Annotated in this window: 47 protein-coding genes (1 of these 47 cut by a window edge); 22 read left to right on the plus strand and 25 right to left on the minus strand. The window is 67.8% G+C overall.

All coding sequences use genetic code 11. From position 1 onward, the window contains the following. The 5 genes from ACZK2R_RS23285 to egtB all read right to left on the minus strand — a co-directional run. Positions 1-727: the 5' portion of a DUF2628 domain-containing protein gene (locus ACZK2R_RS23285; RefSeq protein WP_107433758.1), read on the minus strand. 47 nt of this gene lie to the left of the window's left edge; 727 of the gene's 774 nt are visible here — the first part of the coding sequence; the start codon lies at positions 725-727; its stop codon lies off the left edge, out of view. Positions 728-776: 49 nt separating this feature from the next. Beyond that, a complete protein-coding gene (locus ACZK2R_RS23290) occupies positions 777-1,643 on the minus strand; it encodes a D-hexose-6-phosphate mutarotase (protein ID WP_180838003.1) in 867 nt (288 codons plus the stop codon). Between the two features lie 40 nt (positions 1,644-1,683). Next, entirely contained in the window at positions 1,684-2,952 is a 1,269-nt protein-coding gene (locus tag ACZK2R_RS23295) for a lytic murein transglycosylase (RefSeq protein ID WP_180838002.1), read from the minus strand. An 84-nt stretch (positions 2,953-3,036) separates the two neighbouring features. After that, on the minus strand, positions 3,037-4,011 hold the full coding sequence (egtD, locus tag ACZK2R_RS23300; protein WP_180838001.1) for an L-histidine N(alpha)-methyltransferase: 975 nt from the start codon (positions 4,009-4,011) through the stop codon (positions 3,037-3,039). Further along, complete coding sequence (gene egtB, locus ACZK2R_RS23305) at positions 4,008-5,279, minus strand: ergothioneine biosynthesis protein EgtB (RefSeq protein WP_478488045.1); 1,272 nt, start codon at positions 5,277-5,279, stop codon at positions 4,008-4,010. Before egtB ends, egtD begins: the two co-directional genes overlap by 4 nt. Positions 5,280-5,429: 150 nt before the next feature. On the opposite strand from egtB, the gene ACZK2R_RS23310 reads away from it, so the two are divergent. After that, entirely contained in the window at positions 5,430-6,710 is a 1,281-nt protein-coding gene (locus tag ACZK2R_RS23310) for a GGDEF domain-containing protein (RefSeq protein ID WP_180838000.1), read from the plus strand. A gap of 3 nt (positions 6,711-6,713) precedes the next feature. On the opposite strand, the gene ACZK2R_RS23315 is transcribed toward ACZK2R_RS23310, so the two are convergent. Next, complete coding sequence (locus tag ACZK2R_RS23315; protein WP_132811068.1) at positions 6,714-7,106, minus strand: YchJ family protein; 393 nt, start codon at positions 7,104-7,106, stop codon at positions 6,714-6,716. Between the two features lie 102 nt (positions 7,107-7,208). Between ACZK2R_RS23315 and ACZK2R_RS23320 the strand changes: the two genes are divergently transcribed. Further along, positions 7,209-7,988: a sulfite exporter TauE/SafE family protein gene (locus ACZK2R_RS23320; RefSeq protein WP_180837999.1), complete on the plus strand. Its 780-nt coding sequence runs from the start codon at positions 7,209-7,211 to the stop codon at positions 7,986-7,988. Between the two features lie 291 nt (positions 7,989-8,279). Here the strand turns inward: ACZK2R_RS23320 and ACZK2R_RS23325 are convergent, their stop codons facing one another. From ACZK2R_RS23325 to folE, 4 genes are all read right to left on the minus strand, one after another. Beyond that, positions 8,280-11,660, minus strand: a complete 3,381-nt coding sequence (locus ACZK2R_RS23325; protein ID WP_125895897.1) for an ATP-binding protein — start codon at positions 11,658-11,660, stop codon at positions 8,280-8,282. Positions 11,661-11,676: 16 nt separating this feature from the next. After that, positions 11,677-12,378, minus strand: a complete 702-nt coding sequence (locus ACZK2R_RS23330; RefSeq protein ID WP_087924080.1) for a DUF4194 domain-containing protein — start codon at positions 12,376-12,378, stop codon at positions 11,677-11,679. Next, positions 12,365-13,834: a DUF3375 domain-containing protein gene (locus ACZK2R_RS23335; RefSeq protein ID WP_121504949.1), complete on the minus strand. Its 1,470-nt coding sequence runs from the start codon at positions 13,832-13,834 to the stop codon at positions 12,365-12,367. The genes ACZK2R_RS23330 and ACZK2R_RS23335 overlap by 14 nt, the downstream gene beginning before the upstream one ends. Before the next feature lie 112 nt (positions 13,835-13,946). After that, positions 13,947-14,558 carry a GTP cyclohydrolase I FolE gene (folE, locus tag ACZK2R_RS23340; RefSeq protein ID WP_004141296.1) on the minus strand — a complete coding sequence of 204 codons (612 nt, stop codon included), beginning with the start codon at positions 14,556-14,558 and terminating at the stop codon, positions 13,947-13,949. 464 nt (positions 14,559-15,022) lie between these two features. On the opposite strand from folE, the gene ACZK2R_RS23345 reads away from it, so the two are divergent. The 6 genes from ACZK2R_RS23345 (at position 15,023) to ACZK2R_RS23370 (ending at position 20,699) form a co-directional block, all read left to right on the plus strand. Beyond that, positions 15,023-15,478, plus strand: coding sequence for a MarR family winged helix-turn-helix transcriptional regulator (locus ACZK2R_RS23345; protein ID WP_012481667.1), 456 nt, complete (start codon positions 15,023-15,025; stop codon positions 15,476-15,478). Positions 15,479-15,586: 108 nt separating this feature from the next. Beyond that, complete coding sequence (locus tag ACZK2R_RS23350; RefSeq protein WP_010487502.1) at positions 15,587-15,796, plus strand: DUF1656 domain-containing protein; 210 nt, start codon at positions 15,587-15,589, stop codon at positions 15,794-15,796. After that, positions 15,793-16,710, plus strand: coding sequence for an efflux RND transporter periplasmic adaptor subunit (locus tag ACZK2R_RS23355; RefSeq protein WP_032973896.1), 918 nt, complete (start codon positions 15,793-15,795; stop codon positions 16,708-16,710). Before ACZK2R_RS23350 ends, ACZK2R_RS23355 begins: the two co-directional genes overlap by 4 nt. Further along, on the plus strand, positions 16,707-18,167 hold the full coding sequence (locus ACZK2R_RS23360; RefSeq protein WP_180837998.1) for an efflux transporter outer membrane subunit: 1,461 nt from the start codon (positions 16,707-16,709) through the stop codon (positions 18,165-18,167). The genes ACZK2R_RS23355 and ACZK2R_RS23360 overlap by 4 nt, the downstream gene beginning before the upstream one ends. 3 nt (positions 18,168-18,170) lie before the next feature. Next, entirely contained in the window at positions 18,171-20,210 is a 2,040-nt protein-coding gene (locus ACZK2R_RS23365; protein ID WP_180837997.1) for an FUSC family protein, read from the plus strand. 93 nt (positions 20,211-20,303) lie between these two features. Then, a complete protein-coding gene (locus ACZK2R_RS23370; protein ID WP_180837996.1) occupies positions 20,304-20,699 on the plus strand; it encodes a hypothetical protein in 396 nt (131 codons plus the stop codon). A 162-nt stretch (positions 20,700-20,861) separates the two neighbouring features. Here ACZK2R_RS23370 and recD read toward each other — a convergent pair whose 3' ends face one another. The 3 genes from recD to recC are packed head-to-tail and all read right to left on the minus strand — an operon-like array spanning position 20,862 to position 29,763. After that, complete coding sequence (recD, locus tag ACZK2R_RS23375) at positions 20,862-22,742, minus strand: exodeoxyribonuclease V subunit alpha (protein WP_180837995.1); 1,881 nt, start codon at positions 22,740-22,742, stop codon at positions 20,862-20,864. Continuing rightward, a complete protein-coding gene (gene recB / locus ACZK2R_RS23380) occupies positions 22,739-26,419 on the minus strand; it encodes an exodeoxyribonuclease V subunit beta (RefSeq protein WP_180837994.1) in 3,681 nt (1,226 codons plus the stop codon). The genes recD and recB overlap by 4 nt, the downstream gene beginning before the upstream one ends. Continuing rightward, entirely contained in the window at positions 26,416-29,763 is a 3,348-nt protein-coding gene (gene recC, locus ACZK2R_RS23385) for an exodeoxyribonuclease V subunit gamma (RefSeq protein ID WP_180837993.1), read from the minus strand. The genes recB and recC overlap by 4 nt, the downstream gene beginning before the upstream one ends. Positions 29,764-29,952: 189 nt before the next feature. On the opposite strand from recC, the gene ACZK2R_RS23390 reads away from it, so the two are divergent. From ACZK2R_RS23390 to ACZK2R_RS23415, 6 genes are read left to right on the plus strand one after another with little or no spacing between them, the layout of a single operon-like run. Continuing rightward, the gene (locus ACZK2R_RS23390; protein WP_010487485.1) at positions 29,953-30,741 is read left to right on the plus strand and encodes an ABC transporter ATP-binding protein; all 789 of its coding nucleotides are present in this window, start codon (positions 29,953-29,955) and stop codon (positions 30,739-30,741) included. Then, a complete protein-coding gene (locus tag ACZK2R_RS23395; RefSeq protein ID WP_005414955.1) occupies positions 30,741-31,490 on the plus strand; it encodes an MlaE family lipid ABC transporter permease subunit in 750 nt (249 codons plus the stop codon). Before ACZK2R_RS23390 ends, ACZK2R_RS23395 begins: the two co-directional genes overlap by 1 nt. A gap of 59 nt (positions 31,491-31,549) precedes the next feature. Next, on the plus strand, positions 31,550-32,074 hold the full coding sequence (gene mlaD, locus ACZK2R_RS23400) for an outer membrane lipid asymmetry maintenance protein MlaD (RefSeq protein ID WP_010487482.1): 525 nt from the start codon (positions 31,550-31,552) through the stop codon (positions 32,072-32,074). After that, entirely contained in the window at positions 32,071-32,733 is a 663-nt protein-coding gene (locus ACZK2R_RS23405; RefSeq protein WP_180837992.1) for an MlaC/ttg2D family ABC transporter substrate-binding protein, read from the plus strand. The genes mlaD and ACZK2R_RS23405 overlap by 4 nt, the downstream gene beginning before the upstream one ends. Beyond that, positions 32,723-33,034 (plus strand): STAS domain-containing protein, encoded by a 312-nt coding sequence (locus tag ACZK2R_RS23410; protein WP_032128488.1) that lies wholly within the window; start codon positions 32,723-32,725, stop codon positions 33,032-33,034. Before ACZK2R_RS23405 ends, ACZK2R_RS23410 begins: the two co-directional genes overlap by 11 nt. A 1-nt stretch (position 33,035) precedes the next feature. Then, positions 33,036-34,049, plus strand: coding sequence for an MlaA family lipoprotein (locus ACZK2R_RS23415; protein ID WP_032128489.1), 1,014 nt, complete (start codon positions 33,036-33,038; stop codon positions 34,047-34,049). Between the two features lie 84 nt (positions 34,050-34,133). Here the strand turns inward: ACZK2R_RS23415 and ACZK2R_RS23420 are convergent, their stop codons facing one another. The 3 genes from ACZK2R_RS23420 to ACZK2R_RS23430 form a co-directional block, all read right to left on the minus strand. Beyond that, positions 34,134-34,679 (minus strand): glutathione peroxidase, encoded by a 546-nt coding sequence (locus tag ACZK2R_RS23420; RefSeq protein ID WP_010487473.1) that lies wholly within the window; start codon positions 34,677-34,679, stop codon positions 34,134-34,136. A gap of 137 nt (positions 34,680-34,816) precedes the next feature. Then, positions 34,817-35,215, minus strand: coding sequence for a hypothetical protein (locus ACZK2R_RS23425; RefSeq protein WP_071228677.1), 399 nt, complete (start codon positions 35,213-35,215; stop codon positions 34,817-34,819). A 71-nt stretch (positions 35,216-35,286) separates the two neighbouring features. Continuing rightward, a complete protein-coding gene (locus ACZK2R_RS23430) occupies positions 35,287-36,822 on the minus strand; it encodes a DNA recombination protein RmuC (RefSeq protein WP_049400349.1) in 1,536 nt (511 codons plus the stop codon). 45 nt (positions 36,823-36,867) lie between these two features. Between ACZK2R_RS23430 and ACZK2R_RS23435 the strand changes: the two genes are divergently transcribed. Further along, complete coding sequence (locus ACZK2R_RS23435; protein ID WP_071228676.1) at positions 36,868-37,473, plus strand: glutathione S-transferase family protein; 606 nt, start codon at positions 36,868-36,870, stop codon at positions 37,471-37,473. 121 nt (positions 37,474-37,594) lie between these two features. On the opposite strand, the gene ACZK2R_RS23440 is transcribed toward ACZK2R_RS23435, so the two are convergent. Beyond that, positions 37,595-38,602 (minus strand): zinc-binding alcohol dehydrogenase family protein, encoded by a 1,008-nt coding sequence (locus tag ACZK2R_RS23440; protein ID WP_125892575.1) that lies wholly within the window; start codon positions 38,600-38,602, stop codon positions 37,595-37,597. Positions 38,603-38,693: 91 nt separating this feature from the next. Here ACZK2R_RS23440 and ACZK2R_RS23445 point away from each other — a divergent pair, with 91 nt between their 5' ends. The 5 genes from ACZK2R_RS23445 to ACZK2R_RS23465 all read left to right on the plus strand — a co-directional run bounded on the left by ACZK2R_RS23445 (position 38,694) and on the right by ACZK2R_RS23465 (position 43,035). Further along, entirely contained in the window at positions 38,694-39,665 is a 972-nt protein-coding gene (locus ACZK2R_RS23445) for a LysR family transcriptional regulator (RefSeq protein ID WP_125892577.1), read from the plus strand. A 15-nt stretch (positions 39,666-39,680) separates the two neighbouring features. Continuing rightward, positions 39,681-40,310, plus strand: a complete 630-nt coding sequence (gene leuE, locus ACZK2R_RS23450) for a leucine efflux protein LeuE (protein WP_005411716.1) — start codon at positions 39,681-39,683, stop codon at positions 40,308-40,310. Beyond that, entirely contained in the window at positions 40,307-40,735 is a 429-nt protein-coding gene (locus ACZK2R_RS23455) for a hypothetical protein (protein WP_125892579.1), read from the plus strand. The genes leuE and ACZK2R_RS23455 overlap by 4 nt, the downstream gene beginning before the upstream one ends. A gap of 5 nt (positions 40,736-40,740) precedes the next feature. After that, positions 40,741-41,430, plus strand: a complete 690-nt coding sequence (locus ACZK2R_RS23460) for a suppressor of fused domain protein (protein ID WP_219630944.1) — start codon at positions 40,741-40,743, stop codon at positions 41,428-41,430. Positions 41,431-41,607: 177 nt separating this feature from the next. Further along, complete coding sequence (locus tag ACZK2R_RS23465) at positions 41,608-43,035, plus strand: amino acid permease (protein WP_032128498.1); 1,428 nt, start codon at positions 41,608-41,610, stop codon at positions 43,033-43,035. A 92-nt stretch (positions 43,036-43,127) separates the two neighbouring features. Here ACZK2R_RS23465 and ACZK2R_RS23470 read toward each other — a convergent pair whose 3' ends face one another. Together ACZK2R_RS23470 and ACZK2R_RS23475 are read right to left on the minus strand one after the other, a co-directional pair. Beyond that, positions 43,128-44,369, minus strand: coding sequence for a dipeptidase (locus tag ACZK2R_RS23470; protein WP_180837991.1), 1,242 nt, complete (start codon positions 44,367-44,369; stop codon positions 43,128-43,130). Positions 44,370-44,547: 178 nt separating this feature from the next. Then, the gene (locus ACZK2R_RS23475; protein WP_180837990.1) at positions 44,548-45,717 is read right to left on the minus strand and encodes a class I SAM-dependent rRNA methyltransferase; all 1,170 of its coding nucleotides are present in this window, start codon (positions 45,715-45,717) and stop codon (positions 44,548-44,550) included. 365 nt (positions 45,718-46,082) lie between these two features. Here ACZK2R_RS23475 and ACZK2R_RS23480 point away from each other — a divergent pair, with 365 nt between their 5' ends. Together ACZK2R_RS23480 and ACZK2R_RS23485 are read left to right on the plus strand one after the other, a co-directional pair. Continuing rightward, a complete protein-coding gene (locus ACZK2R_RS23480; protein ID WP_049400341.1) occupies positions 46,083-47,045 on the plus strand; it encodes a TerC family protein in 963 nt (320 codons plus the stop codon). A 106-nt stretch (positions 47,046-47,151) separates the two neighbouring features. Then, entirely contained in the window at positions 47,152-47,922 is a 771-nt protein-coding gene (locus tag ACZK2R_RS23485) for a rhomboid family intramembrane serine protease (RefSeq protein ID WP_049400340.1), read from the plus strand. Positions 47,923-48,067: 145 nt separating this feature from the next. Here the strand turns inward: ACZK2R_RS23485 and ACZK2R_RS23490 are convergent, their stop codons facing one another. From ACZK2R_RS23490 to rpmH, 6 genes are all read right to left on the minus strand, one after another. Continuing rightward, entirely contained in the window at positions 48,068-49,183 is a 1,116-nt protein-coding gene (locus tag ACZK2R_RS23490) for a glycerophosphodiester phosphodiesterase (protein ID WP_180837989.1), read from the minus strand. 270 nt (positions 49,184-49,453) lie between these two features. Next, positions 49,454-50,803, minus strand: a complete 1,350-nt coding sequence (mnmE, locus tag ACZK2R_RS23495) for a tRNA uridine-5-carboxymethylaminomethyl(34) synthesis GTPase MnmE (protein WP_180837988.1) — start codon at positions 50,801-50,803, stop codon at positions 49,454-49,456. A gap of 3 nt (positions 50,804-50,806) precedes the next feature. Then, positions 50,807-53,479: a polysaccharide deacetylase family protein gene (locus ACZK2R_RS23500; protein WP_180837987.1), complete on the minus strand. Its 2,673-nt coding sequence runs from the start codon at positions 53,477-53,479 to the stop codon at positions 50,807-50,809. 115 nt (positions 53,480-53,594) lie between these two features. Continuing rightward, the gene (gene yidC, locus ACZK2R_RS23505; protein ID WP_049399025.1) at positions 53,595-55,310 is read right to left on the minus strand and encodes a membrane protein insertase YidC; all 1,716 of its coding nucleotides are present in this window, start codon (positions 55,308-55,310) and stop codon (positions 53,595-53,597) included. After that, entirely contained in the window at positions 55,310-55,804 is a 495-nt protein-coding gene (rnpA, locus tag ACZK2R_RS23510; RefSeq protein ID WP_021203275.1) for a ribonuclease P protein component, read from the minus strand. Before rnpA ends, yidC begins: the two co-directional genes overlap by 1 nt. 5 nt (positions 55,805-55,809) lie before the next feature. Beyond that, entirely contained in the window at positions 55,810-55,950 is a 141-nt protein-coding gene (rpmH, locus tag ACZK2R_RS23515) for a 50S ribosomal protein L34 (protein ID WP_005411729.1), read from the minus strand. Between the last annotated feature and the right edge of the window lie 255 nt (positions 55,951-56,205).

Here is a 56,205-nt window from a genome sequence, read left to right on the forward strand (position 1 = left end):
CGATGGCGATCAGTGTGGCGACCACGCTGGTGCCGCCGCGCGCGGTCAGCTCGCTGCGCAGCCGTGCGTCATCGCCGCCGGTGACGGCACGGGCCTGGGCGATCAGGCGCTGGCAGTGTGCCAGGTACCAACTGTTGCCAAAGATGCCGGTGGTGATGCTGAGCGCGAAGGTGATGACCAGCGACAGGCCATCCGGCACATCCAGCAAGGTCTCCACCACACTGATCAACAGCAGCAGGCCAGCCCACATCGCCGCCAGGCGGTACATCTTGCGGTACATCATCCAGATCAGGCCGAGCAGGAAGGCCGGCCAGTGCCAGGTGCCACTGCCCGTGGCGATGCCCTGATCCAGCCGCCAGCGCTGGCGATAGATCGGGAAGTTGCCACCGACCACGCTGGCGTACAAGGCCATCTCGCCCTCCAGCCCGGCAGCCGCAGCCACATCCGGTGCAGCGACCGGCGCACGATAGGGGTCGGACGGATCGCCGACGCTCGGCGCAATGCCCTCAGCCGCAGGCGCTGCGTCGATATCCAGGACCGGAGCCACCTCGACCTGCGTTGAGGCCTGATCCAGCTCCGCCAACGGCCGCCACGAGGGCATGCCCTCGCACCAGAGCAGCGTTCGCGCCGTGACCGTCCCTTCCCGCTGCAGCTGGCGAAGACCGGCCAGATCCACCGGCCCACTGCTCTGCCTGCCATTGGCGTACCACCATTGTGCTTCCTGCATGTTTTCCGTCCTTGCTACTGCATCGACAAACTGAAACCGCTGCCAGCGCCTACAGCGCGGTACTGGCCAGGGTCTGCACCAGCTGATGGCGCTCACCCGGCGCAAGCGTAATCTGCTCCGGGCCTGCGTTGGCCACTTCCAGGCAAACGTAATCGTGCCAGCAGTCGCCGACATCGGCCATTTTCGCTGCCGCCTCCGCACCGGGATTCCAGGCCACCAGCGTCTGGCTGCCTTCGCTGCGGATCTCGATCCGCCGCTGCAGTACGGGATCACGCAGCACGTAATGGCCGCCGGCACCGGTATAGATGCGATCGCTGCGACCGGGGTCACGCGGATCGCGCAATGACCACGGTCCCTGTTGCAGGCGCAGCTGCGCATAGTCCTCGTACTTGTCCAGGTACTGCAGGCCGTCAAGGCCCTCGACCTCGACCTGGTTGGCATCGCCCACCCGGAAATAGCTGTGCAGGGCCTGGGTGAAGGTCACCGGCGAGGTTCCGGTGTTTTCGGTGACGAGCTGCTGACGCAGCTGGCGGCCGATGCGCAACTGCATCTGCAGGCGCAGGCCGGGATCGGCGCAGGGTGCAGGTGCCAACTGCAGCTCGACCTCACCGTCATCGCTCTGGCCGGCCTGCAGAAGCTCCCAACACTCGGTGCGCACCAGGCCATGCGCGGGCACATCATTGTTCTGGCCCTGGCGGCCGAACCACGGCCAGCACACCGGGACGCCACCGCGGATGGGCGTGGGCAGCTCGGCGCGCGTGGGCGAAAGCCACAGTACATCGGGCTGCCCATCGGGAATGAACGACAGCAGCTGTCCACCGAACACGCTGATGACCGCCGTCGCGCTGGGGGTGCGCACGTGCCAGGCCTCCAGCCCGTGATACAGGCCGCTGCTGATGTCCGGATCCGACTGCATGCGATGACGCTCCTTGAAGACCGCGGCGATGATGTCGCGGTCAGCGTGCCTGGGGCAAGGCCTTCTGCGCAGCGGGTGCGATGGCGGCCGCCTCTTCCTGCAGCGCGCGCAGGATGCGTTGGCCGGCACGCCCATCGGCATTGGCCCAGCCCAGGCGCTGCTGCTCGGACTGGATCGCGCGACGGGTGGCGGTACCGATCATGCCGTCGGCGGTACCGATGTCGTGGCCACGCGCCAGCAGCAGGGTCTGCAGCTGACGGCGTTCATCGCGGCCGATGCCGGGATCATCGGTCGGCCAGGCGGTGGCCAACCCATTGCCGCCACGCAGCTGGTCGGCCAGCGTGGCGATCGCCAGCGCATAGCTTTCGGCGGCGTTGTAGCTGTAGATCGCGTCATAGTTGCGGAACACCAGCAGCGCCGGACCCTTGATCCCTGCCGGCAGCAGCAGGGCGGCGCGCGCATCCGCCGGCAGGTTGGCCGGAGCCAGCACACTGCCATCCAGCGCGGTCAGGCCCTGCGCACGCCAGTCGGCCAGGGCGCGACGCTGGGTACGTCCGGCCTGGCTGGCGTTGAAGCCAGCGGGAACAAGAACTTCCATGCCCCACGGCTCGCCACTGCGCCAGCCGGCACGCTTGAGGTAGTTGGCAGTGGAGGCCAGCGCATCGGGAATGCTGCCGACCAGATCGCGGCGGCCATCGCCATCACCGTCCACGGCGATGCGTGCGTAGGTGCTGGGCATGAACTGCGTATGCCCGAAGGCACCGGCCCAGGAACCGGTGAGGCCCTGTGCCTGCAGGTCGCCGCGGTCGATCAGCTTGAGCAGTGCCAGCAATTCACCGCGGAAGAAGGGTTGGCGACGGCCGGCGCAGGACAGCGTGGCCAGTGACTGCAGCAGGGGGCGCTTGCCGAACACGCGGCCGTAGTCGCTCTCCACGCCCCAGACCGCGACGATGGTGGCCGGATCGACGCCGTACTGCGCCGACACTCGATCGAGCAGGTCGCGATGCTGCTGCAGCATGGCGCGACCATCAGCCACGCGCTGGCGATCGACCAGCGCGGCCAGGTAGTCCCAGATCGGCGTGGTGAATTCCGGCTGCGCGTCGAGCAGGCCGAGCACGCTGGGGTCCGGGGTGAGGCCGGCGGTGATTTCGTTGAAGCGCTCGGCGCTGATGCCCTGGCTGGCGGCCGTGGCCTGCAGGCCCGAAAGGCAGCGGCTGAAGGCCGGATCGACGCTGGCATCCGGTGCTGCAGGCAGCGCGGGGGGCGAGGCGAGAGCGGCCGCCAGGCCGAGGGTGGTCAGAATGGGCATGGCGTCCTCCGTGTTGCCGTTGCACGGCCATCTTAGGGGTAGCGGTGCTGCAGAACCTGAAGGGGTACCGGCTGGCCGGCCGCCCTAGATGGCACTCAGCAGGCGCAGGCCGTAGGCGGGACTGTCGGCATTCCAGCGCTGCGTGACCTGCAGGCCCGCCTGCTGCAGCAGCGCCTCGAAGCTGTCGTCGGTGTACTTGTGGCTGTACTCCACACGGATCGGTTCGTCGGCGGCGAAGTGGAAGGTGCGGCCGTCCAGATGCACATCCTGCGCCCAGCGGCTGACCAGATCGGTTTCGATGCGCAGCCGCGCGGTGCTGTAGCAGGCACGGTGGTGGAAGCCGTCGAGGTCGAAGTCGCTGCCGATCTCGCGATTGAGCCGGGCCAGCAGGTTGAGAGTGAACGCGGCGGTGACGCCCTGCGCGTCGTTGTAGGCCGCTTCGATCAGAGCCGGGTCCTTGTGCAGATCGATGCCGACCAGGGCCAGGCCGTCGCGGCCCATTGTCTGGCGCATCGCCCGCAGCAGTGCGACCGCGTCTTCGCCTTCAAAGTTGCCCAGCGTGGAACCGGGGAAGAACAGCAGCCGTCGCGCGGGTTCGCGCTCGGGCATGGGAACGGCGACGGGGCGGGTGAAGTCGGCACAGACCGGCAGCATCTCCACCTCCGGCAACGCCGGCGCCAGATGATCGATGCTGGACAGCAGCGCGGCCCGCGAGATTTCAATCGGCGTATAGGCCACCGGGTCGTGAAGTGCGGCCAGCAGCAGCGCGGTCTTGCGTCCGCTGCCGCTGCCCAGCTCCACCACGTGCAGACGCGGGCCAACGCTGCGGGCGATGTCCGGCAGCACGCTCTTCAGCAGGGCCAGCTCGGTGCGCGTGGGGTAGTACTCGGGGGTCTGCGTGATCTGCTCGAACAGTCGCGAGCCACGCGCATCGTAGAAGTACTTGGACGGCAGCTGGCGCGGCGTACGTGAGAGTCCGACCACTACGTCGGAGAGGATCTGCTGCCGCCCGGGGGTGAGATCGGTCAATGCCTGCAGCGCGTCATGCACGGTGCTCATGTGAGGTCCCTGGCCAGGCGCAGCCCGGAGAACTGCCAGCGCGCCGGCGGCATGAAGAAGTTGCGGTAGCTGGCACGCACATGGCCGCGGGGTGTCGCGCAGCTGCCGCCACGCAGCACCCACTGCCCGCACATGAACTTGCCGTTGTACTCACCGAGGTTGCCGGTGAAGGGACGGAAGCCCGGATAGGCGCCATACGCGCTGTGGGTCCACTCCCAGACATCGCCGAACAGCTGCCGTATTCCACTGCCCTGCGCTGCCAGCGGGTGCAGCCGGTCGTCGTCAGCGAAATGGCCGCGCAGCGGCTGCAACGCAGCGGCGGCTTCCCATTCGTACTCGCTGGGCAGGCGCGCGCCGGACCAGCGGGCGCAGGCATCGGCCTCGTAGTAGCTGAGGTGGCAGACCGGCGCGTGCGGATCCAGTTCGCGCCAACCGCCCAGGGTGTACTCGCGCTGCAGGGCGTCATCCCAGTACAGCGGGTGCTGCCAGCCCTCGGCTTCGCGCAGCGCCCAGCCTTCGCTGAGCCACCAGCGCGGTTCGCGGTAGCCGCCGGCGTCGATGAAGGCCCGATACTCGGCATTGCTGACGGGACGCTCGGCCAATGCGTGCGCGGGGAGCAGCACCCGGTGCGCTGGCGATTCGTTGTCGTAGGCGAACGCGGCCTGCTGCGGCCATGCCGCGGCGCCGACGGTGACGATGCGCTCGGGTGATTCGATCCAGCCCTGCGCACTGGCAGCGCTGGTGGCAGGCTGCAGGTCCTCGCGGTAGGTGGGCTGCAATGGGTTGCACCAGAACGCATGCTTGATGTCGGTGAGCAGCAGTTCCTGGTGCTGCTGCTCGTGCTGCAGGCCCAGCTGCAGATGCTGCAGTGCCTGTTCATCGAGATCGCCCGCCGCCAACCGCGATTGCACCTGCGCATCGACCTGCTGGCGGTAGTCGCGCACCTGCTGCAGCGACGGGCGCGACAGCAACCCGCGCTGTGGCCGCGCATGCGCCGGACCGATGCTCTTGTAGTAGCTGTTGAACAGGTAGTCCCAGGCCGGGTCATGCGCTGGCGCGGTGCCGAAACCCGCCAGCACGAAGCGTTCGAAGAACCAGGTGGTGTGAGCCAGGTGCCATTTGCTCGGGCTGGCGTCAGCCATGCTCTGCAGCATGGCGTCCTCGGCGCTGAGCGGCGCGGCCAGCTGCAGGCTGCGCGTCCGTACATGGGCGAACTGGCGGGCGAGATCGTGCTGCGGGGCAGCGACGGCGGCGGGTACGCTGTCCATGTGGGCAGCATCGGCGCTGGACGGTGAGTGCGACGTCATGGTTCGGCGTCACTTCGTTCACATGGATGAGCCTGCCGCATTCAAGAAGCCACCACGAACGCCGCTAACGGCAATGCTGCGGCCGCGTCGTCACCGCGCTGGAATTCCTGCTTGCCCCTGCATCCGCTCCGCCAGCCTGCGCATTACCTGTTCGTGCTGCCTGCCGTGCTGGTTGCCGTGGTGGTGTGGACCGCATTGGATACCGCAGACGTGGCCAGCCCGGCGCAGCGCATCCTGCCCTGGTTGCTGGCCTGCCTCGGTGCCGGCCTGGCCCTGCTCTACCACCAGGTGCGCACGTTGTGCCTGCTGATGGTTGTGGCGGTGATGTTCGCGCTGCTGCACCAGGACGTCGCTGGCTACCTGCGCAATGGCCATGTCACCACGCTGACACCGCTGCGCTTCCACGCCATCTCGGCCTGGTTGCCGCTGTTGTCTGCCGGCCTTGCGTTGTGGCCGGAGCGCGGACGGCGGCGCCAGGACCTGCTGCTGCGCGGTATTGCCAGCGGCACCGCGGTGATGATCTTCCTGCTGCTAGCCACACAGCAGCCGCGCGGCATGCACGATCTGCTGTCGAACCGTCACTGGGCCTGGATTCCCGCCGACTGGAACGCGCTGGCGCAGCTGCCGGCGCTGCTGTTCCTGCTGGCGACCGCAGCGTTGGGCTGGCAGGCGTGGCGGCATCCTCGGCCACTGCACACGGCGATGCTGCTGACCCTGCTGTGCCTGTGGTGGATGCTGCCGCGGATCTTCCTGCACCCGGTACTGCTGCCGGCGCTGAGCAGCGCCGCCCTGCTGTTGATGCTGGGCGCGATGCTGCAGGAGTCCTTCCACATGGCCTTCCGCGATGAGTTGACCGGCCTGCCGGGGCGACGGGCATTCAACGAGACCCTGCAGCGGGCACGCGGCACCTACAGCATCGCGATGGTGGACGTGGACCACTTCAAGTCATTCAACGACACCCATGGCCACGACACCGGAGACGATGTACTGCGCCTGGTGGCCTCGCGGCTGGCGCGGGTGGGCGGCGGTGGCCGTGCATTCCGCTATGGCGGTGAGGAGTTCGCGGTGGTGTTCCTGGACCGCCCTGCGGCGGCCTGCATGGATGCCGTGGAGGCGCTGCGGCAGAGCATCGAGGAGACCCGCATGCAGCTGCGCGACCGCAGCACCCGCAGCCGCGATGACGAAGCCGGCCGCCAGCAGCGCGGACGCGGTGGCAGCGGCCAGGTGGTACAGGTGACGGTGAGCATCGGCCTGGCCGACAGCCATGTGGATCCGCGCCCGATGGCGGTGGTCAAGGCCGCCGACCAGGCCCTGTATGTGGCCAAGGACGGCGGCCGCAACCAGGTGCACGCGCACGGCGGCCAGCGCGTGCTGGCTGCGCGCAGCGTGTAGGGCTCAGACCGCGTCGAGGTAGTACCAGCGGCCGTCGATGCGCTGGAAGCGGCTGTGTTCGGTCATCTTGACCGCACTGCCGCCGCCGACGCGATAGCGCGCGGTGAAGCGGACATCGGCGCTGTCAGCACCGGTGACGGTGTGCTCGTGCACGGTCAGGCCCAGCCAATGGGTACGCTGGCCGGGTGCATCATCCAGCGTCAACTCGGCCGGACGCGTGTCCGGATGCCAGCTCTGGCGCAGGTAGTCAGCCAGACCGCGCACGTAGGCGCTGTAGCGCGAACGCATCAGGCGCTCGGCATCGGGCGCGGCTTCACCGGCGTGGAAACGGCCGCAGCAGGCTGCATAGTCGGCGGGAAGGCCACAGGGACAGGGATCGGCGGGTTTTCGGCTCATGCCGGCATTGTCGCCGGGTTGCGCGGATTGATCCACGCGCGGCACGGGCCAGCTGAAGCAGGACAGGCGTATGCTGTCGCGCCCCCACCTTGATTGATCGCCGTGCTGGAACTGGTTCCCCCTGAGTTGTGGTGGCTGGTGGTGATCGCCTTCATCGCCGGTCTTGTGGATGCCGCCGTGGGTGGCGGTGGCCTGGTGCAGCTGCCCGGCCTGTTCACGGTGCTGCCGCAGCAGACGCCGGCGATGCTGTTCGGTACCAACAAGTTCAGTTCGATGTTCGGCACCGGTGCGGCTGCCTGGCGCTATGCGCGCAACGTGCGCTTCCCGTGGAAGCCGGTGCTGTTCGCGGCCGGCACCGCCTTCATCTTCTCCTTCGCCGGGGCCACCGCGGTGAGCCTGCTGCCCAAGGACGCGGTGCGCCCACTGGTGCTGGTGCTGCTGATCGCGATGCTGGCCTACACGTTGTGGAAAAAGGACTTCGGTGCGCTGCACCGGCCGCAGGAGATCGGCCGCCGCGAGCTGGTGATCGCGCTGGCGATCGGTGCAGCGATCGGCTTCTACGATGGCTTCTTCGGGCCGGGCACCGGCAGCTTCCTGATCTTCCTGTTCGTGCGCTTCTTCGGCCTGGATTTTCTGCGCGCATCGGCCGCGTCGAAGTTGGTGAACCTGGCGACCAATGTGGCGGCGATCTCGTTCTTCGTGCCGACCGGCAACATCCTGTGGCTGTTCGCGCTGCCGATGGCGGCGGCCAACATCATCGGTTCGGTGGTGGGCACGCGGTTGGCGCTGAAGGGCGGCACGCCGTTCATCCGCAAGCTGTTCGTGGGGCTGGTGGTGGTGCTGATCGCGCGGATGGCGTGGGATACGTTGCGCGGAGCGTGATCCACCGCGTCGCTGGCGCCTGACTCCCATGTGGGCGATCGGATGAGGGGGCATGGCAGGACACGCCGTGAACCCGTCCATGGGGGCTCGTGAGCGCCATCCATGGCGCTCGCGGTCCTGCCATGCCCCCTCACCCAACCGCTACCCGGCCTCTGCGCGAGCGCGGAAGCTGGGAGCAAGGGCAAGAGCAGAGCGACTTCCGGTAGGTGCCAACCTTGGTTGGCACACGGTTTCCGAGCGCGAAGAGCAGCCGAGCATGGCTCGGCTCTACAGGTCGCTGGACCGAGGCGGTCAGGCCTCGGCTTCTTCCGGTTCGTTGGCCTGCTGGCGGCTGCGCTCGGGCAACTTCAGGCGCTTGCCTTCTTCGTCGTACTCGATCAGCAGCACGCCGGAGTCGTGGCGGCCGCTGATTTCGACGAAGCAGGCACCGCCGATGAACGGTTCCAGCGTCATCACCGACTTCAGCGGGGTGGCCACCACCATCTGGAAGCCGAAGTTGTCGAAGATGTTCATCGCCAGCGCGGTGAACTCGTTGTCGGCCTTGTCGAAGGCTTCGTCGAGCACGACCGCGGCGTAACTGGGCAGCTGGCTGTCGGCACCGCCGAGTTGGTAGCGCAGCGCCGCAGCCAGACAGGTAGTGGCCAGTTTCTGGCGCTGGCCGCCGGACTTGCCGGCACCGCTGCGGTAGATCTCGACCTGCTGGCGCGTTTCCGCATCCAGCTCGACGCCGATGAACTCCACGTGCATGCGCACGTCCAGCACCAGTTCGCGCCAGCGCTTGTCTTCGCCTTCCTGTGAACCCAGGCGGTTGACCAGCTGGCGCAGCACGGTGAACTGCGATTCGGCCAGCTCGCGCTGCTCGGTCTGCTGCTGCGACAGCACCTCGCGCAGCTGCAGGTGGAACTCACCGACTTCCGGCAGGCGGCGGTCGCTCAGTTCAATGGTCAGCAGCGTGCCACGGTTGAACGGCACCTGTTCCAGGCTGGCGTTCACCTCGTCCAGGCGCTGGCCGATCGACTTGCGGGCCTCGGCGCTGTGGCGCTGCAGGGCCAGCAGGTTGTTCTTGCTCTGGTTCTGCAGCAGATCGAAGAAGCGCTCTTCGTGCTGCGGCAGGCCGTCGCGCTCCAGGCGTTCGAGGCGGGCGAGGAAGTCCTCGGCCGAGGCCACCGAGACGGTGAAGTCGCCCGATTCCTCCGGCCACTGCTGGATGAAGCGACGGAAGCAGCCGATCAGCTGGTTCTCGATGCGGTTGAGGTCCTGCTGCGAGGACGACAGCTGCTCGTTCAGCGCGTTGCTGACCTGGCGCATGTGCGCTTCCAGCGTTTCCAGGCTGAGCGGGCCCTGCTCCTGCAGGCGCTCGGCGAGGCCGGCTTCCTGCTCCTGGGCCAGGCTCGGCAGCACCAGCGCACGGCTCTGCTGGCGGGCGCGGTCGAGGCGATCGCGCTCCTTGACCAGCTGGCCGCGCTCGACGCGGACGTCCTCATAGGTGCGGCGGGATTGTTCGATGTCGGCGCGCACGGCGTCGATCTGCTTGGCCAGCTTGGCCAGATCGGCATTGCCTTCGCGCAGGTCACGCAGGGTGGCCTCGATGTCGCTCAGGCGCTGCTGCGGAGCGGCGATGTCGATCTCGTTCCAGCTGATGCTGACCAGCTCGTGGCAGGCCAGGCGGCGTTCGTTGTCGCGGTCACGCTGGCCGCGCAGGCGCGCGATGTCGGTCTCGCAGCTGGCGATGCGCTTGGCCAGTTCCTGTGCTTCGCGCTCGAAGGCGCCCACCTTGTCGTGGTTGTTGAAGCCGAGGATCCAGCGGCGGCGGTCGCCTACTGCGCTGCGGTCGTCCTTCTCGAAACGGTCGCCCGGATGCTTGACCTGGCCTTCGCGGGTGATGCCGCGGTCGACGTTGCGCAGCTGCTTGGCATCCACGCACTCGTAGTCGAAGCGCTTGCCGAGCTCGCGCCGCAGCCAGCTTTCGAACACATGCTCGCGCAGTTCCAGCTTGTGCAGCAGCGACTTCGCCGACGGCTCGCGCGCGAACGCATCATCGTTGCGGCGCACGCGGTAGTAGGTGAAGCGCATGCCCAGGTGGGTACGGTTCACCCACTCGGCGACGTCGTTGTAGTGCTTGTCATCGACCAGCAGCGACAGCGCGAAGCCGCCCAGCACACGTTCGATGGCGCCCTGCCATCCCTGCTCTTCCGAGCGGACCTGGATCAGCTCGCCGACGAACGGCAGCGCCGCTTCGGCGATGCCGGTTTCCTCGGCCAGGCGCGCGCGCAGCTTCTGCATCGGCGCCGGAATGTTGGACGGCGTGCGCTGCATCGCTTCGAGTTCGACGCGCACTTCACCGAAGCGGCGCTCGTCATCGCGCTTGCCGCCGAGGCGATCGCTGATCGCATCGTCCAGTGCCGCCGAGGCACGCTGGCGGTCCTGCAGTTCGTTCTGTGCGCGCTCGACCAGCTCGGCGAAACCATGTGCATCGTCGGGCAGTTCGGCCTGCAGCTGCTGTGCCGCCTCCTGGGCCTGGTCACGCTTGGCCTTGCGCCGGTCGCGCTCGGCTTCGGCGCGGCCCTGCTCGCGTTCCAGTTCCTCGATGCGCTCACCGCCCTGCTGGCGGCGCTGCAGTTCCAGTTCGGCCAGGCGCTCGGTGTGGTTGTCGAGCGCGGCGCGGCGCTGGGCCTCTTCGCCGAGCAGGCCACGGTCACGCACGTCCATCTCGCGCAGGCGCGCTTCGATCAGCGCCTGGCGGCGGCTTTCGCGGAAGCTGTCGACGCCGAGCTTCAGTGCTTCGTCGTCGCCACGCTGGCGGTGCATCTCTTTCAGATCGTTGTAGTAGGCGCGTGCCGGCAACAGGGTTTCCACCTGGCGGCGCGCGGTGACCACGGCCTGGTGCGCGCCATCGAGCTCGGCGAAGTCGCTGACCAGGCGCTCGGCGGCGTCGAAGGTCTTCGGCGTGTCGAGCATGAAGTCGCGCAGGAAGACGTTGAGGTCGCCCAGGTTCTTCGCCGACTGCGTCTTGTGCAGCAGGCGCAGCGCCATTTCGTTGTCGATACCGAGCAGGTCGCGGAAGCGCTCGGCGTAGCCGGAGAAGGTGTCGAAGTGGTGCAGGTCGGACAGCTTCTGCTTGAGCTTGCGCAGGTCCAGGTCGAAGCCGCCGAGATCCTTGGCGATGTCGAACGGACGCTCGGCGATCATGTAGTGCTTGCGCACGTCGCCGGCCGAGGTGCCGTTGCCGGAGATCCACAGCAGGCGCACCAGGCTGACCACGCGGCCATCGCCGGCGCGGTACTCCAGCACCAGTGCGGTCCAGGTCGCGCCCTTGCGCAGGTACTGGGTAGCGATTTCGCCGGTGCCGCTGTCCTGCTGGTCGGCCCACGCGCCACGCACGTAGGACACCAGGTTGCGGTCGCGGCCGCTGCGCTCGGCTTCACGCGCGGCGGCGTTGAAGTCGACGATGGCCGGCGGCGTCAGCAGCGCGGACATGGCATCGAGCAGGGTCGACTTGCCCGAGCCGGAACGGCCGACGAACAGGAAGCCGCGCTCGGCGATCGGCACTTCGGTCAGGCCGTTGAAGGTGCCCCAGTTGTGCACCTGCAGGCGGCGCATGCGGAACTGCTGCAGGCGCGGGTCCGGCAGGCCTTCGTTGAACAGTGCGGGAGTGTGCTTGGAGATAGCCATGCGATGGTCGGGTCTCTCAGGCCTCGGCGGCCGGGGTTTCGCGCAGCTGGCGGTACACCGCCGAAAGCTGGGACACGTCTTCGGCGGAGAACAGCAGCTTCAGCGCCGGCGAGACTTCGTGGCGGTCTTCCTGGCCGCTGAGGCGGGTCAGGATGTGGTTGTCCTTCATCTTCTGCACCGCCGAGGCGACGCGGCGGTTGAAGCCGGCGCGGTCGGTGGACAGGTTCTTCTCGTAGATGGCCAGCGCTTCGGCCATCTCGGCGTCGGCGACCACCGCGCGGTTGCCGCGCGCATCGGCCTCGGCCAGCTGCTGGCGCAGGTACAGCAGCAGCACCGAGTCGATGAAGGTCAGCGGCGAGGTGCGCAGCAGCACCGGCGCATCCACGTCTTCGGTGTCGGCCTGGCGGGTGAACGCCACGCCGCTGTCGCGGTCGAGCACCAGTTCCAGGAACAGGTCGGCCAGCGCCGAACGGATGGCGGCTTCGCTGCGGATCAGTGCCGGCCACAGTTTGGCGTGGCGCAGCTGGTCGATGCTGGGGCCGATCAGCAGCTGGCACAGCGCGCGCCGCGCATCCAGCGGCAGGCGCCCGGTATCGCCCAGGTAATACACGTCGTTGCCACGGCGGGGCTGCGCCACGGCCGCCACCGGTTCGGCTTCGTAGGCGTCTTCCGCCACGTCGGCCTGCGGTGCGTCGATGGGATCTTCATGCCAGCTCATGGCGTCTCTCCTGGGTAAACCAAACCAGCGGGATGCGGGCGCGGCGGATCTGTCCGTCGCCACCACGCCATTCGGCAAGCTCCTGCTCGCCGGCGACCACGTTGCCGAAGCGCGTGCCCAGCGACAGATAGCCGATGACGCTGCCCAGGCCCTGCGGCGCTTCGCGCTGCGACAGGGCCTGGGCGATGCTGAGCCGCGGCTGTGCATCGAGCAGGTCGTGCAGGTCACGGCGCAGGGTGCGGAAGTCGATTTCGGACGAAGCGACCAGATCGCCGACGCTTTCCAGGCTGATCGCGGCAGCGTCGTTGTACTCGACGTTGCCATCGACCTGGGCACTGCGTGGATCGTGCAGCCTCCACTGCGACCACGAGCGCAGGCGGCTGGTGGTCAGCTGCAGGTCACGGCCGATGCCGCGTTGTGCGGGGAACTCGTCGCGCAGCGCCAGCGCTTCGGACTGCGCCTGCTTCAGCAGCTGGTTGAGGCGGCGCTGTTCCAGGTAGCCACGGCTCTGCACGAAGCCGCGCAGGCTGCGCGCGAAGTTCTGCAGCACATCGTGCACCTGGCCACCGCGCTCGAGCATGGTGCTGGTGAAGCCGCGCAGGAAGTTGCGCTCGTTGCGGTCCAGGCGGCGCGCAAAGCCACGCGCCAGCACCGCTTCCAGCGCAGCATCAAGCTGTGCGCTCTGTTCGGCGTCGTTGAGCAGTCGCCAGAACGCCTGGAAGCTGCGGCCGGCATCGCTCTCGCCGATCACATCCACGCCTTCGAACAGCTGCGACAGCACATCGCCGCGCTCGCCCTCATCGTCGATGATGCGTTCGCGGAAATCGCGGTTGAGCTGCTCGAAGTCGTCGCGCACGCGGCGGAAGTCCTCGGTCAGCTCGTCGGCCAGGCCGATGATCTGGCGCGCACGTTCCAGCGCGCGCTTGCCATCCAGCGCGATCACGCGGCCAGCGCCGACGCGGGCGATCTCGGCGTCGATGCGGTCACGCTCGTCGCGCAGCGCCGACAGGCGCGCATCCGGATCGGACTCGGTCTGCGCGGCCAGCTGCGAGAGCTGTTCGATGACCAGCGCCAGCCGGCTTTCGGTGGCGGCCACGCGGGCCTGCTCCAGGCCGTCGGCGAAGCGGATCGCCTGCAGTGCCGCGGTCGACAGCTCGTACTGCTCCTGGTCGGCACCTTCGGGCAGGCGGCGTTCCAGCCAACCCTGGGCCAGCCAGTGCGCGATGTAGGCCTGCGCGGTACGCGGCAGGTCGCGCGACAGTTCGTCGCCGTTGAGCTGGTCCAGCGCACGTTGCAGGCGCTCGTTGAGCACCGACGACGACAGCGTGCGCTCGCCGTCCATCAGCAGCCCCTGCAGCAGGCCGATGATTTCCGGAGCGTGGTCGGCGGCGAGCAGCTTCCACTGGGGCTGTTCGCGCAGATGGCGGTAACGGGAGATGCGTTCGCGATGCTTCATGCAGCGAAAGAGGTCTGTTGGGCTGACAGGGACGAGCAGCCACGCACGGCGGCCGCGCGGGCAGCCGTGGGCATGCCGGCCCGCAGCGGCCGGCGGAGTGCGGGCAAGCGGCTCAGCGCTTGCCGCCCACTTCGATGAAGCGCAGGAACTCGGCGCGGGTACGCGCGTCGTCGCGGAAGCTGCCCAGCATCTTGGAGGTAACCATGCTGACGCCGCGCTTGTGGATGCCGCGGGTGGTCATGCATTCGTGGGCGCCTTCGACGACCACGCCGACACCGATCGGCTGCAGCACATCCTGGATGCACTGGGCGATCTGCGCGGTCATCTTCTCCTGCACCTGGAAACGGCGGGCATAGGCTTCGACGACGCGGGCCAGCTTGCTGATGCCCACCACCTTGCCGGCCGGCAGGTAGCCGACATGCACGCGGCCGATGATCGGCGCCATGTGGTGTTCGCAGTGGCTTTCGTACTCGATGTCGCGCAGGACGATCAGTTCGTCGTAGCCGGCCACTTCCTCGAAGGTCCGCTCCATGTAGGCGCGCGGGTCGTCGCGGTAGCCGCTGAACCAGTCGCCATAGGCTTCGGCGACGCGGCGGGGGGTATCCAGCAGGCCTTCACGGGACGGGTCCTCACCGGCCCAGCGCAGCAGGGTGCGCACGGCATCCTCGGCCTGGTCCTGGGTCACGTCGCCCTGCGGGGCGGCCTTTTCGTTGTTCTTGCTCATTGCGTACAGCGTCCCGAACGGGGGGCGAGCATCGTACCCGACCGGGGGGTGGGTCGTCCTGTTGGGACGGTTCATCGGGGGGTCGTTGTTGGCGCGTCGTTGCTGTCGGCTTGGAGGGGGAGAGGGGGCTGCGCAGGACACGCCGTAAACCCGTCCCTGGGGCTCGATGGCGCCATCCATGGCGCCAACGGTCCTGCGCAGCCCCCTCTCCCCCTCCTTGACGGTTTCCTGCGGGCGCGACCGGACCGCCCGAAAGCGGGGGTCAAAAGCGGGGTTCATGGCTCCGGAAGCACCGCGCCGCTGCTGTGGTTTTTCCTGCTTTGGTGGGTGCGGACCTTGGTCCGCACTGCATCTGCTGCTGCCCCACCCGACACCAGGCAGGCGCAACGCTTTCCTCAAAACACCCGCCCATTCATAAAAACCCATTGATAGGAATGAAATTAGTAGTATCCTATCTATCTCTTATGGACCGCCCCCTCGACGAACGCACCGTGCTGCAGATGCAGCTCAGCTCCGGCCTGCTTTACGCAGGGCGGCAGTGGCAGCGCCTGGCCGACAGCCGGCTCGGCAGCTACGGCATCTCCACCGCCTGCACCATGCCGCTGCTGATGATCGGCCGCTCCGGCGGTGGCATCCGCCAGGTGGCGCTGGCCCAGCAGCTGGGCATGGAGGGTCCTTCCCTGGTGCGCCTGCTGGACAAGCTGTGCGCCAGCGACCTGGTCCGCCGCGAGAGCGACGCCAGCGACCGCCGCGCCAACCTGCTGTGGCTGACCGACGCGGGACACGCGCTGGTCAGCGAGCTGGAAGACCAGTTGATCGGCCTGCGCCAGGACGTGTTCGGCGAGCTTTCCATGGATGAACTGCACGCCGTGCTGAAGGCATGGCGCCTGCTGGCCGAGGCCGCCGACCGCATCACGTAAGAGTGCTGCCCCCGAACACCGCCGCTGCCGTGCACACGCCAGCGGCTTTTGCCCGTTGCTGTTGTTTCGTTGTTCCTCCCCTCCCCCACCTCGCCCCCACCCCTACCGATGCCCGGTGAATTCAGTCTCCACGGAGTGTTCGTCCCGACCCTGCTCGGGTTGATGTTGTTGGCCTATCTGGTCAACAGCGGCCTGCACGCGCTGCTGCAGCGTGCCGGCGCCTATCGCCATGTCTGGCACCCGGCGCTGTTCAACCTGGCGCTGTACGGAATCGTGCTGGGCCTGCTGTTCCACCTCCTGCGTTGGATGCAATCGTGAACAAGATCGTGAAGAAGACCCTGCCGGTGCTGCTCACCAGCGCAGCCGTGATCGTCGCCCTGCTGGTGCTGCGCCAGCTGTGGGTCTATTACATGGATGAGCCGTGGACCCGCGATGCCCATGTCGGCGCCGACGTGGTGCAGGTGGCGCCGGACGTATCCGGGCTGGTGGAAACGGTGCAGGTGGCCGATAACCAGGCGGTGAAGAAGGGTGACCTGCTGTTCGTAGTCGACCGTGCCCGTTACCGCATCGCGCTGGAACAGGCCAAGGCCAGCCTGGGCGAGCGCCAGGCCTCGGTGGCACAGCTGCGCCGCGAGATCGGCCGTGACCGCAGCCTGCAGGACCTGGTCGCCGCCGAGGACGCCGAAGTGCGCCGCGCCAAGCTGCAGGCCGCACAGGCCGCGCTGGCCACCGCACAGGCGGCGGTCGACCTGGCCGAGCTCAACCTGGGGCGCACCGAGGTGCGCGCACCGGCCGATGGCCGGGTCAACGACCGCACCATGCGCGTGGGCGACTACGTGGTGGCCGGCAAGCCGGTGCTGGCGCTGCTGGATACCGGCTCGTTCCGCATCGATGGCTATTTCGAGGAAACCCGCCTGCGTGGCGTGGCCCCGGGGCAAGCCGTGGACATCCGCCTGATGGGCGAATCGACCCCGCTGCGTGGCCATGTCGAAAGCATCGCCGCCGGCATCGAGGACCGTTACCGCAGCAATGGCAGCACCCTGCTGCCGAACGTGACCCCGGCCTTCGACTGGGTGCGCCTGGCGCAGCGCATCCCGGTGCGCATCGCCATCGACGAAGTACCCAAGGGTGTGGAACTGATCGCCGGCCGCACCGCCACGGTGACCGTGGACACCGGCCGCCATCCGCACAACGACAAGGCCGGCACGGCGCCGACACAGGCGGGCCTGTGAACGCCGCCCTGCCCCGTCTCGGCCTGATCGTCGCGCTGGCCAGCCTGGCCGCGTGCAGGACCGTCGGCCCGGACTATGCATTGCCGGAAGGTTCGGCGTTCAAGCGCCCGCAGGCCAATGCCGCCTTCATCGATACCCAGAACCCGCAGATCGCCGCCAACCAGGCGCTGCCCGACCGCTGGTGGTCGCTGTACAACGACCCGGTGCTGGATGGCCTGATCACCCAGGCGCTGCGCGACAACGTGGAGCTGAAGGCCGCCGATGCGCACCTGCGTCGTGCGGCGGCGGTGTACGAACAGGCGCTGGACGCCGGTGGCTTCGAGTACGAGGCCGAGGCCGGGGTCAGCCGCGCACAGCTGTCGGCCGAATCGTTCCTGCAGGAACACGAGCTGCCAGTGATCAACCTGGCCGATGGCAAGTTCGCGGTCAGCTACCAGTTCGACCTGTTCGGCAAGCTCAAGCGCGGCGCCGAAGCGGCCCGTGCCGACGAGCAGTCGGTCGCCGCAGCACGCGACCTGGCCCAGGTCAGCGTGGTCGCGCAGGTGGCCGACAGCTATCTGGAAATCTGCCACGCCAACCACGAACTGCACGTGGCCGAGCATTCGCTGCAGCTGCAGCAGCGCAGCCGCAGCGTTACCGAGCGCCTGATCGCGGCCGGCCGTGGCACGCCGCCGGAACTGGCCCGCGCCAATGCCCAGGTGGCGCTGCTGGAAGCTGCACTCCCGCCGCTGCAGGCGCAGCGCTCGGCCGCCGCCTATTCGCTGGCCGCGCTGCTGGGGCAGACCCCGGGCCAGCTGCCGGCCGGTGTGATCGACTGCGCGCACGCCCCCAGCCTGGCGCAGCCGCTGCCGGTCGGTGATGGCCGTGCACTGCTGCAGCGTCGCCCGGACGTGCGCCAGGCCGAGCGCAAGCTGGCCTCGGCCACGGCGCGGATTGGTGTCGCCACCGCCGAGCTGTACCCGGACATCCGCCTGGGTGCCTCGCTCGGTGCCGCCGGCCTGCTGGAAGACTTCGGCACGCCGATGACCCAGCAGTGGTCGATCGGCCCGCTGATCTCGTGGACGCTGCCGTCCTCGGGCACCCACGCGCGCATCCACGCCGCCGAAGCCGGTGCTGATGCCGCGCTGGCCGAGTTTGACCACACCGTGCTGCAGGCGCTGCGCGAGACCCAGACCGCGCTGGACCGCTATGCGCAGGACCTGCGCCGGCTGCAGTCGCTGCGCATCGCGCAGGAGCAGGCCGCACTGGCCGCCGAGCAGAACCGCCGGCTGTACCAGGGCGGCCGCACGCCGTACCTGTCCAGCCTGGATGCCGACCGCAGCCTGGCCACCAGCGATGCCACCCTGGCCGCCGCCGAAGCGCAGGTCTCGCGCGACCAGATCCACCTGTTCCTGGTGCTGGGTGGTGGCTGGCAGGCCAGCGCCGCCGCGCCCAACGCCTCGACCGCAGCGAAGTAAGCCATGAACGCGCTGACCGACCGCCAGGCCTGGCTGTTCTCGATCAAGACCTACCTGGCCGCGGTGGCCGCGCTGTACATCGCCATGGCCGGCAACCTGTCGCGCCCGTACTGGGCGATGGGCACGGTGTACATCGTCAGCCAGCCGCTGCTCGGCCCGACCCGAGCCAAGGGCGTGTACCGCATCGTCGGCACCCTGGTGGCCGGCCTGGCCACCCTGCTGGTACTGCCGGCACTGGTGGAAACGCCGCTGCTGTTGAGCGCGGCGATGTCGATCTGGCTGGCCGGCTGCCTGTTCATGGCCCTGCTCAATCGTGGGCCGCGCGGCTATGCGTTCCTGCTGGCCGGTTACACGACGGCCTTCATCGGCTTCCCCGCAGTCACCTCGCCGGAAACCATCTTCGACACGGTGGTGGCGCGCAGCGAGGAGATCATCCTCGGCACGGTGGTGGCAGTGCTGTTCGCGTCGCTGCTGTTCCCGGCCTCGGTACGCCCGATGCTGCGCGCGCGCATCGGCAACTGGATGGAGGACGCCGCACAGTGGTGCCGGCAGATCCTTGAACGTGGCCGCGCGCATGCACCGCGCAACCGGCTGGCCGCCGACCTGGTGCAGTTCGAGGCGCTGATCGAGTTCCTGCGCCGCGATGATCCGCGCCATGCCGGTTCGGCGGTGTCGATGGAGCGCCTGCGCGAGCGCATGCTGCTGCTGTTGCCGGTGCTGTCGTCGATTGCCGACCGTCTGAGTGCGTTGCGCAGCGATGGCCAGGCCCTGCCCGAAGGGCTGCCGACACTGGTCGACGATATCCACAACTGGCTGGACGGGCCGACCAACGCCAGCGAGTACGCCCGCCTGCGCGCGCGCATCAGCGCACTGAAGCCGCAGGTGGACCGCGACCTGCAGCACCTGCAGCTGGCCAGCCTGCTGCTGCGCCTGGAGGAACTGGTCGACCTGTGGCAGGACTGCCGCACGCTGCAGCACGCGATCGACCACGGCACCGCGCCGCTGGACCGCGCGCACTACCGCATCCGCACCGAACGCGTGGCCGCCGACAAGCACGTCGACTACGGCATGGCGCTGTTCTCCGCGCTCAGTGCCGGCGTGGCGCTGATGAGCTACTGCGTGCTGTGGATCGCGCTGGGTTGGGAAGGTGGTGGCAACGGCGCGATGATGGCCGCGGTGACCGCTGCATTCTTCGCTGCACAGGACGACCCGGCACCGAGCATGGTGTCGTTCCTGGTGTGGGCGATGGTCGCCTCGGTGGTGGCTGGCGTGTACCTGTTCGGCGTGTTCCCGGCGGTGCACGACTTCGGCCTGCTGGCATTGGTGCTGGCGGTGGCGTTCCTGCCGCTGGGCTTGATGCTGCACCACCCCAAGAGCGCGCTGTTCGCGTTGCCGTTGACGGTGAACCTGGCCGCGCTGCTGAGCCTGCAGAACACCTACAGCGCCAACATCCAGACCTTCCTCAACTCGTCGATTGCGATGTTCATCGGCATTGGCTTTGCGGTGGTGATGACCCGCCTGTTCCGTTCGGTGGGTGCCGAGTGGACCGCACGCCGCCTGGTGCGGCAGGGCTGGACCACGCTGGCCGAGGCCGCCGAAGGCCGTGGCCAGCAGGACCGGCAGCGCTTCGCCGCACGCATGCTCGACCTGCTGGGCCTGCTCGCGCCGCGCCTGGCGGCGACGCCGGAGGGCAGCGACATCGCGTCGGTGGACATGCTCAATGAAGCACGCATCGGCCTGAACATCCTGCAGCTGCGCCGCGCCCGGCTGGAACTGCCCGAGCGCAGCCGCGAGGCGGTCGAGCACATTCTGGAAGAGGTCGCCGTGCACTACCGGCGGCAGATCGCCGCGCGCAAGCCGATTGTGGCGGCCGACGCGTTGCGCGAGCGGCTGGATACCTCGCTGGGACGGGTCGGTAGCGTGGCCGCCTGCAAGGCCCGCGATGAAGCCCTGATGGGCCTGATCGGCCTGCGCTTCGCGCTGTTCCCTGAGGCCAAGGCATTGGCGCCGGGGCTGGCGATGAGTGCGGCGACGCAGCCGTAGCGCGATACCCTGTGCGTCCACAGACTCCGCGCTGGGGTCGGATCCTTCGCCCCCGGCGAAGGCTCTGACCCCCGCTCAGCACAGGAAGCTCCAATGAGTTACGACATGATGGTGTTCGAGGCCAGCGCCGCGCCACGCGAGGCGGCGGCCTTCATCGCCTGGTTCGAGAAGCAGACGCAGTGGAACGAGCGCCACGAGTATGACGATCCAGCGGTCAGCAGCCCGGCGCTGCAGGCGTGGTTCGCCGAGATGGCGCAGGACTTCCCGCCGATGAACGGCCCATTGAGCAACGACGATGACGACCGTGCCGAGGTGACCGAGTACAGCATCGGCCGCGAGGTGATCTACGGCGCGTTTGCCTATTCGGTGGCCGAGCGCGCGCACGGCCGCGTGCAGGACCTGGCCGAGAAGCACGGCGTGGGCTTCTTCGACGTGAGTGCCGATGAAGCGGCGATCGTGTTCCCGGATGGCCTGGTACTGATCGCGTAGATCCACGCAATGCGTGGATGAACCCCGAAGCGATCAGGACGCTCTTTTGTAGAGTCGAGCCATGCTCGACTCCGTGGCCCATCAGCCGAGCATGGCTCGGCTCTACATTATTGCGGCGCAGTCGAGCATGGCTCGACTCTACAGGGGCGCATCGCGCCCGTTTCAGAACAACGTGCCCTGCACCATGGGCTGTTCAATGCGCGCCGGCTCTTCGGCCACCGCTTCCGCACCCAGTCGCCAGGCCAGACCACCCAATCGGCTGGCGTGGCGTTTCAATGCGGCCTGCAGCACATCGGCGCTGCCGGCCACATGCAGCACCTGGCGGGCGCGGGTCAGGCCGGTGTAGACCAGTTCGCGCGACAGCACGCGGCTGTCCTGGCGCGGCAGCTGCAACCACACTTCGTCGAACTCCGAACCCTGCGCCTTGTGCACGGTCATCGCGAAGGCGCTTTCATGCGCGGGCAGTGCGGCCGGGTGGAAGGCGCGCGGCTGGTCGACGCTGTCGCCGGGGAACCAGGCCACCATCGCGCCGCTGCCATCACGCAGGCAGATGCCGATATCGCCGTTGAACAGGCGATGCCGGTAGCTGTTCTCGGTGACCAGCAGCAGGCGACCCTGGAAGTAGCCGGGGGTGTTGCCGGCCAGCAGCTGTTCGATGCGGCTGTTGAGCCCGCGTGCGCCCTGCGGGCCTTCGCGCAAGGCGGTCAGCACACGCAGGCGCCCGGCCTGCTGCAGGGCAAGCACTGGATCAGCCGCGTCGGCCAGTGCGCGCCAGTGGCCCAGCAGGTGCTCGCGCTGGCCACGCAGCGGATCGGCCTCGCCTTCGTGGAAATGCACGCCGGCCAGTTCACCGCTGCGCAGCAGCTGCAATGCTGTGCTGCTGTCGCCCTCGCGCACGGCGTGGGCCAGCGGTGCCAGATCCAGCGCATCGCTCTGCCGGTAGCCGCGCTGCAGCTGCACGCGGCGCCCGGCGAAGGCGCGTGGTGCGGCCTGCGGCTGCAAGATGGCCGGCGCCAGAAGACCATGCAGTGCCTGCGCGTCATCAGCGCGGGTACCGATGCCATCACCGCTGGCACGCAGGATCGCGCTGAGCACGTCGCCGGCCTCGACCGAGGGCAACTGATCGGGATCGCCGAGCAGGATCAACCGGGTGCCGCTGGCGATCGCGTCGACCAGCTTGGCCATCATCGGCAGATCGATCATCGAGGCTTCGTCGACCACCACCACATCCACCGGCAGCGGATTGTCGGCATGGTGGCGGAAGCGCGGTGAATCGGGAATCACGCCGAGCAGGCGATGCAGGGTGGTGCCGGTACTGGGCAGCGCCGCGCACAACGCCGGGTCCAGTCCTTGTTCCTGCAGCCGTTGCACGGCGACGCGAAGGCTCTCGGCCATGCGCTCGGCGGCACGCCCGGTGGGCGCGGCCAGCGCCACCTCGGGCAGTGGCTGGCCGGCGTGCCGGGCCTGCGCGGCCAGCAGCAGCAACAGGCGCGCGATGGTGGTGGTCTTGCCGGTGCCGGGGCCGCCGGTGACCAGCGCCAGCGGATGGCGCAGGGTCACGCCGGCGGCGCGTGCCTGATGATCTTCGCCGCCCAGTGCCTGCGGGAACAGCTGCGCGAACAAAGGCGCCAACGCTGCCATGTCCGGCGCCGGCAGCGGATGCCGGCCGATGCGCTGCAGCCCAGCCGCCAGCTGACGCTCGTACTCGCGATAGCGGCGCAGGTAGAGCAGGCCGTTCTCCAACACCAGCGGCGCATCCTCGGCGATGGCGTCGGCCTGCTCCGGCGTCGCGACCCACGGCGATGCGCACAGCTGCTCCAGCCAGTCCTGCGCGGCAGGCCACTCGGGTACGCCTTCCAGCAACCGCTGCGGTTGCGCCGGATCGAACGCAGCATGGCCTTGCGATACCGCCAGCGACGCAAGCGCAGCCGCCAGCGCCACGCTCTCGGGCGTGTCGTCGCGCAGCCGCTGCAGGCTGGTCGCCAGTGCATGGTCGAGGGTGCGCAGCAGGCCCTTCTGGTGCAGTTCCTTCAGCAGGCTCATGCACTGGCTCCGCGGGCACGCGCAGCCAGTTCGGCCTGGGCCTGTTCGCCACCGGCGAACAACGCATCCAGGGCATCCACCAGCGCCAACGGGAAGCGGTCCACATGCACACCGTTGCCGGCGGCATCCAGGCCGCGGCAGAACAGATAGCGGATGCCGCCCATGTCGCGCTCGTAGTCGTAGGCCGCACCCAGGCGGAAACGCAGCCAGCGATGCAGGGCCACGGTGTAGATCAGCGCCTGCAGGTCGTACTCGCTGTGCCGCATGGCAATGGCCAGCAGGTCCGGGCTGTAACCAGGCAGGCGGTTGGACTTGTAGTCGAGCACGTACCAGCGCCCATCGCGCACATAGGTCAGGTCGATCATGCCGGTCATCAGCCCTTCCAACCGGCGGCGCTGGCCGAAGCCGCGTCGCGTGCTGGAAACACCGTGCGCATGCAGCACCTGCAGCAGCGCCGGCACCGTGGTCGGCTCGATGGCGAAATGGAAGTCGATTTCCGCGCGACGCTCGCCTTCACCCAGGCTGTGTAGCGCACCGCCTTCGGGCAGCGGCACGGTGAGCGTGTGGCCGACCAGCGGCACCAGTACGGACACGCCATCATCCAGATCGACGTCAGCATATCCTTCGTCGTGCAGTGCCTTGCGCAATACCTCGGCCTGTCCCTCAGGGGCTTGCAGACCTGGCTGCCAATCACCCCATGCGGCGAAGTCGACGTTCTCCATCGCTTCGTGCAGCACGTTGCCGAAGCGACTGCCCATGAAGCGCGGGTCGACCGGTGTGCTGTCTTCGGCCGCCGCGGCGGGTTCCGGCAACGCCGGTTCCAGTGGCAGTTCCGGGCCAGCGGGTTCGTCGGCAGCGGGCGCCGGCAGCTCGGTGGCGGCGGCTTCGATATCACTGCCCGCGCCGGCATCGGCGTGGGCCAGCTGGGTGAAGCTGTACACCCACCAGTCGTGCGGGACGCGCCGGGTCAGGGCACGCACCGCCGGAAGGTCACCTTCCACTTCGGCCGCCAGCTGCGGCAGCGCGGCCGCTGCCTCACTGTCATCGATGTGCACATCGGCGTGCGCGCGCAGCGCCTGCAGGTCACCCAGCAGCGGCGCCAGCCGCGTCTTGCCGAGCCCGGCCAGATCACCCACGGCGATCCACAGCGCATGCTCGGCACGGGTCAGTCCCACATACAGCAGGCGCGCATCCTCGGCCCGCTGCTCGCGCTCACGTTGGTTGCTGGCCGCTTCCCAGGCCTCGTCCTTGTCCAGCTTCCAGTGCAGCTGGCGCTGGCCACCGACGTGCACCGTGCAGTGCGAGGCGGTGTTCGGTGCGCCGCCGTCGATGCCGACGAAGGGCAGGAACACCAGCGGATACTCCAGGCCCTTGCTCTTGTGCAGGGTGATGATCTGTACCCGGCGCGCATCCGATTCCAGGCGCAGCAGCTGTTGCTCGTCATCCTGATCGGCGCTGGCCATCTGCCCCTGCAGCCAGTCCAGCAGACCGTGCATGCCCAGCGCCTGCGCCGAGGCTTCCTGCAGCAGTTCGCCCAGCTGCAGGTAATTGGTCAGGCGGCGCTCGCCGTCGATCAGCGCCAGCAGGCGTTCGCCCTGTGCGGCACAGACATCGGCGATCACCGCGAACGGTCCGCCGCGCTGCCAGCGCTCGCGCCAGTTCAGCAGCTGTGCCTGGAACTCGCGTTGCAGGTCGCCCTCGCGCTCCATCGCCGCGATCGCGCTGGCGCGTTGACCGAGCAGGACAGTGGCCAACGCTGCACGCAGGCGGCCTTCGTCAGCCGGTTGCAGCAGCGCCAGCAGCAGCGCACGAAGATCGCGCGCTTCAGCGGTGGCGAACAGGCTCTGCTTGCCGGCTGCCACCGCGGGAATGCCGACCGCCGCCAGCGCGCGCTGCACCAGCGTGGCCTCGCGATGCGAGCGCACCAGCACCGCGATATCACCGGGTTGAACCGGGCGCCCACGCAGCACGGCATTGCCCGCACGCGCCTCGACCAGGATCTGGTGAATCGCAGCCACGCAGGCCTGGGTCGCGGCATCACGCGAGGCGTCCGCACTCATCGCCTTGTCACCGCCACTGCGCAGCACGCGCAGGGTGAGTGCCGTGGCGGCATGGCCATCACGCTGGTAGTCCTCGTCGATGCGCACGCCACCGGGCCGCACCGGCTCGAACTGGATGTCGCGTTCGAGGAAGGCGTCTTCGCCACCGTTGTCGTACAGCGCCTGCAACGCACGCAGCACAGCCGGTCGCGAGCGGAAGTTCTGGTCCAGCACCGGCGCCTGCTGTGCCACCTGCTTGGCCTTCAGGTAGGTGTGGATATCACCGCCGCGGAAGCCGTAGATCGCCTGCTTGGGGTCGCCGATCAGGAACAGCGCCGGTGGCAGGCCGAGTTCACGCACCTCCGGCGAATCGCCGAACACGGTGTGGAAGATGCCCCACTGGCGATCGTCGGTGTCCTGGAACTCATCGACCAGCGCGATGCGGTACTGCGCACGCAGTTGTTTCACCAGCGTCAACCGTTGCGGGCCTTCCAGTGCCAACGCCACGCCATCGATCAGGTCGTCGTAGGTCTGTACCCGGCGCGTGCGCTTCAGCGCCTGCAGGCGTTGCATGGCTTCGCCGCGAAGCGCGTGCAGGAAATTCAATGCAGTGGCACGCAACCAGGCATCGCGTTCGGCCAGCAGCGCTACATAGCGCGCCAACGGTTCCTGCAATAGCGACGACGGCGTGCGGTCGAGGAATTTCTTGTTGGTCTTGTCGGCCAGCACATCCGGCAGCAGCGCCGGCAGGCGCTCGCTGGCCAGCAGCTCGCGCGGGTCGCCGCGCTCAGCCCAGGCCAGCAGCTGTCGGCCCAGCGGGTGCAGCCAGCCCAGCTTGTAGGACACGCCGTTGATCCACTTGTTGTCGACGGCATCGCAGAGGTCGATGAAGAACTGCTCGCCATGTTCGCGCACGCTTGCGGACAGTGCCTCGGCCGCGCTCTGCAGCGCCGGGTGTGGATCAGCCAGCGTCACCGGCTGTGGCAACGGGTGCAGTGGCGGCGTTCCCAGCAGCGCGCGCAGATCGGCCGCCAGCGCGTCCGGGTTGGACCACAGCCAGGTCAGCGGCTCCAGCGTGGCCGGGTCATTGGCATGCACCCGCCACAGATCAGCGGCCAGCTCCTCCAGCAGTTCACGATCGCTGGCCAGCAGTTCCGGCGGATCAAAGGTGTGGCCGCTTTCCAGCGCATGCTCGCGCAGCACGCGGGTGCAGAAGCCGTGGATGGTGAAGATGGACGCCAGGTCGATTTCGTCGGCAGCCACCTGCAGGCGGCGCTTCAGTGCAGCGGCGCTCTCGGAGCCGCCCTGCAGATGACGCTGCAGCACGTCGCGGGTCAATCTCGCGTCGGGTGCTTCACCCTCGGCCGGTTCCAGATCGACCAGGCGCGCGGCCAGCGCCAGGCGCTCGCGGATGCGTTTGCGCAGTTCCTGGGTGGCCGCATCGGTGAAGGTCACCGCCAGGATCTGGCCGATACGCAGGCCCTGCTCCACCACCAGTCGGGTGAACAACGTGGCCAGGGTGAAGGTCTTGCCGGTGCCTGCGCTGGCTTCAATCAGGCGAATGCCGTCCAGCGGCAGGGCCAGGTAGGGATCGCCCGCCATACGCTGGGTTTCCTTGTCTTCGATGGCGGTGTTCATGCGTTGCCCTCCTGGCGTGCTTCGGTACCGAGAGTGCGGCCTTCGCGCACCGCGCTGAAGACCACCTGGCTGTTGCGCAGCAGCTCGGCATAGCTGGCATCGGTGGCAAACGGGTCGGCACCGCGCAGCAGCAGCTGCCAGGCGTCGCTGCTGGATTCACCCCAGCTGCGGTCGCTGCCATGCCACTGCTTCCAGCCTTCGCTGCGCTGTTTTTCTGCTGGCGCGTTGTACAGCACCCAGCCGGTATACGGGGCAAAGCGCAGCGGCTCACGCAGGCCGCGCTCGCGCAATTGCAGCAGCGCACGCAGCGCGGTGCGTGCAGCGGGGGCGCTCAGTGCTGGCAGCACATGCGGGCCGGGCCCGGCGTCACCGCCATCGTGGAACTGCACCAGCGGCAACGCATCGCCGGCGGCGTTGGCCAGCAGCCAGTCCAGGCCCTGGCGGATCACTGCATTGCCATTGAGGGTACCGGCGCGCAGGCGCACCAAGCCCTCGGGATGCCGATCGGCCACGCGGCCATGCAGGCGCACGCCGTCGATGTCCACTTCGTAGCGACGGCTTTCCAGCGGTTCGCCCTGCATCCAGCCCAGCAACGCACTGGCATACGGGCGCGTCTTCAACTGCTCCCCCTCGAACTGGCGCTCGCCCAATGGGCCGGACGGCAGCAGGCCGCGCGCGCGCAGCCGCGGGTACAACGGCTCGGTATCGCCGCTGAGCGTGGCACGCACCACCGCCGCCTGCACGCTGCGCTTTTCCGGGCCGCGCGATGACAGCACCAGCGGTTCCAGGTCATCGACCTCCTCGATATCGTCGGCCAGGCGCAGGCCCAGCGACTGCGCGAGGAACTGCCCGGCCGGATCGCACAGGAAACGGCGCAGGGTATCGAGTGCGACGTCGTCCTCCACCGCATCGTCGAGCGGCGGTGGCAGCGGTGCGTCGAACCACGGCTGCAGTCCACCGCGCTGGCCAGTGAGGCGACCGGCCGCCGGATGCCACTGGCGGCGATAGCTGAAGCGACGCGGATCGCCATCACCAAACGCCGCCGGTGAGAACGGCTGCAGTGCGTGGCGCACGGTGAAGTCGCGGACCGCCGCAGGCGGATCGAGGTGATACGCAGCGGCGGCATCGATCAGTTCACTGACCAGCACCGACGGCTCGCGCACGCTGCCATCGCGCGGATCGGCACCGAGGTAGCTGAGGTAGAACACCTCCTGCGCGGCGGCGAACAGCTGCAGGAACAGGAAACGGTCGTCTTCGCGGGTGGAGCGGTCGCCCGGTCGGCGGCGCGGCGTGTCCAGTTCGGCGGTGAGCTGGTTGAGACCGGCCGCCGGGTCACGGCGCGGGAAATCGCCATCATTGAGGCCCAGCACGCAGATCACCCGGAATGGCAGCAGTCGCATCGGCACCATGCGGCCGAAACTGATGCCACCGGTCAGCAGCGGTGCGCGCGTATCGGCCTCGCCCAGCGCGCCGGCGAAGTGCGCACGTACCACCTCCGGCGGCACGCCTTCCGCGAAGCCGGCCTTGGCAGCATCCTCGGCGAACTGGTTGAGCAGCTTGCGCAGGCGCTCCAGGGCACGCTGGCTGTTGGGTGAACTCGGCGCGGTGGGCAGCAGTGCATCCAGCAACGACAGCAGGCGCTGTCGCCATTGCGCCGGGGTCAGCAGCTCGCCGAGGCGACGCTGGTAGATCGCCAGCACGCGCAGCAGGCGCAGCAGCCGGTCCAGCGCGTCCAGCGCGCCGCCTTCCAGTTCGATCCACGGTGCGACACCCGCCAGGTCGGCCTCGCTGCCGGTGGCATGGCCGAGCACCAGGCGATCCAGCGCGAACTGCCAGGTGTAGGCGTCGTCGGCCGGCGCCTGGTGCTGGTGGCGGTGCTTCGCATCCAGGCCCCAGCGTGCACCGGCCTGCTGCAGCCAGCCATGCAGGCGGTCGAAGTCCACCGCTTCCAGCCCGGCCGCTTCGGCCAGCGGCGCGCTGGCCAGCAGGTCCAGCACTTCATTCAGGCCAAAGCGCGAGACCGGCAGGCCCAGCAGGTGCACGAACACATCAGCCAGCGGTTCACCGGCCAGCGGGCTGCTGTCGGCCAGCGCATAGGGGATGTGCTCCTCCTCGCCACCACGGCCGCCGAACACCGCTTCCAGGTACGGCACGTAGGGATCGATGTCCGGCGCCAGCACCGCGATCTCGCGCGCCTGCAGCGGCGGATCGAAGCGCGGGTCCTGCAGCAGGCTGCGCAGCTGGTCGTGCAGCACCTGCAACTCGCGCAGGCGGGTATGGCAGGCGTGTACCTGCAGGCTGGGGTCGTCGCTGCGAAGCCCGTCACGCAGCTCACCCGAGGGCAGTGCGCGGCGGTGGAACAGATCGCGCTGCAGGCGATGCAGCAGGCTGTCGGACAGGCCGCCTTCGTCCAGGGTCGGCCGGGTGTCGTCCTCCGGATCGGAATAGGCGGCGATTTCGCCGGCCGGATGCACCACCTCGTAACTGCCCAGCACCGCCATGAAGTCGCGCCCGGCCGCGCCCCAGGCTTCCAGCAGACGGTTCTCGCCGGCTGCTTCGCCGAAGGGATCGGGCGCGCCGCTGCGCAGGCGCTCGGCCAGGGTCTGCAGATCGCCCCAGTACGACTGCACCGGGGTGGGCATATAGAAGTGCAGCTCGCCAACACGTGCCTGGGTGGCCATCACCCGCAGCACGTCGGGCGAGATGTTGAGCGTCGCAAACGCGGACATGCGCAGCGGCAAGCCCTGCGGCAGCGGCTTACCGGCACCCTCGAAGCGGTCCAGGTACTCCTGGATGCGGCGCGCGCGATAGTCGTGGCCGTGGGTGATGGTGCGCCACAGGATCGCCTGCGGATCGGCTGGATCGGCACCGGCCGCCCAGCGCAGCAGCCAGTCGCGGCGCCACGCCTGGTACTTCTCGAACACCGAGGCCAGCTCGCCAGCCAGCGCCCACGGCTTCAATGCGTCATCGCCGGCAAGATAGGACTGCAGCGCGCGCATCGGTGGCTGCGCCAGCAACGCCGGGTCGCGCAGGGCCTGGTACAGCTTCCAATGCAGGCCGGCCGCGTCCAGGTCGTCCTGCTCGCCGCTGACGTTGGCCTTCAGCGCGCGCGCCACGAACTCACCCGGGGTGAGGAATTCGAGGTTCGCAGCCACACCGAACTCGGCGGCCAGTGTCGCTTGCAGCCAACGCCGCATCGCTACCTGCGGGATCAGCACCACTTCCGGTGCCAGCAGCGGCTGGCCAGGAACGGGCGCACGCACATTGCGCGCCAGCAGTGCGGCCAGCACGTCCAGGGAGTTGGAATGGTAGAGGCGGAAATCGCTGCCTGGGTCACTCATCATGCACAGTGTGCAGGACAGCAGGCAGTATTCAATGGTTGGGCCGCCAGCGGTACGGATTGTTCCGGGACGCCAGCCGATTGTCCCGGCCTCCGCCGAGGCTTGTCGTGCAACAATACTGCACCGTCCAGTCTGCTTATGTTCAGCCGACGGGCCCGATCCTTCGATGTCTAAAAAACGTTAATGGTGCCCATGTCGGCTTCCACCTCCAGTCTGGTGCAGTTATCCAACGTCCGCATCGACCGGAGCGGACGCACGATCCTGCGCGACGTGTCGCTGCAGGTGCCCAAGGGCAGCATCACCGCCGTTCTGGGTCCGTCCGGCAGCGGCAAGTCGACCCTGCTGGCGGCGCTGACCGGCGAACTGCGCCCGGTCGCCGGCGAGGTCACCCTGTTCGGCAAGCCGATTCCGCATGACAGCGGCGCGCTGCTGGAAATGCGCAAGAGCGTGGGCGTGCTGCTGCAGGGCAACGGCCTGCTGACCGACCTGACCGTGGCGGAAAACGTGGCGCTGCCGCTGCGTACGCACACCCGCCTGCCGACCGCCGTGCTGCGCCGGCTGGTGCAGATGAAGCTGCATGCGGTGGGCCTGCTGGCCGCCGCCGATGCCTGGCCGCGCGAGCTGTCAGGTGGCATGGCGCGCCGCGTGGCGCTGGCCCGTGCACTGGCGCTGGACCCGCCGCTGATGATCTACGACGAGCCGCTGACCGGGCTGGACCCGATCGCCTCGGGGGTGATCATGAGCCTGATCCAGCGCCTCAACCACAGCCTGGGCCTGACCAGCATCATCGTCAGCCACCACGTGCACGAGACCCTGCCGATCTGCGACCAGGTGATCGCGATCGCCAATGGCGGCATCGTGTTCCAGGGCACGCCCGAGGCACTGCAGTCCAGCCAGGACCCGCTGCTGCGGCAGTTCCTGCACGGCCAGCCCGATGGCCCCATCCCGTTCGATGCCGCGCCGCGCGCGAGGGTCGCCTGATGCCGTTCGTTCAAGCCACCCGCTCGCTGGGTCGTGCCGGCCTGTTCTCGCTGACCGTGCTGCGCGGTTCGCTGCCGACCCGTGATTTCCTGGCCGAGTTGACCCGCGAGATCTACAAGATCGGTGCGCGCTCGCTGCCGATCATCGCCGTCGGCGGTGCCTTCGTCGGCCTGGTGCTGACCCTGCAGGGCTACCGCACGCTGACCACCTTCGGTGCGGCCGACGCACTGTCGACCCTGCTCGGGCTTTCGCTGTACCGCGAGCTGGCACCGGTGCTGACCGCGCTGCTGTTCATTGGCCGCGCTGGCAGCTCGATCGCCGCCGAGCTAGGCCTGATGCGTGCCACCGACCAGATCAAGGCGCTGGAGCTGATGGCGATCGACCCGGTGGCCAAGGCGGTGGCGCCGCGCTTCTGGGCGGCGGTGCTGACCGTGCCGCTGCTGACCGGCATCTTCTGTTCGCTTGCAATCAGTGCCAGCTACTTCGAAGCGGTGCACGTGCTGGGCCTGGACAATGGCGTGTTCTGGTCGGCGCTGCGCAACAGCGTGGACTTCTGGGACGACTTCGGCGTGGCAATGCTGAAGTCGGCGATCTTCGGCGGCACTGCCGCGCTGGTTGCCGCCTATGTGGGTTTCCACGCCGAGCCGACCATTGAAGGCACTTCGGTGGCGACCACCCGTGCGGTGGTCAACGCTTCACTGCTGGTGCTGATGTTCAACTTCGTGCTGTCGGCAATGTTGTTCACCTAACCCCTCCACCGGCGGTGCGCAGGCGCGCGCGGCCACAACGACTCGATCAGGTAATCCACATGGCCATCCGCGGTCCCAGACTCGAATTTTCCGTCGGCGCCTTCCTGCTGCTGGCCCTGGCCTCGCTGATGGTGCTGGCCGTGGCCTCGACCAACCAGCGCTGGAGCTGGGGCAGCGAAGGCTACGACCTGAAGGCACGCTTCTCCCAGGTCGGCCAGCTGCGCAAGCAGGCACCGGTGAAGATCGGCGGCGTCACTGTCGGCCAGGTCGCTTCGATCGACCTGGACCCGGTGAAGTTCGAATCGATCGTCACCCTGCGCATGGACAGCAAGGTCAAGGACCTGCCGGCGGACACCTCGGCCGGCATCTTCACCAGCGGTTTGCTCGGCGAGAGCTATATCGGTCTGCAGCCGGGCGGTGATCCGGACGTGCTGAAGGCCGGTGACGAGATCGTCTTCACCCAGCCGGCGGTGGACCTGATCCAGCTGGTCGGCAAGTACATGTTCAGTGGCGGTGCCGGTGGCGGCGCTGCTCAGAAGCCCAACGATGGCGCGCAGGCGCCTGCAACGGAACCGCAACCATGAAGATGAAACTGATCCCGGCCCTGCTCGCCTCGGCGCTGCTGGCGGCCACCCCGTTCCTGGCCCAGGCCCAGGCCGCTGCGCCTGCCACTGCCGCAACGCAAAGCCAGGCCGGCAAGGTGGTGATCGATGCCAGCAGCCGCATCCTGTCCACGCTGCAGCAGCGCAAGAGCGAGTTCACCAGCAACCCGGCCAGCCTGCGCAGCTACATCGACAGCGAGCTGACCCGCACCTTCGACCGCGACTACGCCGCGCGCCTGGTGCTGGGCCCGCACGCCCGCGGCGCCTCCGACGCCGACATCAAGCTGTTCGCCGATGCCATGGCCGACAGCCTGATGCAGCGCTACGGCTCCACCCTGCTCAACATCCAGGGCAAGCCGAGCTTCCGCCTGAAGGGTGAAAGCCCGCTGCCGGGCAATCGTGGCGTGCGCGTGAGCACCGAACTGGTGCGCGCCGGCAACGAACCGACCCCGGTCGAGTACTGGATGCGCAACGTGAACGGCCAGTGGAAGATCTTCGACGTCAACATCGAAGGCATTTCCTACGTGCAGACCTTCCGCAACCAGTTCGACACCCCGCTGCGCCAGAAGGGCATCAAGCAGGTGGCCAACGAACTGCACAGCGGCAGCATGCAGGCCGGGCCCGCGGGCAATGGCAAGTAACGCACTGGCGCTGCTGGAAGGCGACACCCTGCGCCTGCGCGGGGTGCTCGACCGTGCCGCGGTGATCGCGCTGTGGCCGCAGCTGCAGGCCCTGCCGGCAAAGCTGTCACGGCTGGAGCTGGGTGAGGTCGAACGCGTGGACAGCGCCGGCCTGGCGCTGCTGGCCGAGCTGGCCGCACGTGCGCGCAAGAGCGGTCACCCGCTGGCAGTCTCCGGCGCGCCGGCCGGCTACAACGAGCTGAGCGCAGCCTACCGGCTGTCGCCCGACCTGGATTTCAACGCTACTTCTGCTGCGAGCTGACATGAACGTCGTACGCACTTTCCCCCTGATCGTCCTGGCCACCGCCCTGACCGCCTGCGCCGGCAAGCCCGCACGCAGCGATGCGCCCGCAGCCAGCACCGTGGTCCCGGCCAGCACCATCGCCGAGGCCTCTGCCCCCACCGCCGATACCGCTACGGTCGATGCCGCACCGGCAACAGCCGTGGTTGCCGCACCTGCGCCGGCCACGCCGCCATCCGCACCGGCCCGCAGCGCCGACACCGATGCGGCCAGGGCCGCGGCGGCGACCGCCCCCGGTGGTGACGACGACTTCGATGCCCTCTACGGCGGTGCCGGCAACACTGGCAGCGCGGCAGCCTACGATCCGTGGGAACCGTTCAACCGCAAGGTGCACACGTTCAACAACGCGGTTGACCGTGGCATCGCCCGCCCGCTGGCCACGGCCTACACCCACGTGGTGCCGCGCTTCGCCCGCACCGGCGTCAGCAACTTCTTCAGCAACCTGCGCGCACCGGTGACCATCACCAACCAGCTGCTGCAGGGCCGCGGTGCAGATGCGTGGGACAGCCTCGGCCGCTTCCTGATGAACAGCACGCTGGGTATCGGCGGCCTGTTCGATCCGGCCAGCAAGGCGATGGTGCCGCGTCGCAATGAGGACTTCGGGCAGACCCTGGGTGCCTGGGGCTGGCGTCGTTCGCGTTACGTGGAACTGCCGTTCTTCGGCCCTCGCACCGTGCGCGATGTGTTCGGCCTGGCCGGTGACATTCCGCTGTCGCCGATCCGCCGCATCGAAGAGGACAAGATCCGCATCGGCCTGCAGGGCATGCAGCTGGTCGATACCCGCGCGCAGCTGCTGGCGATCGACGACCTGCGTGACACCGCCGTGGACGAGTACTCGCTGGTACGCGATGCGTGGATGCAGCGCCGCAACTACCAGATCGAGAACGATCTGCGCAGCAAGCGCGACCGTGGCCATGACGATGCCAATTCGCCGATCCCGGTCGATGCGATGCCGATGCCGCAGTGGACGCACTGAGTCCGGCCTGCAGCGCATGAAAAACCCCGCCTCGGCGGGGTTTTTCTTTTCCGGTAGGTGCCAACCTTGGTTGGCACGCTTTCCTCAGGCTGCCAGCGCTGCCTCGATGGCCTCGCGCAGGCGCGCGTCATCGGCAGCCACGTCCGGGGCGAAACGCGCGATGACCTTGCCGTCGCGGCCAACCAGGAACTTCTCGAAGTTCCACAGCACCGCCGGTGCTGCGTGGATCGGGATCTCCTTGCTGGCCAGGCGCTCACGCAGCGGGCCTTCGCCGATCGACTGCGGCTGGGCGGCGGTCAGCTGCTGGTACAGCGGATGGGTATCGTCACCGGCCACGCTGATCTTGGAGAACATCGGGAAGCTGACGTCGTAGGTGAGCTGGCAGAACTGCTGGATCTCCGCCTCGCTGCCCGGCTCCTGGCCGAGGAAGTTGTTGGCGGGGAAGCCCAGTACTTCCAGACCCTGCGCGTGCTTTTCCGCATACAGCGCCTGCAGGCCTTCGTACTGCGGGGTCAGGCCGCACTTGGAGGCGACGTTGACCAGCAGCAGTACCTTGCCCTGGTAGTCGGCAAGCGAGGACGGCTGGCCGTCGATGGTGGTGAGGGAAATGTCCTGGATCGGGGTGCTCACGCGGGGGCTCCGGCAACAGCGGGGAATGGCCCACCAGCATAGCGCCGCGCGATGGCGGTAGTGCCGGCCGCTGGCCGGCAGTCGTGCGACCGTTCGCAAGGGTTCATGCGGTTGCCGGCCAGCGGCCGGCACTACGATCAGTCCACGCAGATCGTGCCCTGCGCCTTGCCGTCATCAATGCGCTGGCGGCAGCCGAAGTTCTGGCGCACATCGCGCTGGCAGGTACCGGTAGCGGCGCTGCCAGCGGCCACCTCGGGACCGGCCAGGCACTGGCCCGTGCAGTCGCTTTTGCGGCTGCAGGCCTTGCCGGCATCGGCATAGGGAATCACGCACTGCTCGCGCTGCAGCCGGCCGAGCCGCTGCAGGCTGCCGCCGGCGGCCTGGCAGTCGACGTCGCGCGCTTCGCGATACGCCTCGGCCGCTTCAGGGCTGGTGGCTGCGGCAGGTGCCGCGGTCGTATCGGCAGCCGGTGGTGCGCTGCTGCAGGCGGCAAGCAGCGCGGTCAGGACAAGGCTGGTGAAGCGGCGCAGGCGCATGACGATACCTGATCGAGGCGGACAGGCCGCCAGCATACGCATCGGCGATGCAGGCGGCGTGTCAGCGTGGCTCAGGCCTCGTCGCCGTCACTGCCTTCCTCTGCTGGCAGCGCGTCCGGCAGCAACTGGCGGCTCTGCTCAACCGGCAGCGACTCGACATCCCTCAGCTTGCGGGCGATCGCGCGGGTGCGCACCCCGGTCTGGTCGATCTGCTTGCTGGCCTGGTCCAGCTTGGCCTTCACGTTGTCCAGCACATCGCCGAACTTGCCGAACTCGGTCTTCACCGCCCCCAGCAGGCTCCACACCTCGCTGGACCGCTTCTCGATGGCCAGCGTGCGGAAGCCCATCTGCAGGCTGTTGAGCAGTGCGGTGATCGTGGTCGGCCCGGCGACCACCACGCGGTGGTCGCGCTGCAGCAGATCGACCAGGCCGGGGCGCCGGATCACCTCGGCATACAGGCCTTCGGTAGGCAGGAACATCACCGCGAAGTCGGTGGTGTGCGGCGGCACGATGTACTTCTCGCAGATCGACTTGGCCTGCACCTTCACCGCACGCTCCAGCTGCGCACCCTGCACGCGTACGAGTTCGGCATCACCCTGCTCCTGTGCGTCCAGCAGGCGCTCGTAGTCTTCGCGTGGGAACTTGGAGTCGATCGGCAGCCACACCGGCGTGTCATCGCTGCTGCGGCCCGGCAGGCGCACGGCGATGTCGACCATTTCGCCACTATCCGGGCGTACCTTCACCCCGCGCGCGTACTGCTCCTGGATCAGGGTCTGCTCGAGAATGTTCTCCAGCTGTACTTCACCCCAGCTGCCGCGCGTCTTGACGTTGGTCAGCACGCGCTTGAGGTCACCCACGCCGGTGGCCAGCTGCTGCATCTCGCCGAGGCCGCGCTGCACCTGCTCCAGGCGCTCCGAGACCAGTTTGAAGGACTGGCCAAGGCGTGTTTCCAGGGTGGACTGCAACTTCTCATCCACCGTCACGCGCATCTGTTCCAGCTTCTGCGCATTGTCGCTCTGCAGCGCGCGCAGCTGCTCTTCCAGCGTCGTGCGCATCTCGGCGATGCGCTGCTCGTTGCGCTGGGTCAGTTCCTGCAGGCGCAGGCCAAGGCTTTCAGTCAGGCGCTGCTGCGACTGCGCGCCCTCCTCGCGGCCCTTGCGTGCATCGTCCACCAGGGTCTGCCGCAGCGCGCCGAGCTGGGTATCGGTACGCCCGGTGAGCTCCTGCAGCTGCTGGCCAAACGCATGGATGCGGGCTTCCTGCTGCTGGCCGAAGGTCTCCAGCTGGCCGCGCAGCTCCTGCAGCCGCTGTCCCATCAACGCCGCGCCGCGCTGCTGGCTCTCGGCCGCTTCGGCGCGCGCCTTGCGGGCATCTTCGCCCAGCGCTTCGCGCAGCAGGTCGAGGCGCTGGTCGGTGCGGGTGGACAGATCGGTCAGCGCGCGGGCGAAGCCATCGAGCTGTTCGCGCAGCTCGCTGCGCCCGGCCCGCGCCTCCTCGCGCACCGCCTGTTCCAGGCGGTCATGCGGCGGGCGGCGCAGCAGGGCGACCAGCTGCAGGATGAGCACGGCCAATAGAAGGCCGCCAATGAGCAGATATTCGGTTTGCATGGGGCAAGTGTAGGCTGGCCGAGTCTCAACTGCTGCGTCAGGACCATGGTCGTCCTCTACGGAAAGCCCACCTCCATCAATGTGCGTAAAGTGCTGTGGCTGTGCGCGGGGCTGGATCTGCCCCTGCACCACGAACCGGCCCCCTCGCCGGACCTGCTGGCCACGCTGAACCCCAACCGGCAGGTGCCGGTGCTGCGTGATGGCGACTTCGTGCTGTGGGAATCCAACAGCATCTGCCGCTACCTGGCCGCACGCGCCGGTCGCGAGGATCTGCTGCCACATGCAGCAAAGGACCGGGCCCGGGTGGAGCAGTGGATGGACTGGCAGGCCAGCGACCTCAACAGCGCATGGCGCCATGTGTTCATGGCGCGCGTGCGCCAGCATCCGGACTATCCGGATGACGCCCGTGCCGAGGCCAGCCTGGCGCAGTGGAACCGACTGATGGGCGTCCTTGATGCACAGCTGGCCACTACCGACGGCTACGTGGCGGGCAACACCTTCACTCTGGCCGACATCGTGCTCGGGCTGTCGACCCAACGCTGGTGCAGCACGCCGGGCAGCAAGCCGGTACTGGCACACGTAGATGCCTGGTTCGAACGCCTACGCCAGCAGCCCGGTTTCGCCGAGTACGTCGACAACGGTGTGGCCTGAGCAGTGGCTTCCGCAGCTGTTGGCAGGTGTCGACCTTGGTCGACACGGCTGATCCACGCCATGCGTGGATGAAACGCTGTAGAGCCGGGCGCAGGCTCGGCTCCACAGGAAAAACCGGGCCTTACCAGCCTTCCAGCACGATCTTGCCCTTGGCGCGGTGGCTCTCCAGCAGCGCGTGGGCACGCCGCAGGTTGGCCGCGTCGATGCGCCCGAAATGCTCGCCCAGGGTGGTCTGCAGCACGCCTGTGTCGATCAGCTCGGCCACCCGGTTCAACAGGTCATGCTGGCGCTGCATGTCGGCGGTCTTGTACAGCGGCCGGGTGAACATCGACTCCCAGTGCAGTGACAACGCCTTGCGCTTGAGCGCCATCACGTCCACCTGGCCGGGATCATCGATCAGCCCAAGCTGGCCCTGCGGCGCCAGCAGTTCCACGATCTGCGCGTAGTGCTGGTCGGAGTGGGTCAGGCTGGCCACGTGCTGTACCTCGCTGATGCCGAGCCGCGCCAGGCCCTCGGCCAGCGGCAGGCTGTGGTCGATCACATGGTGTGCACCCATTGCGTACGCCCAGTCCTGGGTATCCGGACGCGAGGCGGTGCCGATCACCGTCAGTTTCGTCAGCTTCCGCGCCAGCTGCACCAGGATCGAACCGACACCGCCGGCAGCGCCGATCACCAGCAGGGTCTGGCCTTCGCCGCCACCCTCGGGAATTCTCAGGCGGTCGAACAACAGCTCCCAGGCGGTGATCGCGGTCAGTGGCAGCGCCGCGGCGGCGGCGTCATCCAGACTGGCCGGCTTGCGGCCGACGCTGCGTTCGTCCACCAGCTGGTACTCGGCATTGCTGCCCGGGCGGTCGATGACGCCGGCGTAGTAGACCGCATCGCCAGGCTGGAACAGGGTCACCTCGCTGCCCACCGCGTCGACGATGCCGACCGCATCCCAGCCCAGCACGCGTGGGCCATCGGTGGCCACGGCGCGACGGACCTTGGTGTCGACCGGGTTCACCGCCACCGCACGTACCGCCACGCGCAGGTCACGCGGGCCGGGCAGCGGCAGCTCCAGTTCGATGTCGATCAGGGCCTGGGCATCATCGATCGGCAGGCCGGCTTGGGTGTAGGCAATGGCGCGCATGGCAGCGGTCCAGTGGGGAAGGAGGCGACAGGTTGCGCCGCACGCGCTCCCACAGAAAGGCGCAGAATCGGGCAGCACTTTCACTCTGGCAATGAAGATGATCCGCTTCGACGATCTGCAGCTGTTCGTCCGCACTGCCGCACTGGGCAGCTTCTCGCAGGCGGCGCGCGAGGCCGACCTGCTGCCCGGGCAGGTCGCCGCGGCGGTGGCGCGGCTGGAACGCGAGCTGGACCTGCGCCTGTTCGTGCGCACCACCCGCAGCCTGCGCCTCACCGGCGAGGGTGCGCTGTACCTGCCGTATGCGCAGGAGGTACTGGCCACCCTGCGCGAGGGCCAGGCGCGTGTGCAGGGCGAGGACACCGAGCTGCACGGCACCCTGCAGCTGTCGGCGCCCTCGGACCTCGGCCGCAACCTGCTGCTGCCCTGGCTGAGCGCCTTCCGCGCCGCGCACCCGCGGCTGCGCCTGCACCTGCGCCTGTCCGACGAGGTGGCCGATGTATTCCGCGACCCGGTCGACGTGGCCATCCGCATCGGCCACTTCGACGACGCCAGCTACGTCGCGCTGCCGCTGCTGGAAGGCAATCGACGCGTGCTGGCCGCCTCGCCCGGCTACCTGCAGCGGCGCGGCACGCCTACCCGCCTGGAGGATCTGCGCGAGCACGACTGCCTGGTCTATCAACTCAACGGCCGCGCCTACGATCGCTGGTCATTCGAGGTCGACGGGCGTCGCAGCGTGATTCCGGTGCGCGGTCCGCTGGTCTGCGACGACGCCGATGTAGTGCGACGCTGGGCCGTGGCCGGCGAAGGCATCACTTACAAGTCCTGGCTGGACCTGCGCGAGGACGTGCTGGCCGGGCGCCTGCAGCTGCTGCTCGATGGTGTTGGCAGCAGCATCCCGCTGCAGCTGGTATGCCCGCACCGCAAGCAGTTCTCGCCAGCGGTACGGCAACTGCATGCGCAGCTGCGCCAGCACCTGCAACCGCTGCTGTCTGGCATGCCCACTGGCCTCACCCGCCCCCTGTCGCCAACGGCGGCACTGGCCGACAATGGCGGCCCCACGTAACAAGAGAACGCCGCCATGCCGTGGATGGGCATCCAGGACCTGTGGACGTTTCTGGTCGCCGTGCTGGTGTTTCTCGCCCTGCCCGGCCCCGGCACCTTCACCCTGCTGACCGCCACCGGCCGTGGCGGCGTGCGTGGTGGCTATACCGCGCTGGCCGGCCTGCTGGTCGGCGATCAGATCCTGATGTGGCTGGCGTTGGCGGGCGTGGCGGCGCTGCTCAAGGCCAACCCGCTGGTGTTCCACGCCGTGCAGTACCTGGGTGCGGCCTACCTGGTGTGGGTCGGCATCAGCCTGCTGCGCACGCCGAAGCACGAGGGCGGCGACGCCGGTCCGATCCGCATGCAGCCGGGGCGCTACTTCCAGCAGGCGATCCTGGTCAGTCTGCTCAACCCGAAGGCGATCCTGTTCTACATGGCCTTCCTGCCGTTGTTCATCGATCCGAAGGCGCACCAAGGCATCGCCACCTTCGCGGCGTTGGCCGGTATCATCCTGGTGGTCAGCATCGCCTACTGCTCGATGCTGATCGGCGTGGGCAACCTGGCCCGTCGCCGGCTGATCCAGCACCCGCGGATCAGCGATGCGCTGCGCCGCGTGGCCGGCCTGTTCCTGGTGGGGTTCGGCATCCGGTTGGGGCTGAACGGATGAAACCCTGGCCGACGGCGATGGGCGCCCTGCTGCTTCTGGCCAACACGACCGCCCCGGCGGCCACCGCACAGGATCATCGCTGCCTGAGCGGCGGCCGCAATGACGGCATCCATCTGGAATGGCGTTGGCTGGATGACGGCCAGGCCGACGTTCGCTATGCCGGGCAGCGCGAACGCCTGCTGCTGCGCCGGGTTTCAATGGAGACCACGGTGCTGGCCGAAGACCGCCCCTACCAGTTCGACAGCGTCTGGGAAGAGCGCATCAACGGGCGCCTCAACGGCCGCTACCTGCTGAGCACGCAGGGCGCGCTGGTGCTGGACCTGAGCTACGAGCGTGCCCGCGACGGACGTCGCACCACCTTCCACGATGACGTCGAGGCCTGGCAGGAAGACGGCTGCCGCTGGCCCGGCAAGGTGGCCGAGTGAGCACCATGGACGACGACACCCTGCTGGAGCGCAGCTGGGAATATCGGGAGGAGACGCTGTACCGGCGGTTGTTCGGCGATACCGGGCCGGGGATCTATCCGATCGACATGGATCTGCTGCGCAACGTCTTCAAGCAGGACCAGATCGACCCGCGCTGGCTGCATGTCGGCGTCAATGCCTGCCCTCCGCACGGTGATCGAAGGCACTGGATCTATGTCAGCTCCGGCCTGTCCAACCCCTGGGAAGGGCGGCACGAAGATGGCGATTCGGGGTTGGGCATCGAACTGATGCTTGAGACGCAGGAAGAAGCGACCTGGGCACTGACCACCTTGCGCTGGTTCACCGCGTACCACCTGCTGCTGTGCCACTCACGCATGCCCGGCAATCCGTTGGCGCCATGGGACCGGCTGAAGCTGGGGGGGCCGGTGGATCACGCAGGGAGCATGCTGCAGGCGGCCGTCTTCGTTCCGTCGTTGCATTTCCCGGGACCCCAGCAACTGCCATCGGGACGATTCGACTTCCTGCAGCTGCTGCCGTTGACCCTGGACGAGCACGCGTTCGGCCGCACGCAGGGCTTCGAAGTACTGGTGGCCCAGTTGAGAACCCAAGGTGCGGCGCCAGTGGTTGATCCGCAGCGGGTCAGCATCGATCTGGCCCCTGCTCTCACGCTTCAAGCGCCTCCCGGCTCGCCTTGAGGGATCGAATCATTTCGAATCCTGCCAACATTTGTGCCGATTCCGGCAGAATGCTCGGAGTACAGCCGCGCCGGTGACGCATCTGACCCTCGCATGACCCCCGTCAGTGGTAATGCTGCGCTGCGTTCGGTCACACTCGGGAACTTGTCGTTCTTAGTCACCCCTTCCGAGGCCTGCATGTCCCTGTTCCGGCGCAAGTCCCTAGATTCCGTCACCGTCCACGAAGCCGGCAGGCGCCTGATCCCGACGCTCAGCTGGCCGCACCTGATCGCGCTGGGTATTGGCGCCATCGTCGGTACCGGCATCTACACGCTGATCGGCGTCGGTGCCAACCTGGCCGGCCCGGCCGTGCTTATCTCCTTCGCCATCGCCGGTGCGGTCTGCGCCTGCGCGGCACTGTCCTACGCCGAGCTGTCGACGATGATGCCGGCCGCCGGCAGTGCCTACACCTACAGCTACAGCGCGCTGGGCGAGGTGTTCGCCTGGGTGGTGGGCTGGAGCCTGATCCTGGAGTACTCACTGGTGGTGAGTACCGTGGCGGTGGGCTGGTCCGGCTACTTCGTCGGCTTCCTCGAATGGGTCCACACCCAGTTCGGCTGGAACGTGCACCTGCCCGCCTGGCTGGCGGCCGGCCCACACGTGGAAGGCGGCATGATCAACCTGCCGGCGATCGTCATCACCTGGCTGGTGGCCGGCATGCTGATGGCCGGCACCAAGGAAAGCGCCACCCTCAACGCCATCCTGGTGGTGTTCAAGCTGATCGCGCTGGCCATCTTCGTGGCCGTGGCCCTGCCCGCCTTCGACAGCGCCAACCTGCAGCCGTTCATGCCGTATGGCTTTGCCAAGTCGATGGGCCCTGATGGCGTCGAACACGGCGTAATGGCGGCGGCAGCGATCATCTTCTTCGCCTTCTACGGCTTCGATGCGATCTCCACCGCCGCCGAGGAAACCAAGAACCCCGGCCGCGACCTGTCGATCGGCATCATCGGTTCGATGATCGGCTGCACCATCGTCTACGTGCTGGTGGCGCTGGCCGCGGTCGGTGCGATGAGCTACGCGGTGTTCGGCCACAGCGCCGAGCCGCTGGCCCTGATCATGCGTCAGCTGGGCCATCCGACCGCGGCGATGGTGATCGGCGTGATCGCGATCATCGCGCTGCCGACCGTACTGCTGGCCTTCCTGTACGGCCAGAGCCGCATCTTCTTCGTGATGAGCCGCGATGGCCTGCTGCCGCGTGGCCTGTCCAAGGTCAACGCACGTACCGGCACGCCGGTGGCGACCACGCTGTTCACCGCGGTGGTGGTGTCGGCGCTGGCCGGCGTGGCCCGCCTGGACGAGATCGCGGCGCTGGCCAATGCCGGCACCCTGGCCGCGTTCACCGCCGTGGGCATCTGCCTGGTGGTGCTGCGCCTGCGCGAGCCGAACCGCGAACGTACCTTCCGTACCCCGCTGGCCTTCGTGGTTGGTCCGCTGGCCGCGCTGGGCTGCATCTATCTGTTCCTCAGCCTGCCGCACAGCACCCAGCTGTACTTCCTGCTGTGGAACCTGGCCGGCCTGGTGCTGTACTTCCTGTACAGCCGCCGCCACGCGCTGATCGCGAAATAGCCGGATCACCGGTAGTGCCGGCCGCTGGCCGGCACCTCGCATCCTGTTGATACGGGCCATGCCGGCCAGCGGCCGGCACTACCGCAGGGCGGTCAACCGCCCTGCTTTGCAGCGTAGTCCTGCGCCTGGCGCATCACCCGCAGCAGGTTGCCGCCCCAGATGCCGGCAATCTGCTTCTCGGTATAGCCCTTGCGCAGCAGCCACGCGGTGATCTTCGGCAGCTGGCTGACATCGGGCAGGTCGCTCAGGCCACCGCCGCCATCCCAGTCCAGGCCGATGCCCACGTGCTCGGGGCCCACCACCTTGAGGATGTGCTCGAAGTGGGCGAAGAAGTCGTCGAGGCTGGCATGGCGCACCGGGTGCTCGTGGTCCAGCGCCTGCTCGGCCTTCAGCAGGGCAACGCCCTGTTCGATGCCCATGCCTTCCCAGCCACCCAGCTGCTTGCTCAGCGCTTCCTCGGCCTGCTTGCGCTCGGGCGTCTTTGCGGTGTCGATCAGGTAGCCACCATAGGCGTTCACCTGGATCACACCGCCGGCCTTGGCCAGCTTGCGCAGGCGCGCGTCATCCAGATTGCGCGGGTGGTCGTAGACCGCCTTGGCCGAGCTGTGCGAGAGCACGAACGGCACCGGCATCATCGCCAGCAGGTCGTCGAACACCGCATCCGAAGCATGTGACTGGTCGATCACAATGCCCAGCTTCACCGCCTGCCGCACCAGGTCCTTGCCGGCCGGGCTCAGGCCTTTCCACTCCGCACCCTTGGGGTCGGTGGCCGAATCGGCGAACTCGTTGTTGGCGAAGTGCACGGTGCTGAGCAGGCGCAGGCCGGCGCGGTGGTAGAACGACAGCAGGCTCGGGTCTTCCACCAGCGGGCTGGCGTTTTCCATGCTGATGTAGACCACGCGCTTGCCGGCGGCCTTGATCCGCGCCGCGTCATCGGCGGTCAATGCCAGCGCGAAGCGCTCGGGGTTGGCCGCCAGCATTTCGCGGATCTCCAGCAGCCGCTGCAGGCCATGGTCACGCTCGGCGAGGTGCGCGGCGGGGCTGCGGTCGCCCTGATCGGTGTAGATCGCCCAGAAGCCGCCGTCCAGCGCACCTTCGACCATGCGCGGGTAGTCGACCTGCGAAAGCGCGTTGCGGTCGTGACGCTGCTCGATGTCGAAGCCGGTTCGGCCGAAATTGGCCGGCGTATCCAGGTGGCTGTCGAGGGTGACCAGGCGCTGCTGCAGGGCCTTGGCGCGCGCCAGCTCCTGTGCGCTGAACTCGATGGCATGAGCCGACAGCGGCGCGCACAGCGCCAGGGCAAGCACGACGGACAGGTGGCTCAACGATGGCATGGGCTCTCACCGGCAATGGGAAGAGCCCGACCATAGCGCTGCGGACCGCGGATTTGTAGAGTCGAGCTGCGCCCCCTCATCAACGGGGCGCCACTTTCACGAACGCATCGCAATGCGCGGAAAGTTGACCGCCGGGCAGTGGACATGATTCATGCCCGGCGAACGCAGAAGCGGACCGTCAGTCCACCACGCGGCAGAACACGGCCTTCAGGTAACGCGATTCCTGCACGTGGGCCATGAACGGATGATCCGGGCCTGCGCCGGCCACCTTCAGGATCTGGATCGTACGGCCGGAGAAGTAGGCCGCACGACGCAGCATGTCGAGGAACTGGTCCTCGGCCACCAGGCCGGTGCAGGAGAACGTGGCGAACAGGCCACCGGGCTTGACCACGCCCAGCGCCAGCTTGTTCATGTCCAGGTACTTCTTCAGCGCGGTGATGACCTGGTCGCGGTCGCGGGTCATCTTCGCCGGGTCCAGGATCACCACATCGTACTGCTCACCGCGGTTGGCGGCGTCGCGCAGCCACGGGAAGATGTCGGACTGGACGAACTTCGGGCGCACGTTGTTCAGGCGCGAATTGCCCTTGGCGATCTGGATGACGTCTTCATCGATGTCGATGCCGACCACGTCCGAGGCGCCGCGCGCCGCCGCGTACACGGCGAAACCGCCGGTGTTGCAGCACAGGTCGAGCACGCTCTTGCCTTCCACCTGCTGGCTCAGCCACTCGCGGTTCTCGCGCTGGTCGGCAAAGAAGCCGGTCTTGTGCGCACCGGCCGGGTCAGCGCGGAACTTGATGCCGTACTCGGTGATCACTGCCGCTTCGGTGGTGGTGTTGCCGTGGAAGTCGAAGCTTTCCTGCTTCTGCACGTGCTCGTCGGCGAAGCTGTGGAAGCGGCAGCCCGGGAACTGCTCGCGCAGGGCGTCGTAGATCCACTCGCGGTGGCGGAACATGCCGGCGGCGAAGAATTCGACCACCACCAGGTCGCCGTAGCGGTCCACCACCAGGCCGGACAGGCCATCGCCCTCGCTGTGCACCACGCGCCAGGCGTCGGACACCGCGTCGAGCTTCAGCACCTCACGGCGCAGCGACACCGCCTGGGCGATCTTGCGCGAGAACCAGCCAGCATCGACCGGCACGTTCTGGTCGGTTTCGAGGATGCGCACGGCAATGCGCGAGTGCCCGTTGTAGAACCCGCGGCCGATGAACTCCCCGTCCACGCCGACCACGTCGACGATGGAACCGGGCTTGGGCCGGACGGTCGGCTTCTCGACCAGTTTCTGGAAGATCCACGGGTGGCTGGAACGCCACGCATTCTTGAGGCGGACAATCGGAAGGGGGGTATTCATCCACCTATTGTAGCCGGGGGGCGCTTTCGTAGAGTCGAGCTGGCGCGACGGGCGTTGCTGAACGGCCCGGGCAAGGCGTGCCAACCAAGGTTGGCACCTACCAGAGCGGGGGCCCCGGCCACCCGGCATTTGACGGCAGCCCGGCCAGGCCGCAGAATCGGCGCCAGAAGGGGAGTAGCTCCCAGACGTTGTCGCCGTCATTTCGAGCCCGCAGGCTCCGGTGCAACGGCAGTTCCAGCCGACTGGAACTGCGAGCGAGACCTTCGCCGTACTGGCGAAGCTCTGTCCCTGGATCCCGCTCCCGATCCTCCGTTGCAGATCCTCGCCGTCCGGCCTGGCATTCATCTTTCCAACGGACATTCCCAATGCAGACGATCGGTAACGTGTGGTTGTGGGGCGGCTTCGCAGCGGTGGTGGTCATCGCCCTGCTGGTCGACCTCGTGTTGATGCGCCATGGTGGACCGCACAAGGTCACCTTCAAGGAGGCCCTGTGGTGGTCCATCGGCTGGGTCGCGCTGGCCCTGCTGTTCAATGCCGGCCTCTGGTACTACCTGAATGAGACCGCCGGCCAGGTGGTGGCCAACAAGGTCGGCCTCGAATTCCTGACCGGTTACCTGGTCGAGAAGGCGCTGGCGGTCGACAACATCTTTGTCTTCCTGATGATCATGAGCTACTTCGCGGTGCCGGAGGAGCAGCGCCAGAAGGTGCTGATCATCGGCATCCTGGGCGCGATCGTGCTGCGTACGATCATGATCTTCGCCGGCAGCGTGCTGATCACCCAGTTCCATTGGCTGCTCTACGTGTTCGGCGCCTTCCTGCTGTTCACCGGCTGGAAGATGTGGTTCGCCGCCGGTCAGGAGCCCGATCTGGAAGCCAACCCGGCCCTGCGCTGGATGCGCAAGCACCTGCGCCTGCTGCCGGATTACGCGGGCAACGCGCTGAGCGTGAAGCGCGACGGCGTGCGCTGGTTCACCCCGCTGTTCGCGGTACTGATCCTGATCGCGGTCACCGACGTGATCTTCGCGGTGGACAGCATCCCGGCGATCTTCGCGATCACCACCGACCCGTTCATCGTGCTCACCTCCAACGTGTTCGCGGTGCTGGGCCTGCGTGCGATGTTCTTCCTGCTGGCCGGCATGGCCGACCGCTTCCACCTGCTGCCGTACGGCCTGGCGCTGGTGCTGGGCTTCATCGGCATCAAGATGATGATCATCGACCTGTTCAAGATCCCGACCCCGATCTCGCTGGGCGTGGTGGCGGTGATCATCGCCGCTACCGTGGTGTTGAGCCTGAAGTACCCGCCGAAGGAAGGCGAAGGCCAGGCCTGAGCCTGACCCGCTGGATGGCGCGGCCGGTGGGATTGTCCCGCCGGCCGTTTCCACTCTCCCGCGGCGGTGGCCTTGGTTTCGCACCAACCACCGCCATTGCTGAGGTATGAACAACAACGCGCCCCTGCCCGCTGGCGACGTGCCGGCCCCCCGCAATGACCGCTCGCGCATCCTGCGGGCGTTCAATGTCAGCCTGGCCGCCGTGCTGGTGCTGGTGGCCGTGTTCGCCCTGCAGGGCACGTTCGACTGGCGACCGTGGGCAGTCGCGCCGCTGGAAGCCAAGGGCCTGCTTGGCCTGATCGGCGGCCCGATGCTGCATGCCTCGGTCGAGCACATCGCCGCCAACAGCATCGCGATCCTGATCCTCGGCACGCTGGCCGGCAGCGTCTACCCGAAAGCCACCGTGCGCGCCCTGCCCCTGCTGTGGCTGGGCTCGGGCATCGGTGCGTGGATGCTGGGCAATCCGGGCAGCGTGCACCTGGGCGCCAGCGGCGTGACCCACGGCCTGATGTTCCTGCTGGCCAGCCTGGGCCTGCTGCGCCGCGATCGCGCGGCCATCGCCACCGGCCTGATCGGCATGCTGTTCTACGGCGGCATGCTGATGACCATCCTGCCGCACGCCGATGGTGTGTCCTGGCAGTCGCACATGGGCGGCGCCTTCGCCGGCATCATTGCTGCGCTGCTGTTCCGCAACGCCGACCCGCTGCCGCCGCGCCCGCGCTACAGCTGGGAAGACGAAGAAGAAGACGTCGAACCGCTGGCCGACGACGAGCTGGAGCCGCCGTCACCGCAGCGCGTGCCGGTGCTGTGGCAGCCGCGCGAGGGCCAGGACTACGTGGTGATCCCGTTCCGCCGGCCGGACGAGCCGCGCGGTTGATCGGGTGACGGGGTCCGGCATCTTCATGACCCGGTAGTGGCCGACCTTGGTCGGCGCTCCTGCTGCATGCCAACCAAGGTTGGCAACTACCAGAGCATTCCGTCACATCCGGTAGCGCCGGGCCATGCCCGGCGGCATTGGCCGGTCAGTTCGCCGTATTCCCCGCCGCGCCCATCCCATCCACCGCCTGCCGGCCCAGTGCCGGGTCGTCGGTGAAGAACGCATCGATGCCGGTGGCCAGATAGGCGCGCATCTCGGCAATTGACCCCTCGGCATTGCGCGCGTTGTCGGCGCCCTTGCGCAGGTTGCTGGCCTGGAAATGATTCTCCGGGCGGAAGGTATACGGAATCACCATCAGGCCCACTGCATGTGCGTCCTGTACCAGCGTGGTCGGTGTCCCCAGTGCACCCTTGGCGTCCAGCGGAATGATCGAGCGCAGCTCCGGGCCGATGCTGTCAGCGTAGCTGGCAATTTCCTTCAGTCCGGCCCGCGTCATCATCTGCGCGTAGGTCAGCTTGCCACCGGCCTTGGCGATGTCGGCCGGCTGGGTATCGCCTTTCCACAGCAGCTGCAGCAGGCGGATGTTGCTGCCCCGCCCGATCTTGCCGCGCAGGTAGCGCAGGTTGGCGGTCTCGAACGACTGGATGGTGACCGGGCCCACGTTGGTATAGGCATTGCCGCGCAGCGCGGCCAGCAGCTTGTCTTCCATCGGCAGGCCGATCGACTGGAAGTAGGTCGGATGCTTGATCTCCGGCACCACGCCGATGCCGCGGTTGGCGCGGCCGGCCTGCTGCACCAGGAAGGCAAGGATCTCGTCGAGGCTGGCGATGCGGAACTGGCCATCGTAGGCGGTGCTGCGCAGTTCCGGCAGGCGCTCACGCGCGTACAGCGTCTTCAGCTCGGCCAGGGTGAAGTCTTCGGTGAACCAGCCATCGACCTTCTGCCCGTCGATGACCTTGCTGGTGCGGCGGCTGGCGAATTCGGGATGCGAGGCGACATCGGTGGTGCCACTGATCTCGTTCTCGTGGCGGGCCACCATCACCCCGTCCCTGGTCATCACCAGGTCCGGTTCGATGTAGTCGGCGCCATCGGCGATGGCCTGCGCATAGGCCGCCAGGGTGTGCTCGGGCAGCAGTGCGCTTGCCCCGCGGTGGCCATAGACCGACACCTTGTGCGCGGCCGGGGTGGAGGATTCAGCACTCATGGCCACCGATGGTGCCACGGCCAGCGACAACAGCAACGCACAACCCCACGACTTCACTGCGACTTCCCCAAGCGGTATGTGATGGGCGTCAGTATGCGGCGGCAATGTGACAGGTGGGGGACCCCATGGATCCGGTAGTCGCCGACCTTGGTCGGCGCTCTGCCAGCCGACGTCCATGACCCCGGACGCCCTGTGCCAACCAAGGTTGGCACCTACCAGAGCGAAGGTTGGCACCTGCCAGGGCGAAGGTTGGCGCCTGCCAGAGCATGAGCCGCGCGATTGATCGATGACGGGGTCAGAGATCCCTTCGGGGATCTGGCCCCGACCTTACTTGCCGATGCAGAAACTGGAGAAGATCCTTCCCAGCAGGTCATCGGCGCTCATCTGCCCGGTGATCTCGCCCAGCGCATCATGCGCCAGCCGCAGTTCCTCGGCAGCCAGTTCCAGGTGCTCATGCGCCAGTTCGGCATCGGCGCGCTGCGCGTGTTCCTGCGCACGTTCGATCGCATCCACATGGCGCGTGCGCGCGGAGAACTCGCCATCCACCTGCTCGCCCGCCCCGGCCGAGGCAATCGAACGCAGGCGGGTATGCAGGTCTTCCAGGCCAGCACCGGTGGCCGCCGAGACGAACACGCGGTCCGGATCGTCCAGTGCCGGCAACGCCTCCAGCAGGTCCGACTTGTTGTGGATGTAGACCTTGTGCGGCACCGCCGCCACGGCATCGCCCAGCGCCGCTTCGCCGGCCGCTGGATCGCGCGCATCCAGCACGATCAGCGCCAGGTCCGTACGCTCGATTTCCGCATGCGCGCGGCGCATGCCTTCGCGTTCGATGGCGTCGCCACCGTCGCGCAGGCCCGCGGTGTCGACCAGGGTCAGCTCCAGGCCGTCCAGGCGGATGGTCTCGCGCAGGGTGTCGCGGGTGGTGCCGGCGATGTCGGTGACGATGGCGCGTTCGCTGCCGGCCAGCGCATTGAGCAATGAACTCTTGCCGGCATTCGGCGGCCCGATCAGCACCGCATGCAGGCCATCGCGCAGGCGGCGGCCGCGCTCGGCATCCCGCCGCAGCAGGGCCAGGTCGCTGCGCGCCTGTTCCAGCCCACGCCGCACCTGCGCGCCACCGAGGGTATCCAGCGGTTCGTCGGCGAAGTCGATGGCCGCTTCCACATGGATGCGCAGCAGCACCAGCTGTTCGACCACGGCGTCGATGCGGCGCGAGAACACACCATCCAGCGAACGGCGTGCAGCGCGCGCGGCACGATTGTCGCCCGCGGCGATCAGGTCGGCGATGGCCTCGGCCTGGGCCAGGTCGAGCTTGCCGTTGAGGAACGCCCGTTCGCTGAACTCACCCGGGCGCGCCTGGCGCGCACCGAGCGCGATGCAGCGCGCGACCAGTTGCTGCAGCAGCACCGGGCTGCCATGGCCCTGCAGCTCCACCACCTCTTCGCCGGTGAAGCTGTTCGGTGCCGGGAACCACAGCACGATGCCATCGTCGATGACCTCGCCGTCGGCATCACGCAGGCGCGCGTAGTGCGCGTGGCGCGGACGCAGTGCAGGTGCACCCAGCGCATTGGCAATCGCTGCAGCGCGCGGGCCGGACAGGCGCAGCAGGCCGACACCGCCGGCGCCGGGCGCACTGGCGATGGCCACGATGGTGTCGGTGCGGATCGCGTCGTTCATGGCTCAGAGTTTCTCCAGCTGCGCACGCGCCTGGGCCGCGCCGCTGCCCTGCGGCTGCAGCGCCAGGTAGGTGGTGTAGGCCTGTTTGGCCTTGGCCTTGTCGCCGGCGTTGAAGTAGGCGTCGCCCAGGTTGAGATAGGCCACGGCGCGCGAGGGGTCGATCTTCAGTGTGTTCTCCAGCCAGCGCGCCGCTTCGGCATAGCGCTGCTGGCGGTAGTAGACGAAGCCGAGGTTGTTGGCGGCCTGGGCGAAGTCCGGGCGCAGCTTCAGCGCCTCGGTGAACTGGGCTACCGCTTCGTCGTACTGCTTCTCGCGGTACAGCTGCAGGCCACGGTCATTGGCCTGCTGCGCGCGCTGGCGGTCGGACGCCGGGCCGGCGGTGGGCACCACCAGCTTGGCCTTGCCACCCTGCAGGTCGGCCACGGTTACCGGTGCCTGGCTGCCCTTGGCCTCGCTGGCGGCATCCACCTTGTTGTTCAGCGCGATCGCATCGGCGGTCAGCTGGCGCGTATCGGCGTTGAGGAATTCCTGGCTGTCCGGCACCTGGAACACGAACTCGCCGCCCTGCGAACCGGGCAGGCTGCCGAAGGCCGGGGTCTGGTGCGAGACCGCCGAGACCGCCGGCGCCACGTAGGCGGCCAGTTCGGTACCGGTGATCAGGCCGTCGCCGTTGAGGTCGCCCTTGCCGGCCAACGCCTGCAGCAGCACCCAGGTGAACACCGAATGGCCGTTCGGGCCGGCATCGGCCACCTGCTGGTCGGCACCACCGGCGGTCAGCATCTGCCGCGCGCTGCGGCGGGCGTTCTCGCGCAGGAACGACGACGATGAGGGGCCGCCACGGGTCAGGCCCAGGCCGCTGTAGCAGGCATCCATCACGAACATCACATGCTTGGCCTGCATGCTTTCGGCGATGTTCTGGATGTCGGTCATCGCGATCGCGTCGGTGGCAAATTCCTTCGGATCCGAATCGACCGGAATGATGTAGCCGAGGTCGCGCCCGGAGGCGAGCTGGCGGGTCGCGCCATGACCGGCGAAGAACACGAACACGCGATCGTTCTTACCGGTGCGGTCGTCGGCCAGGCGGTCGTGGAAAGCGGCCAGGATGTTGTTGCGGGTGGCCTGCTCGTTCTTCAGCACGATCACCTGCGAGGACGGGAAGCCGAACTGCCCGGTCAAGGTATCGGCCACTGCCTGAGCATCATGGCTGGCGTATTCCAGCTTCGGCCACTTGGCGTAGTTGTCGATGCCGACCACGATCGCCCAGGACTTCTCGTAGCCGGTGGTGACGGTGGCGGCACCGGCGTCGCCCTTTCGCGCACGGGCGACGGTGAAGTCGCGGCCGTTCCAGCCAGCGAACTGGTAGCCATCGGCGATCAGCCGGTCGAGGATCTGCGGCAGCGCCTTCACCGCACGATCGTGAATGTCGTGGAACAGGATGATGCCGCGCTGTTCCTTGTTCACCTGGTCGAGCACGCGCTGCACGATCGACTCCGGTACCGGGTCGGCCCAGTCCATCGAGTCGATGTTCCACATGATCGACTTCAGCCCGGCCTCGTTGAGCAGCTGCAGGCCTTCGGCGTTGCGCGCGCCGTACGGGAAGCGGAACAGGGGCGCGCGCTTGCTGTCCACGTCCTTCAGCAGCGTGTCGGTGTCCAGCACCTGCTGGCGCAGCGCGTCGCCGGTGGTGCGCGACAGCTGTGCGTGGGTCAGGCTGTGGTTGCCGACCGCATAGCCCTCTTCCATCAGGTTGCGGCTGATCTTCGCCATCGGGCCGAGGCTGACCTTGCCGTCGGCCTCGACCTTGCCCAGGTTGCGACCTACCTCGAAGAACACGCCCGGCACGTCATAGCGCTTGAGGATGGCCACCACTTCATCGGTGTAGGCCTTGTGCGGGCCATCGTCGAAGGTCAGCACCACGGTCTTGGCCGGCAGGTCGCGGCCGAAGATCTCGCGGTCGCTGTCCTTCATCGACATCGGGTACGGCTCGATCACGCCATAGTCGCGCAGGATCGCTTCGCGGCTGTAGTCCTTGTGCAGGTGCGCGATGTAGTCGTCCCACTTCTCACGCTTCAGCTCGATGGCACGGGTGCGCTCGAAGCGGCTGAAGATGCGGGTCAGTTCCTGGTTGTAGTTGCGTTCGATCTCGTCGAGCGCCTCCAGGTCCTCGCCGATGCGCTGATGCAGCTTCACCGCCGGCAGCGACGAATCCGTGCCAATGCGCTCATGCAGATCACGCAGCACTTCGCGGAAGGCCAAGCGGTCGGCATCGAACAGTTCCGGCGCCGACTCGATGTAGTCCAGCACGGTGCCGAGGGTGGCGAAGCGCTGCGGACTGGAACCGCGCAGCAGGGTGTCGAACTGCGCGGCGATGGCCGTACGTTGTTCCAGGCCATCATGGAACAGCTGCTGGCCCACACGCGTGGAGGTGCCGCGGTCGGCGGCCGACTGCTGTTCTTCGTCGGCCAGCAGCACGATGATCCGACGGTAACCGTCGAGCTGCTTCTGCAGCGCAGCCAGCAACGGCGCGGCGGCGGGATCGGCGGCGGCCGCGGCCTGCGCGCTGGGCTGGGTCACCGTGGTCGTCGGCGCCTTCGCGTCCTTGTCGCCGCAGCCGGCAACAACCAGCGTCAACAACAGCGAGGGCAGGAACAGGCGGAACGACGACGCACGCGGCATGGCGGACTCGATGGATGGAGGAACGGTGTGCCGGCGATTCTAACGCCGCATGCGAAAAGCCCGCCTTGCGGCGGGCTTCTGCTGGGGTCAGCCGGCCAGCGGCCGGCTCTACCGATTACTTTTTCTTGACCGGGGCCGGGGCGGTGGTGGCCGGGACCGGCTCGCCGCCATGGCGCTTGGTCATCCACCACTGCTGCAGCAGGCCCAGGCCGCCGTTGACCACCCAGTACAGAACCAGGCCGGACGGCATGAAGGCCATCATGACGCCGAACACCAGCGGCATGAACTGCATCATCTTCTGCTGCATCGGGTCCATGCCCGGTGCCGGGGTCAGCTTCTGGGTGAACCACATCACCGCCACGTTGATCACCGGCAGGATGAAGTACGGGTCGCGTGCGGTCAGGTCCTGGATCCAGCCGAACCAGGGCGCCTGGCGCAGTTCGACCGATTCCACCAGCACCCAGTACAGGGCGAAGAAGATCGGCATCTGGATGAGGATCGGCAGGCAGCCGCCCATCGGATTGATCTTTTCCTTCTTGTACAGCTCCATCATCGCGGTCTGGAACTTCTGGCGGTCATCGCCATAGCGTTCCTTCAGCTGCGCGATGCGCGGCTGGAAACGACGCATCTTGGCGCCGCTCTTGTACTGGGTCGCCGACAGCGGGTACAGCACCAGCTTCAGCAGCACCACCAGGCCGACGATCGCCCAGCCCCAGTTGCCGACCAGCTTGTGCACCTGGTTCAGCACCCAGAACAGGCCCTGGCCGATCACCGCCATCATCGAGAAGCGGCTGTAGTCGACCACGCGGTCCAGGCCCGGCACGTCTTCCTTGGCAATCAGGTTGACCAGCTTCGGGCCGACCCACAGGCGGGCTTCGGTGCTGGTGGACTGGCCCGGGGCCACGGTGAAGGCCGGGCCACGCGCTTCGATCAGGTCACGACCGGCCACCTGCGACAGCACGTAGTGTGCGGTCTGGTCCTTCTGCGGGATCCAGGCGGTGAAGAAGTGGTGCTGCAGCATCGCCAGCCAGCCGCCGGTGATGTTCTGGTTCAGCGTGCCGTCTTCCAGGTAGTCCTTGAACGCACGACGCTGGTACTTCTTGTCGTTGTCGTACCAGGTGGCACCGTTGAAGCTGAAGGAATCCGGGTTGGTCATGCTCCGCGACAGGATGGTCGGGGTGCGGTCCAGGGTGCGGTAGACGTAGCCGTTCCACGGCGCGGCGCCGGCGTTGCTGACTTCATCCTTGAAGCGCACGGCATACTCGTTGCGCGAGACGGTCAGCGTGCGCTTGATGGTCACACCGTTGTCGGCGGTCCACACGAACGGGATCTGCAGCTCGTTCTGGCCCTTGGCCAGCACGAAGTCCTTGGTGTCACCGACCAGCTTGAAGCCGTCGGCGCCGGGGACCGGGGTGTTCTTGTCTTCGCTGGCCCAGCCACTGATCGCGCTGTACGGGTGCGCGGGGTCTTCGGTCAGCAGGCGGACCGGCGGGCTGCCTTCGTCCTTGGTCTGCGGGAACTGCAGCAGCTCGGCATCGAGCACGCGGCCGCCGTCGAGCACCAGACGCAGCACGTCGGTGGTGACGGTCACTCGCTGGCTGGCCGGGGTGGCGCTGGCCTGGGCCTGCACGGCGGCCTGGCCGGGGGCACCCGGCACCTGGGCGCTGGGGATGGCGCCCGGGGTTGCGCCCGGAACGCTCTGTGCGGCGGCCGGGGCCGACGTGGTCGTCGGTGCCGGGGTCGGAGCAGCCTTTTCACGGCTCCACTCCATCCACAGCAGCACGGCCACCATCAGCCAGGCAAAAATGAGGAATACGCGGGTCTGGTTCATCAGCGGACAGGCTCGGCGGGGCCGGGACGCGATGCCGGCTCGGTCAAAGAAGGAGTTGCGATGCCATCAGGCGGCGGCATTGTGCCGTCCACGCCCGGCGTGGGCAATGCACGCAGGCGACGCAGCAGGCGCAGGAAGGCCTGGCGGATCTCGTCGTTGCTGGCGGAACGCGCAGCACTTCGAGCCACGACGACAAAGTCGCCTGGCTGGATATCGGTACGTGTCTGACGCAGGATGTCCCGCAGGACGCGCTTGATCCGGTTACGCCCGACGGCGTTCGGATCAACCTTGCGGGAAACCGCCAGACCCAGCCTGGCCGGCCGGTCAGCCGGCAGCCAGTGCAGGGTCATCAGCGGATCGGACACACGGCGGGCGCCGTTGAAGACCGTTGAGTATTCGGCACGCGTGCGAACCCGCGCAGAGCGAGGGAATCGCTTGCGCGGGTCTGCAGTATTCACTGTCGAAGGGATTGCGTCTGCCGCGATGTGCGGCATGGCAATCAGGCGCTCAGGACTTTGCGGCCCTTGGCGCGGCGACGCGACAGGATCTTGCGGCCGTCAGCGGTCTTCATACGGGCACGGAAGCCGTGGTCGCGCTTACGCTTGAGGTTGCTGGGCTGGTAGGTGCGCTTCGTGGCCATTGGGGGCCTCTCGTATGAATGGGACGGAAAGAACCGGAAATTCTAGAGAGGTACCCCGCCCCAAGTCAACCCCTGGCAGCTACGCGAATTCACTGGGCTGTGCAATAGCTGTGGATGTTTTTGTGAATAAGTAGGGGACAAGCATTCCGAAGGCGGGCGCTCGGTGGTAGTCTGAGCCATCCATTTCCCCCCTTTCCGGCCTGTGTTTGGGCGCCTTGTCGCGTCCATGCCCCGGCCACCGGACGATTATTGCTG

Source organism: Stenotrophomonas sp. 96582_Sma, from assembly GCF_056480905.1.

Bases quoted from the DNA above. Each gene is read 5' to 3' on its own strand.
- ACZK2R_RS23290 (WP_180838003.1), bottom strand. From the start codon at position 1,643: ATGCAGTCGGATCCGGACATCAGCAGCGGCCTGTATCACGGGCTGGAG.
- ACZK2R_RS23295 (WP_180838002.1), bottom strand. From the start codon at position 2,952: ATGCCCATTCTGACCACCCTCGGCCTGGCGGCCGCTCTCGCCTCGCCC.
- egtD (WP_180838001.1), bottom strand. From the start codon at position 4,011: ATGAGCACCGTGCATGACGCGCTGCAGGCATTGACCGATCTCACCCCC.
- egtB (WP_478488045.1), bottom strand. From the start codon at position 5,279: ATGGACAGCGTACCCGCCGCCGTCGCTGCCCCGCAGCACGATCTCGCC.
- ACZK2R_RS23315 (WP_132811068.1), bottom strand. From the start codon at position 7,106: ATGAGCCGAAAACCCGCCGATCCCTGTCCCTGTGGCCTTCCCGCCGAC.
- ACZK2R_RS23325 (WP_125895897.1), bottom strand. From the start codon at position 11,660: ATGGCTATCTCCAAGCACACTCCCGCACTGTTCAACGAAGGCCTGCCG.
- ACZK2R_RS23330 (WP_087924080.1), bottom strand. From the start codon at position 12,378: ATGAGCTGGCATGAAGATCCCATCGACGCACCGCAGGCCGACGTGGCG.
- ACZK2R_RS23335 (WP_121504949.1), bottom strand. From the start codon at position 13,834: ATGAAGCATCGCGAACGCATCTCCCGTTACCGCCATCTGCGCGAACAG.
- folE (WP_004141296.1), bottom strand. From the start codon at position 14,558: ATGAGCAAGAACAACGAAAAGGCCGCCCCGCAGGGCGACGTGACCCAG.
- ACZK2R_RS23345 (WP_012481667.1), top strand. From the start codon at position 15,023: ATGGACCGCCCCCTCGACGAACGCACCGTGCTGCAGATGCAGCTCAGC.
- ACZK2R_RS23350 (WP_010487502.1), top strand. From the start codon at position 15,587: ATGCCCGGTGAATTCAGTCTCCACGGAGTGTTCGTCCCGACCCTGCTC.
- ACZK2R_RS23365 (WP_180837997.1), top strand. From the start codon at position 18,171: ATGAACGCGCTGACCGACCGCCAGGCCTGGCTGTTCTCGATCAAGACC.
- ACZK2R_RS23370 (WP_180837996.1), top strand. From the start codon at position 20,304: ATGAGTTACGACATGATGGTGTTCGAGGCCAGCGCCGCGCCACGCGAG.
- recD (WP_180837995.1), bottom strand. From the start codon at position 22,742: ATGAGCCTGCTGAAGGAACTGCACCAGAAGGGCCTGCTGCGCACCCTC.
- recB (WP_180837994.1), bottom strand. From the start codon at position 26,419: ATGAACACCGCCATCGAAGACAAGGAAACCCAGCGTATGGCGGGCGAT.
- recC (WP_180837993.1), bottom strand. From the start codon at position 29,763: ATGATGAGTGACCCAGGCAGCGATTTCCGCCTCTACCATTCCAACTCC.
- ACZK2R_RS23390 (WP_010487485.1), top strand. From the start codon at position 29,953: ATGTCGGCTTCCACCTCCAGTCTGGTGCAGTTATCCAACGTCCGCATC.
- ACZK2R_RS23395 (WP_005414955.1), top strand. From the start codon at position 30,741: ATGCCGTTCGTTCAAGCCACCCGCTCGCTGGGTCGTGCCGGCCTGTTC.
- mlaD (WP_010487482.1), top strand. From the start codon at position 31,550: ATGGCCATCCGCGGTCCCAGACTCGAATTTTCCGTCGGCGCCTTCCTG.
- ACZK2R_RS23405 (WP_180837992.1), top strand. From the start codon at position 32,071: ATGAAGATGAAACTGATCCCGGCCCTGCTCGCCTCGGCGCTGCTGGCG.
- ACZK2R_RS23410 (WP_032128488.1), top strand. From the start codon at position 32,723: ATGGCAAGTAACGCACTGGCGCTGCTGGAAGGCGACACCCTGCGCCTG.
- ACZK2R_RS23415 (WP_032128489.1), top strand. From the start codon at position 33,036: ATGAACGTCGTACGCACTTTCCCCCTGATCGTCCTGGCCACCGCCCTG.
- ACZK2R_RS23425 (WP_071228677.1), bottom strand. From the start codon at position 35,215: ATGCGCCTGCGCCGCTTCACCAGCCTTGTCCTGACCGCGCTGCTTGCC.
- ACZK2R_RS23430 (WP_049400349.1), bottom strand. From the start codon at position 36,822: ATGCAAACCGAATATCTGCTCATTGGCGGCCTTCTATTGGCCGTGCTC.
- ACZK2R_RS23435 (WP_071228676.1), top strand. From the start codon at position 36,868: ATGGTCGTCCTCTACGGAAAGCCCACCTCCATCAATGTGCGTAAAGTG.
- ACZK2R_RS23440 (WP_125892575.1), bottom strand. From the start codon at position 38,602: ATGCGCGCCATTGCCTACACCCAAGCCGGCCTGCCGATCGATGATGCC.
- ACZK2R_RS23445 (WP_125892577.1), top strand. From the start codon at position 38,694: ATGAAGATGATCCGCTTCGACGATCTGCAGCTGTTCGTCCGCACTGCC.
- leuE (WP_005411716.1), top strand. From the start codon at position 39,681: ATGCCGTGGATGGGCATCCAGGACCTGTGGACGTTTCTGGTCGCCGTG.
- ACZK2R_RS23455 (WP_125892579.1), top strand. From the start codon at position 40,307: ATGAAACCCTGGCCGACGGCGATGGGCGCCCTGCTGCTTCTGGCCAAC.
- ACZK2R_RS23460 (WP_219630944.1), top strand. From the start codon at position 40,741: ATGGACGACGACACCCTGCTGGAGCGCAGCTGGGAATATCGGGAGGAG.
- ACZK2R_RS23465 (WP_032128498.1), top strand. From the start codon at position 41,608: ATGTCCCTGTTCCGGCGCAAGTCCCTAGATTCCGTCACCGTCCACGAA.
- ACZK2R_RS23470 (WP_180837991.1), bottom strand. From the start codon at position 44,369: ATGCCATCGTTGAGCCACCTGTCCGTCGTGCTTGCCCTGGCGCTGTGC.
- ACZK2R_RS23475 (WP_180837990.1), bottom strand. From the start codon at position 45,717: ATGAATACCCCCCTTCCGATTGTCCGCCTCAAGAATGCGTGGCGTTCC.
- ACZK2R_RS23480 (WP_049400341.1), top strand. From the start codon at position 46,083: ATGCAGACGATCGGTAACGTGTGGTTGTGGGGCGGCTTCGCAGCGGTG.
- ACZK2R_RS23485 (WP_049400340.1), top strand. From the start codon at position 47,152: ATGAACAACAACGCGCCCCTGCCCGCTGGCGACGTGCCGGCCCCCCGC.
- mnmE (WP_180837988.1), bottom strand. From the start codon at position 50,803: ATGAACGACGCGATCCGCACCGACACCATCGTGGCCATCGCCAGTGCG.
- ACZK2R_RS23500 (WP_180837987.1), bottom strand. From the start codon at position 53,479: ATGCCGCGTGCGTCGTCGTTCCGCCTGTTCCTGCCCTCGCTGTTGTTG.
- yidC (WP_049399025.1), bottom strand. From the start codon at position 55,310: ATGAACCAGACCCGCGTATTCCTCATTTTTGCCTGGCTGATGGTGGCC.
- rnpA (WP_021203275.1), bottom strand. From the start codon at position 55,804: ATGCCGCACATCGCGGCAGACGCAATCCCTTCGACAGTGAATACTGCA.
- rpmH (WP_005411729.1), bottom strand. From the start codon at position 55,950: ATGGCCACGAAGCGCACCTACCAGCCCAGCAACCTCAAGCGTAAGCGC.